This is a genomic window from Achromobacter sp. (genome assembly GCF_050285565.1).
Classification (GTDB): domain Bacteria; phylum Pseudomonadota; class Gammaproteobacteria; order Burkholderiales; family Burkholderiaceae_B; genus Achromobacter.
Genome location: NZ_JBLZXG010000003.1, coordinates 570,137 through 625,519, shown reverse-complemented (window position 1 = coordinate 625,519; position 55,383 = coordinate 570,137). Strand labels below are relative to the sequence as shown.

General features: G+C 69.3%; 53 protein-coding genes and 1 pseudogene (2 of these 54 only partly in view). 32 read left to right on the top strand and 22 right to left on the bottom strand.

Annotated features, from left to right (window positions below; all coding sequences use genetic code 11):
• Positions 1-117, bottom strand: the beginning of a protein-coding gene (gene kdgD / locus ACN6O8_RS08790; protein WP_427990669.1) for a 5-dehydro-4-deoxyglucarate dehydratase. Its footprint begins 798 nt before the window's first position; the window shows 117 of its 915 coding nt (coding positions 1-117); the start codon lies at positions 115-117; its stop codon lies beyond the left edge, outside the window.
• A gap of 255 nt (positions 118-372) precedes the next feature.
• Between kdgD and garD the strand changes: the two genes are divergently transcribed.
• Together garD and ACN6O8_RS08780 are read left to right on the top strand one after the other, a co-directional pair.
• Entirely contained in the window at positions 373-1,947 is a 1,575-nt protein-coding gene (garD, locus tag ACN6O8_RS08785; protein ID WP_427990668.1) for a galactarate dehydratase, read from the top strand.
• Between the two features lie 37 nt (positions 1,948-1,984).
• Positions 1,985-2,962, top strand: coding sequence for a Bug family tripartite tricarboxylate transporter substrate binding protein (locus ACN6O8_RS08780; protein WP_427990667.1), 978 nt, complete (start codon positions 1,985-1,987; stop codon positions 2,960-2,962).
• 81 nt (positions 2,963-3,043) lie between these two features.
• On the opposite strand, the gene ACN6O8_RS08775 is transcribed toward ACN6O8_RS08780, so the two are convergent.
• Positions 3,044-3,706, bottom strand: a complete 663-nt coding sequence (locus tag ACN6O8_RS08775) for a ProQ/FinO family protein (RefSeq protein WP_427990666.1) — start codon at positions 3,704-3,706, stop codon at positions 3,044-3,046.
• A gap of 136 nt (positions 3,707-3,842) precedes the next feature.
• On the opposite strand from ACN6O8_RS08775, the gene ACN6O8_RS08770 reads away from it, so the two are divergent.
• The 3 genes from ACN6O8_RS08770 to copD all read left to right on the top strand — a co-directional run bounded on the left by ACN6O8_RS08770 (position 3,843) and on the right by copD (position 5,694).
• Positions 3,843-4,283 carry a DUF2946 family protein gene (locus ACN6O8_RS08770; protein ID WP_427990665.1) on the top strand — a complete coding sequence of 147 codons (441 nt, stop codon included), beginning with the start codon at positions 3,843-3,845 and terminating at the stop codon, positions 4,281-4,283.
• Positions 4,284-4,448: 165 nt separating this feature from the next.
• A complete protein-coding gene (gene copC, locus ACN6O8_RS08765; protein ID WP_427990664.1) occupies positions 4,449-4,805 on the top strand; it encodes a copper homeostasis periplasmic binding protein CopC in 357 nt (118 codons plus the stop codon).
• Position 4,806: 1 nt separating this feature from the next.
• A complete protein-coding gene (gene copD / locus ACN6O8_RS08760) occupies positions 4,807-5,694 on the top strand; it encodes a copper homeostasis membrane protein CopD (protein WP_427990663.1) in 888 nt (295 codons plus the stop codon).
• A gap of 56 nt (positions 5,695-5,750) precedes the next feature.
• Here the strand turns inward: copD and ACN6O8_RS08755 are convergent, their stop codons facing one another.
• The 7 genes from ACN6O8_RS08755 to ACN6O8_RS08725 all read right to left on the bottom strand — a co-directional run bounded on the left by ACN6O8_RS08755 (position 5,751) and on the right by ACN6O8_RS08725 (position 13,288).
• The gene (locus ACN6O8_RS08755) at positions 5,751-6,464 is read right to left on the bottom strand and encodes a glutamine amidotransferase (RefSeq protein ID WP_427990662.1); all 714 of its coding nucleotides are present in this window, start codon (positions 6,462-6,464) and stop codon (positions 5,751-5,753) included.
• 121 nt (positions 6,465-6,585) lie between these two features.
• Complete coding sequence (locus tag ACN6O8_RS08750) at positions 6,586-7,956, bottom strand: LLM class flavin-dependent oxidoreductase (RefSeq protein WP_427990661.1); 1,371 nt, start codon at positions 7,954-7,956, stop codon at positions 6,586-6,588.
• A 67-nt stretch (positions 7,957-8,023) separates the two neighbouring features.
• Positions 8,024-8,890, bottom strand: coding sequence for an ABC transporter ATP-binding protein (locus tag ACN6O8_RS08745; RefSeq protein ID WP_427990660.1), 867 nt, complete (start codon positions 8,888-8,890; stop codon positions 8,024-8,026).
• A gap of 18 nt (positions 8,891-8,908) precedes the next feature.
• The gene (locus tag ACN6O8_RS08740) at positions 8,909-9,733 is read right to left on the bottom strand and encodes an ABC transporter permease (protein WP_427990659.1); all 825 of its coding nucleotides are present in this window, start codon (positions 9,731-9,733) and stop codon (positions 8,909-8,911) included.
• Complete coding sequence (locus ACN6O8_RS08735) at positions 9,730-10,569, bottom strand: ABC transporter permease (RefSeq protein WP_427990658.1); 840 nt, start codon at positions 10,567-10,569, stop codon at positions 9,730-9,732. Before ACN6O8_RS08735 ends, ACN6O8_RS08740 begins: the two co-directional genes overlap by 4 nt.
• A 13-nt stretch (positions 10,570-10,582) precedes the next feature.
• Entirely contained in the window at positions 10,583-11,677 is a 1,095-nt protein-coding gene (locus ACN6O8_RS08730; protein WP_427990657.1) for an ABC transporter substrate-binding protein, read from the bottom strand.
• Between the two features lie 90 nt (positions 11,678-11,767).
• Entirely contained in the window at positions 11,768-13,288 is a 1,521-nt protein-coding gene (locus tag ACN6O8_RS08725) for an amidohydrolase family protein (RefSeq protein ID WP_427990656.1), read from the bottom strand.
• A 295-nt stretch (positions 13,289-13,583) separates the two neighbouring features.
• On the opposite strand from ACN6O8_RS08725, the gene ACN6O8_RS08720 reads away from it, so the two are divergent.
• The 6 genes from ACN6O8_RS08720 to ACN6O8_RS08695 all read left to right on the top strand — a co-directional run bounded on the left by ACN6O8_RS08720 (position 13,584) and on the right by ACN6O8_RS08695 (position 22,140).
• Complete coding sequence (locus tag ACN6O8_RS08720; protein ID WP_427990655.1) at positions 13,584-13,982, top strand: DUF2946 family protein; 399 nt, start codon at positions 13,584-13,586, stop codon at positions 13,980-13,982.
• A 90-nt stretch (positions 13,983-14,072) separates the two neighbouring features.
• Positions 14,073-16,172, top strand: coding sequence for a TonB-dependent copper receptor (locus ACN6O8_RS08715; RefSeq protein ID WP_427990654.1), 2,100 nt, complete (start codon positions 14,073-14,075; stop codon positions 16,170-16,172).
• Positions 16,173-16,359: 187 nt separating this feature from the next.
• Positions 16,360-16,863: a sigma-70 family RNA polymerase sigma factor gene (locus tag ACN6O8_RS08710; RefSeq protein WP_241052424.1), complete on the top strand. Its 504-nt coding sequence runs from the start codon at positions 16,360-16,362 to the stop codon at positions 16,861-16,863.
• On the top strand, positions 16,850-17,836 hold the full coding sequence (locus ACN6O8_RS08705) for a FecR family protein (RefSeq protein ID WP_427990653.1): 987 nt from the start codon (positions 16,850-16,852) through the stop codon (positions 17,834-17,836). Before ACN6O8_RS08710 ends, ACN6O8_RS08705 begins: the two co-directional genes overlap by 14 nt.
• A 162-nt stretch (positions 17,837-17,998) precedes the next feature.
• On the top strand, positions 17,999-20,380 hold the full coding sequence (locus ACN6O8_RS08700) for a TonB-dependent siderophore receptor (protein ID WP_427990691.1): 2,382 nt from the start codon (positions 17,999-18,001) through the stop codon (positions 20,378-20,380).
• Between the two features lie 86 nt (positions 20,381-20,466).
• The gene (locus ACN6O8_RS08695) at positions 20,467-22,140 is read left to right on the top strand and encodes an NAD(P)/FAD-dependent oxidoreductase (RefSeq protein WP_427990652.1); all 1,674 of its coding nucleotides are present in this window, start codon (positions 20,467-20,469) and stop codon (positions 22,138-22,140) included.
• Between the two features lie 199 nt (positions 22,141-22,339).
• Here the strand turns inward: ACN6O8_RS08695 and chrA are convergent, their stop codons facing one another.
• The 4 genes from chrA to ACN6O8_RS08675 form a co-directional block, all read right to left on the bottom strand.
• Positions 22,340-23,722: a chromate efflux transporter gene (gene chrA, locus ACN6O8_RS08690; protein WP_427990651.1), complete on the bottom strand. Its 1,383-nt coding sequence runs from the start codon at positions 23,720-23,722 to the stop codon at positions 22,340-22,342.
• Positions 23,719-24,663, bottom strand: coding sequence for a chromate resistance protein ChrB domain-containing protein (locus ACN6O8_RS08685; protein WP_427990650.1), 945 nt, complete (start codon positions 24,661-24,663; stop codon positions 23,719-23,721). Before ACN6O8_RS08685 ends, chrA begins: the two co-directional genes overlap by 4 nt.
• 145 nt (positions 24,664-24,808) lie before the next feature.
• Positions 24,809-25,288 carry a universal stress protein gene (locus tag ACN6O8_RS08680; protein ID WP_427990649.1) on the bottom strand — a complete coding sequence of 160 codons (480 nt, stop codon included), beginning with the start codon at positions 25,286-25,288 and terminating at the stop codon, positions 24,809-24,811.
• An 11-nt stretch (positions 25,289-25,299) separates the two neighbouring features.
• A complete protein-coding gene (locus tag ACN6O8_RS08675; protein ID WP_427990648.1) occupies positions 25,300-26,136 on the bottom strand; it encodes a universal stress protein in 837 nt (278 codons plus the stop codon).
• Between the two features lie 280 nt (positions 26,137-26,416).
• Here ACN6O8_RS08675 and ACN6O8_RS08670 point away from each other — a divergent pair, with 280 nt between their 5' ends.
• From ACN6O8_RS08670 to ACN6O8_RS08655, 4 genes are all read left to right on the top strand, one after another.
• Complete coding sequence (locus ACN6O8_RS08670; protein ID WP_427990647.1) at positions 26,417-26,842, top strand: universal stress protein; 426 nt, start codon at positions 26,417-26,419, stop codon at positions 26,840-26,842.
• Positions 26,843-26,894: 52 nt separating this feature from the next.
• Entirely contained in the window at positions 26,895-27,758 is an 864-nt protein-coding gene (locus ACN6O8_RS08665; protein ID WP_427990646.1) for a L,D-transpeptidase, read from the top strand.
• Complete coding sequence (locus ACN6O8_RS08660; protein ID WP_427990645.1) at positions 27,755-30,139, top strand: phosphoketolase family protein; 2,385 nt, start codon at positions 27,755-27,757, stop codon at positions 30,137-30,139. The genes ACN6O8_RS08665 and ACN6O8_RS08660 overlap by 4 nt, the downstream gene beginning before the upstream one ends.
• Positions 30,140-30,208: 69 nt before the next feature.
• Entirely contained in the window at positions 30,209-30,667 is a 459-nt protein-coding gene (locus ACN6O8_RS08655; RefSeq protein ID WP_427990644.1) for a universal stress protein, read from the top strand.
• On the opposite strand, the gene ACN6O8_RS08650 is transcribed toward ACN6O8_RS08655, so the two are convergent.
• Complete coding sequence (locus ACN6O8_RS08650) at positions 30,668-32,041, bottom strand: MBL fold metallo-hydrolase RNA specificity domain-containing protein (protein WP_427990643.1); 1,374 nt, start codon at positions 32,039-32,041, stop codon at positions 30,668-30,670. It abuts the gene before it with no gap.
• Positions 32,042-32,210: 169 nt separating this feature from the next.
• Here ACN6O8_RS08650 and ACN6O8_RS08645 point away from each other — a divergent pair, with 169 nt between their 5' ends.
• From ACN6O8_RS08645 to ACN6O8_RS08620, 6 genes are all read left to right on the top strand, one after another.
• Positions 32,211-32,696, top strand: coding sequence for a CBS domain-containing protein (locus ACN6O8_RS08645; protein ID WP_427990642.1), 486 nt, complete (start codon positions 32,211-32,213; stop codon positions 32,694-32,696).
• Complete coding sequence (locus tag ACN6O8_RS08640) at positions 32,693-33,214, top strand: flavodoxin family protein (RefSeq protein WP_427990641.1); 522 nt, start codon at positions 32,693-32,695, stop codon at positions 33,212-33,214. The genes ACN6O8_RS08645 and ACN6O8_RS08640 overlap by 4 nt, the downstream gene beginning before the upstream one ends.
• Before the next feature lie 155 nt (positions 33,215-33,369).
• Positions 33,370-34,458 carry a PAS domain-containing sensor histidine kinase gene (locus ACN6O8_RS08635; RefSeq protein WP_427990640.1) on the top strand — a complete coding sequence of 363 codons (1,089 nt, stop codon included), beginning with the start codon at positions 33,370-33,372 and terminating at the stop codon, positions 34,456-34,458.
• A complete protein-coding gene (locus ACN6O8_RS08630; RefSeq protein WP_427990639.1) occupies positions 34,455-35,108 on the top strand; it encodes a response regulator transcription factor in 654 nt (217 codons plus the stop codon). Before ACN6O8_RS08635 ends, ACN6O8_RS08630 begins: the two co-directional genes overlap by 4 nt.
• Before the next feature lie 178 nt (positions 35,109-35,286).
• A complete protein-coding gene (locus ACN6O8_RS08625; RefSeq protein ID WP_427990638.1) occupies positions 35,287-35,994 on the top strand; it encodes a helix-turn-helix domain-containing protein in 708 nt (235 codons plus the stop codon).
• A 121-nt stretch (positions 35,995-36,115) separates the two neighbouring features.
• A complete protein-coding gene (locus ACN6O8_RS08620; protein ID WP_427990637.1) occupies positions 36,116-36,535 on the top strand; it encodes a hypothetical protein in 420 nt (139 codons plus the stop codon).
• On the opposite strand, the gene ACN6O8_RS08615 is transcribed toward ACN6O8_RS08620, so the two are convergent.
• Complete coding sequence (locus tag ACN6O8_RS08615; protein WP_427990636.1) at positions 36,520-37,752, bottom strand: MgtC/SapB family protein; 1,233 nt, start codon at positions 37,750-37,752, stop codon at positions 36,520-36,522. The two genes, ACN6O8_RS08620 and ACN6O8_RS08615, sit on opposite strands and share 16 nt — an antisense overlap.
• Before the next feature lie 193 nt (positions 37,753-37,945).
• On the opposite strand from ACN6O8_RS08615, the gene ACN6O8_RS08610 reads away from it, so the two are divergent.
• Entirely contained in the window at positions 37,946-38,404 is a 459-nt protein-coding gene (locus ACN6O8_RS08610; RefSeq protein WP_427990635.1) for a universal stress protein, read from the top strand.
• Positions 38,401-39,669: an NRAMP family divalent metal transporter gene (locus ACN6O8_RS08605; RefSeq protein WP_427990634.1), complete on the top strand. Its 1,269-nt coding sequence runs from the start codon at positions 38,401-38,403 to the stop codon at positions 39,667-39,669. Before ACN6O8_RS08610 ends, ACN6O8_RS08605 begins: the two co-directional genes overlap by 4 nt.
• Here the strand turns inward: ACN6O8_RS08605 and ACN6O8_RS08600 are convergent.
• Positions 39,666-40,295, bottom strand: a complete 630-nt coding sequence (locus ACN6O8_RS08600; RefSeq protein ID WP_427990633.1) for a hypothetical protein — start codon at positions 40,293-40,295, stop codon at positions 39,666-39,668. The two genes, ACN6O8_RS08605 and ACN6O8_RS08600, sit on opposite strands and share 4 nt — an antisense overlap.
• 186 nt (positions 40,296-40,481) lie before the next feature.
• Here ACN6O8_RS08600 and ACN6O8_RS08595 point away from each other — a divergent pair, with 186 nt between their 5' ends.
• A complete protein-coding gene (locus ACN6O8_RS08595; RefSeq protein ID WP_427990632.1) occupies positions 40,482-42,242 on the top strand; it encodes an adenosylcobalamin-dependent ribonucleoside-diphosphate reductase in 1,761 nt (586 codons plus the stop codon).
• A 10-nt stretch (positions 42,243-42,252) separates the two neighbouring features.
• On the opposite strand, the gene ACN6O8_RS08590 is transcribed toward ACN6O8_RS08595, so the two are convergent.
• The gene (locus tag ACN6O8_RS08590) at positions 42,253-43,299 is read right to left on the bottom strand and encodes a CHAD domain-containing protein (protein ID WP_427990631.1); all 1,047 of its coding nucleotides are present in this window, start codon (positions 43,297-43,299) and stop codon (positions 42,253-42,255) included.
• A 240-nt stretch (positions 43,300-43,539) separates the two neighbouring features.
• Between ACN6O8_RS08590 and ACN6O8_RS08585 the strand changes: the two genes are divergently transcribed.
• The gene (locus ACN6O8_RS08585) at positions 43,540-44,187 is read left to right on the top strand and encodes a BON domain-containing protein (protein WP_427990630.1); all 648 of its coding nucleotides are present in this window, start codon (positions 43,540-43,542) and stop codon (positions 44,185-44,187) included.
• A gap of 21 nt (positions 44,188-44,208) precedes the next feature.
• Here the strand turns inward: ACN6O8_RS08585 and ACN6O8_RS08580 are convergent.
• From ACN6O8_RS08580 to ACN6O8_RS08570, 3 genes and pseudogenes are all read right to left on the bottom strand, one after another.
• A pseudogene (locus tag ACN6O8_RS08580) lies at positions 44,209-45,192 on the bottom strand (zinc-binding alcohol dehydrogenase family protein).
• A gap of 24 nt (positions 45,193-45,216) precedes the next feature.
• Positions 45,217-45,864, bottom strand: coding sequence for a BON domain-containing protein (locus tag ACN6O8_RS08575; protein ID WP_427990629.1), 648 nt, complete (start codon positions 45,862-45,864; stop codon positions 45,217-45,219).
• Between the two features lie 86 nt (positions 45,865-45,950).
• Positions 45,951-46,376: an Hsp20/alpha crystallin family protein gene (locus ACN6O8_RS08570; RefSeq protein ID WP_427990628.1), complete on the bottom strand. Its 426-nt coding sequence runs from the start codon at positions 46,374-46,376 to the stop codon at positions 45,951-45,953.
• A gap of 360 nt (positions 46,377-46,736) precedes the next feature.
• Here ACN6O8_RS08570 and ACN6O8_RS08565 point away from each other — a divergent pair, with 360 nt between their 5' ends.
• From ACN6O8_RS08565 to ACN6O8_RS08535, 7 genes are all read left to right on the top strand, one after another.
• Positions 46,737-48,062 carry an MFS transporter gene (locus ACN6O8_RS08565; protein ID WP_427990627.1) on the top strand — a complete coding sequence of 442 codons (1,326 nt, stop codon included), beginning with the start codon at positions 46,737-46,739 and terminating at the stop codon, positions 48,060-48,062.
• Positions 48,059-49,078: a histone deacetylase family protein gene (locus tag ACN6O8_RS08560; protein WP_427990626.1), complete on the top strand. Its 1,020-nt coding sequence runs from the start codon at positions 48,059-48,061 to the stop codon at positions 49,076-49,078. The genes ACN6O8_RS08565 and ACN6O8_RS08560 overlap by 4 nt, the downstream gene beginning before the upstream one ends.
• A 62-nt stretch (positions 49,079-49,140) precedes the next feature.
• Complete coding sequence (locus ACN6O8_RS08555) at positions 49,141-50,112, top strand: LysR family transcriptional regulator (protein WP_427990625.1); 972 nt, start codon at positions 49,141-49,143, stop codon at positions 50,110-50,112.
• 72 nt (positions 50,113-50,184) lie between these two features.
• The gene (locus tag ACN6O8_RS08550; RefSeq protein WP_427990624.1) at positions 50,185-50,811 is read left to right on the top strand and encodes a glutathione S-transferase family protein; all 627 of its coding nucleotides are present in this window, start codon (positions 50,185-50,187) and stop codon (positions 50,809-50,811) included.
• A gap of 304 nt (positions 50,812-51,115) precedes the next feature.
• A complete protein-coding gene (locus tag ACN6O8_RS08545) occupies positions 51,116-51,646 on the top strand; it encodes a GbsR/MarR family transcriptional regulator (protein ID WP_427990623.1) in 531 nt (176 codons plus the stop codon).
• Positions 51,647-51,756: 110 nt separating this feature from the next.
• Positions 51,757-53,013, top strand: coding sequence for an SDR family oxidoreductase (locus ACN6O8_RS08540; protein ID WP_427990622.1), 1,257 nt, complete (start codon positions 51,757-51,759; stop codon positions 53,011-53,013).
• The gene (locus ACN6O8_RS08535) at positions 53,010-53,483 is read left to right on the top strand and encodes a DUF2269 family protein (RefSeq protein WP_427990621.1); all 474 of its coding nucleotides are present in this window, start codon (positions 53,010-53,012) and stop codon (positions 53,481-53,483) included. The genes ACN6O8_RS08540 and ACN6O8_RS08535 overlap by 4 nt, the downstream gene beginning before the upstream one ends.
• A gap of 67 nt (positions 53,484-53,550) precedes the next feature.
• Here the strand turns inward: ACN6O8_RS08535 and ACN6O8_RS08530 are convergent, their stop codons facing one another.
• Positions 53,551-54,531, bottom strand: coding sequence for a Bug family tripartite tricarboxylate transporter substrate binding protein (locus ACN6O8_RS08530; protein WP_427990620.1), 981 nt, complete (start codon positions 54,529-54,531; stop codon positions 53,551-53,553).
• 97 nt (positions 54,532-54,628) lie between these two features.
• Positions 54,629-55,383, bottom strand: the 3' portion of a protein-coding gene (gene hpaH / locus ACN6O8_RS08525; protein WP_427990690.1) for a 2-oxo-hept-4-ene-1,7-dioate hydratase. It continues 46 nt past the right edge of the window; 755 of the gene's 801 nt are visible here — the last part of the coding sequence; its start codon lies off the right edge, out of view — the gene reads right to left on this strand; the stop codon is at positions 54,629-54,631.

Genomic DNA, 55,383 nt, shown 5'->3' with positions numbered 1-55,383 from the left:
TTCGAGGCGCTGGGCGTAGGTCCTGGCGTTGAAGTTGCCTTGCGCGTCGAAGTCGGTCACGGGGAAGGAGAGCAGGCCTTCCGAGACGATGGCCTTGAGTTCCTGCGGCGTGGTCATGGGCGATATCCGTGGGTGGCGGACGCGCGCCCGCGAACGGTCGCGCGATCAGGCGATCAGGTTGAATAGGTATGTCATCGTACAACATGAATTTCGCCGGCTCAAGCGGGCTGCGCACGCGCTTCATCGGTAAGGGCGGTAACCAACCTGGGGAAATCCGCAATGCCGCCAACGGCGCGTCTATGGATAATCGCTGTAGTTGTACGATAACGTATCGGATGCCGCGACCGCGGCGTCGCATTTCGAGGATTGCCCATGTCGTTCGCGCCCGGCCCAGCGCCCGTGCTGATCAAGATTCACCCGCAGGACAATGTTGCCATCGTGGCCAACGACGGCGGGCTGCCGGCGGGCACGGTACTGCCGGACGGCCTGGTGCTGGCCGAAGCCGTGCCGCAAGGCCACAAGGTGGCGCTGTGCGATCTGGCGCGCGGCGAGCCGGTGCGTCGCTACAACGTGGTCGTGGGCTACGCGGCGCGCGACCTGCCGCGCGGCAGCTGGATCAACGAACGCGTTACCACCATGCCCGCGGCCCGCACGCTCGATGACCTGCCGGTGGGCACGCGCACGATCGCGCCGCCGCCCCCGCTGACGGGCTACACCTTCGAGGGCTACCGCAACGCCGACGGCACCGTCGGCACGCGCAATCTTCTGGCAATCAGCACCACCGTGCAATGCGTGCAGGGCGTGGTGGAACACGCGGTCGAGCGCATCCGCCGCGAACTGCTGCCGCGCTATCCCCATGTCGATGGGGTGGTGGCTATCGAGCACACCTACGGCTGCGGCGTCGCCATCGATGCCCCGGGCGCGGCGGTGCCGGTGCGTACGCTGCACAATATCGCACGCAATCCCAATTTCGGCGGCACCGCCATGGTGGTCAGCCTGGGCTGCGAGAAACTGCAACCCGAGCGCCTGCTGGCGCCGGGCGCGATTCCCATCCGCGCCGGGCTGGGCACGGCTGGCGGCGAGGGGGTCGACACCATCGTGCTGCAGGACGACGCGCATGTCGGCTTCGAGTCCATGATCGCCAACATCATGCGCACCGCCGAACGTCATCTGCAAACGCTGAACCGCCGCCGCCGCGAGACCTGTCCCGTGTCCGAGCTGGTGGTGGGCGTGCAGTGCGGCGGCAGCGATGCGTTTTCGGGCGTGACGGCCAACCCGGCGGTGGGCTTCGCGGCGGATCTGGTGGTGCGCGCCGGCGGCACCATCATGTTCTCGGAGAACACCGAGGTGCGCGACGGCATCGATCAGTTGACCGCGCGCGCCGCCACGCCCGCAGTGGCCGAGGCGCTGGTGCGCGAGATGGCCTGGTACGACGCGTACCTGGAGCGCGGCGGCGCCGACCGCAGCGCCAACACCAGCCCCGGCAACAAGAAGGGCGGCCTGTCCAACATCGTGGAAAAGGCGATGGGCTCGATCATCAAATCCGGCTCCAGCAACATCGACGGCGTGCTGGCCCCCGGCGAGCGGCTGACGCGCAAGGGACTGATCTTCGCCGCCACGCCGGCCAGCGACTTCATCTGCGGCACCTTGCAGTTGGCGGCCGGCATGAACCTGCACATCTTCACCACCGGCCGCGGTACGCCCTACGGGCTGGCGCAAGTGCCGGTGATCAAGGTCGCCACCCGCAGCGACCTGGCGCGGCGCTGGCACGACCTGATGGACGTGGACGCCGGTCGCATCGCCACCGGCCAGGCCACCATCGAGGAGGTGGGCTGGGAGCTGTTCCGGCTGATGCTGGACGTGGCCAGCGGCCGGCACCAGACCTGTGCCGAGAAGCTCAAGCTGCACAACGCCCTGGCGCTGTTCAATCCGGGGCCGGTGACCTGATCCGAGCCCCTCTCTACATAACGACAACGGAGACGACATGGATTCCAACAGACGACATCTGCTGGCCGGCGCGGCCGCGCTCGGACTGGCACGGCTGACGCCGGCCTGGGCCCAGGCGGACGCGTGGCCAACGCGGCCCGTGCGCATCGTGGTGCCATACCCGCCCGGCGGTTCGTCGGACATCATCGCGCGTGTGATCGCGCCGCGGCTGGCCGAGGCGCTCAAGCAGACGGTGGTGGTCGAGAACAAGCCGGGCGCCAACGGCAATCTGGGCGCCGGCATCGTGGCGCAGTCGGCGCAGGAAGGCCACACCGTGCTGTTGTGCGACGTCGGCGCGTTGGCGATCAGCCCGTCGGTCTACACCAAGCTGTCGTTCGATCCGTCCAAGGATTTGCGCGCGGTCGGCATGCTGGCGTATTCGCCGCATGTGCTGGCGGTGCATCCCGACGTGCCGGCCCGGACCGTGCCGGAACTGGTGGCGCTATCGCAGAAGCAGCGCCTGAATTTCGCCGTCACCGCCATCGGCAGCGCGCCGCACCTGGCCGCCGTGGCGGTGCAGCAGGCCACCGGCGCGCAATGGGAATACGTGCCCTACAAGGGCGGCTCGCAGGCCGTGACCGACACCATCGGCGGCCAGACCCAGGTCATCATGAACGGGCTGTTGGCGACGCTGCCGCACATCAAGGGCGGCAAGCTGCGCGCGATCGCGATCTCAAAGAAGGAGCGCATGCGGCTGGTGGCCGATATCCCGACGATCTCGGAGCAGGGCGTGGCGGGTTTCGAGTCGGGCACCTGGCAGGGCGTGATGGCGCCGGCCGCCACCACCGACAAGACCGCCAACCTGCTGGCCACGCTGATGGGGCAGATCGTCAACCAGCCCGACGTGAAAGCGCAGTTGAACGAGCAGGGCGCCGAGATCGTGGTGCGTGACCCGCCGCAGCTGGCGCAGTTCTTCAACAGCGAGCGGGCGCGCTGGGCCAAGGTGGTGCAGAGCGCGGATATCCGCTTGGATTGAGGCGGCTGGCGAGGCGGCGCCATGACGACGGCCCGTGGGCGCCAGGCGCCGCACGGGCCGTTTTCGAGGGCCGAGCCGGGTTCAGTCGGAGGTCGGCGTGTCGGCCGGCGCCTGGGCCGGCGCGGGTCTGTCCGCGCGGACGTCGGCGGGCGCGGCGGCCTCGGCCTGCACCGGCGCGGCGTCGGCCTGGGCCGGCTGGCCGGCCGGCTTGTCCTTGCCGGCATTGGGCTTGTTCGCATTGCCCTTGCCGCCACGGCCGCCGCCCGCCTTGGCGTGGCGGCGCGAAGCCATGCGCTTGGCGTGCTGGGCTTCGTTGGCGGTCACGGCGCCGGCGGGTTCGCCATTGAGGTCCACGCGCGCGGCGTTCTCGACCATGCTGTCCCAATAGCGGCGGCCGTCACACCAGGTCTTGACGGCCTGCTTGATTTCGTCGGCGCTCAGTTGCAGGGTCTTGGCGTGTTGCACCAGATCCTCCAGCACCCCCAGCTTGAGCGGCACCTTGGGCGCCGGCTTCTTGGGGAAGGCTTTGGGAAATTGCCGTTGCAGTCGCGAAATGGCGATCAGCACCGGGTCGACCGGCGTCTCGCGCCGCTCGGTGGCGGGCGCGCGCGCGGGCTTGTCGGACTTCTTCTTGGAAGCCGCCTCGCCGGCGTTCGGACGCGCGGGTTTCTTCTTGGAAGCCGCCTCTTCTTGAGCCTGCTTGACAAGCAGTCCTCGGATTGCGGCTAGCTGTTCTAGGCCCATGGTGTGCTGCACGTTCTGATGTTGAAAGCGTGGAGCATAACAGTTGTGGCGTGTCCGATTGAAGTTGCAGGCGCGCGGCGGGCATCGTAAGCTGGCCGGCACCATGGGGATGCATACGCCGGTTACGTTTTCGCGCATGTCCGCCGTCACCCGCCGCGCGCTGGCGTGGCTGGCGGCGGGGCTGCTGGTTTTCCAGTCGCTGGTGGCCGCGACGGCGTTCGGCGCGCCCGCGCCGATGGGGCCCGCGCGCGGGGCATCCGTCATCCTGTGCACGGCCGGCGGGCCGCGCGTGGTGGCGCTGGACGGCGTGCCTGCCGGGACGGCCGCAGCCGCCGCGGCCCCGGCCGGTTCGCCGGGCGCGCACGACGCCGCGGGCGGCACCTTGCCGCATTGCTGCGCCGCCAGTTGCGCCATGCTGGGCGGCGTCGGTCCGCCCGCGTTCGCGGGCCAGGCCTGGCGCTTGCCGCCACCGCCGTCGTCACCGCCGCGCGCGGCGCAGGCCACGCCCTGCCCGCGTGGCCAAGCAGCCTGGCTGCCGCAGCAATCGCGCGCGCCGCCTAATTCCCTCGCCGCCTGATTTCCGCGTCTGCCTGGGCGCGCGCCATCGCGGTGGCGCGCGGCCGCAGCGAGGCCGCTTTCCATCCCTATCCCGTTGGCCGTGGCGCGCCCCCTGTGTCCGCGCACGCGCCTTTGCTTTGTTGAGCGCGCGGCCGCGCGCCGCCGCATCCTTGGAGTCCTGCTCATGTTCAAACCCGTTTTCATCGCCGCCACGCTGCTGCTCGCCCCGCAATGGGCCTGGGCGCATGCCCACTTGCAGCGCGCCACGCCCGCCGACAAGGCCGAGGTGGCCACGCCGTCCGCGGTCACGGCCCGTTTTTCCGAAGGGCTGGAACCGGCGTTTTCGTCGCTGACGGTACTGGACGCCGCCGGCAAGCAGGCCGTCGCGGCCAAGGCGGCGCCCGCGCCCGGCGATGACAAGACGCTGGTGCTGCCCGTTGCCAAGCCGTTGCCGGCCGGCGCCTACACGGTGAAATGGCAGGCTTTGTCCAAGGACGGCCACAAGACCAACGGAGCCTGGACGTTCACGGTCAAGCCCTGAGATGGACACGTTGTGGGTCGTGTTCGCGCTGTGTCGGGCCGTCAGCGCCGGCGCGGCGGCAGTGCTGTTCGGCGCCAGCGCCATGCTGGCGCTGGGCGGTTCGCCACGCCTGGGCCGGGCGGCGGAAACGGCGCTGCGGCCAGCCCTGCTGCGTCTGGGCGCGGTAGGGCTGGTGGCCACGCTATGTCTGCTGCCCTTGCAGGCCGCCAGCATCGCGGGCGACTGGCGCGCGATGCTGGATGGCGACCTGTTGGACACGGTGACCCAGCAAACGCGTTACGGCCAGGCCTGGACGGTGCGCGCGCTGTGCGCGGCGGCCGTGCTGGGCGTGGCGCTGGGATTGCGGCCGGGCCGGCCGTCATGGCTGGCCGCGCCCGCCGCGCTGGCCTTGGCGCCGCTGGCGTTCAGCGGCCACGCGGCCATGCACGAAGGCGGGTGGGGCTTGGCGCATGCGCTCAACGACTATCTGCATGGTTTGGCGGCGGCGTTCTGGCTGGGGTCGCTGCCGGTGTTCCTGCTGTGGCTGGCGGCCTGGCAGCGGCCGCAAGACCGCGCCGAGGCCACGCGGGCGTTGTTGCGGTTTTCCGCCTGGGGCCATGTGGCCGTGGTGGTCTTGCTGTTGAGCGGCGTGGCCAACGCGCTGCTGATCCTGGGGCCGGCGCTGCCGCATCCGGGGGCAGCCTATGTGCGCGTGCTGGTGCTCAAGGTCGCGCTGGCCTTGGCGATGACCGCCTTGGCCCTGGCCAACCGCTACCGCTGGATCCCGCGCATCCGCAATCAGCCGGACCTGGCCCTGCGCGCCATCCGACGCAACACCGCCTGCGAGCTGGCGCTGGGCGCCACGGTGCTGGTCGTGGTCGGGGCGTTGGGGTTGATGCCGCCATCGTAGCCGGCCACCGGCCTGGCCGCGCCGCGCCGTCGGGACGCGGCGGGGAGGGGCACGGCTCAGCAGGCCGCCGCGAAAGCGCGCAGGATGCCCAACGCGTGCGGCGTGGGCGCCAACGCGGCGCGCAGGGCGGCGACGTCGTGGCCTTCGGCCGCCAGGAAGTCCTGACGCCGCGCCAGGCACGCGTCCATCAGGGCGGCGGTGAATTCGGGGTGGAACTGCACCGACAGCGCGCGCGGGCCGTAGCGCAGGATCTGGTGCGGATCGTGGGCGCTGGCGGCCAGCACGGTGGCGCCGGCCGGCGGCCGCAGCACGCTCTGTTCGTGCGTCAGGTGGGCCGCGAAACGCGCGGGCAGATCCGCCAGCAGCGGGTCGGCCGCGGCGGCGGGCAGGCGCGTGACCGCATGGCGCCCGATCTCGCGGCCGCGCGGGTGGTAGTCGACCACGCCGCCGAAGGCATGGGCCATGAGCTGGTGGCCGTAGCAGATGCCGAGCAGCGGCAACTGGGCCTGGCGCGCGAGGCGCAGCCACTGCGCGGTGCGCTCGCTCCAGGGTTCGCGGTCGGTGACCATGGCCCAGGAGCCGGTCAGCACCGCGCCGCGCAGCGCGGCCGGTTCGGGCAGGGGCTGGCCGGCGGCCGGATGGATCACCGTCAGCGGCGCGTCGACGCCCGCCAGGGCCGCCGTGACCCAATCGGCCTGTTCGCCATGGGTGGCGCGCAGGTCTTCGGGCGGTCGGCCCATTTGCAGGATGGCTAGCGGTCGATGAGGCATGGCGGTGGTGGAATCGGCGGCGCCCGGTCGCGCCCCGCGCAATGATGAGGCCGGCGCGGCCATTCATCAATAGCCGGGGACGGCGATCTGCTATGAGCGGGATTGATATCGGGCCGGCGCCTCAGGACACGGCCGCTTCGGCTTGCGGGACGGACGCTGGCGCCACGGCGCGGTGCGCCGGCCGCGCCAGGCCCAGGTGCTGGCGCAGCGTGGCGCCGCTGTATTCCGTGCGGAACAGGCCGCGGCGGCGCAGTTCGGGCAGCGCCAGTTCGATGAAATCGTCCAGCCCGCCGGGCAGCCACGGCGACATGATGTTGAAGCCGTCCGCGCCGCCTTCCTCGAACCATTGCTGCAACTGGTCGGCCACGCTTTGCGGCGTGCCGATGACCTGCTGGTGGCCGCGCGCGCCGGCGATGCGCAGGTAGAGCTGGCGGATGGTCAGGTTGTCGCGCCGCGCCAGGTCGATCAGCAACTGCTGGCGGCTTTTGCCGCCGTTGGTCTCCGGGATGTCGGGCAGGGGCCCGTCGACCGGATACCCCGACAGGTCGAAGCCGCCGATCATGTTGGACAGCAGTTGCACCCCGACCACCGGGTGGATCAGGTCCTGCAGGCGCGCGAACTTGTCTTCAGCCTCGGCCTGGCTGCGGCCGATCACGGGGAAGATGCCCGGCATGATCTTGATGGCGTCGGGATCGCGGCCGTATTCAACCGCGCGGCCCTTGATGTCGCGATAGAAAGCCTGGGCCTCGTCGAAGGTCTGGTGCGCCACGAAGATGACCTCGGCGGTGCGCGCCGCCAGGTCGCGCCCGGCGGGCGAGGCGCCGGCCTGCACCACCACCGGCCGGCCCTGCGGCGATCGCGATACGTTCAGCGGCCCGCGCACCGAGAAATGCTCGCCGCGATGGCGCAAAGGGTGCAGCTTGGCCGGATCGAAGTACTGGCCGCTGGGCTTGTCGCGCAGGAAGGCGTCGTCTTCCCAGCTATCCCACAGTCCCAGCACCACGTCGTGGAACTCGGCGGCGCGGGCGTAGCGGCGGGCGTGTTCGACGTGCTCGTCCAGGTTGAAGTTCTGCGCCTCGCCCTGGCCGCTGGAGGTCACCAGGTTCCAGCCCGAGCGGCCGCCGCTGATGTGGTCCAGCGAGGCGAACTTGCGCGCCACGTGGTAGGGCTCGTTGTAGGTGGTGGAGACGGTGGCGATCAGGCCGATTTTCTCGGTCACGGCGGCCAGCGCCGACAGCAGCGTCAGCGGCTCGAAATGGTCGCTGCGGGCGGTGCGCGACAGCGACGCCAGGTCGGTGTTGCGCACGCCGACCGAGTCGGCCAGGAAAATGGCGTCGAACTTGGCGGCCTCGGCGCGCCGCGCCAGTTCGACGTAGTGGCGGAAGTTGACCGGCGCGTCGGCCTGGGCGTCGGGATGGCGCCAGGCGGCGATGTGGTGGCCGGTCTGCATCAGGAAGGCGCCGAGCTTGATCTGGCGCGGGGAACGGGTCATGGGGCTGACTCCAGCAAGGGGGGAGATGGCAGCGCGGCGCGCGCCGCCGGGAAGCGCAACGCGGGCCTCACCAGGCCATGCGCAGCGAGGCCAGCGACGGCAGCGCGGGCACGCCGCCCTGGGCCTGCGCGCCCAAGGGCGGGCTGTCGTCGGCGGGCGCGCCGTCCGGCTCCAGGAAGTCGGACAGCACATCGTCGCGCAGACGGATGAAGCGCGGATCGCTGCGGTTGCGGGCATGCGGCAGCGGCACATCGACGATGCGGCGGATGCGCCCCGGGCGCGGCTGCATGATCACCACCCGGTCGCCCAGGTAGACCGCCTCCTCGACGTCGTGGGTCACCAGGATCATGGTGATGCGCTCTTTCTGCCAGATGCGTTGCAGCTCGGTCTGCAACCGGGCGCGGGTCAGCGCGTCGAGCGCGCCGAAGGGTTCGTCCAGCAGCAGCACGCGCGGCCGGTTGACCAGGCCGCGCGCGATCGCCACGCGCTGCGCCATGCCGCCCGAGATCTGGTGCGGATACGACTGTTCGAAGCCTTCCAGCCCCACCAGGGCGACGTGCTCGGCCACGCGTTCGCGCTTTTCGGCGCTGGAGATGGCGGCGTTGCGCAGCCCCACGGCGATGTTCTGCGCCACTGTCAGCCACGGGAACAGGCGGTGGTCCTGGAACACGATGCCGCGTTCCGGCCCGGTGCCGCGCACCGGCTCGCCGCCCAGCGTGATGGCGCCCTCGAAGCGGTCGTCCAGCCCCAGGACGAGGCGCAGCAGGGTCGATTTGCCGCAGCCGCTGGCGCCGACGATGGAAACGAACTGGCCGGCGGGGATGTCCAGGTCCACGCCCGTGAGCACTTGCAGCACGCCGCCCTCGGCCTGGGCGCTGGGATAACGCTTGCCGACCGCCTGCAGTGACAGGTCCAGCGAAGTAGGTTGAGTCATGCCTGAGTTTTCCTGCGGTTATTGGTCCTGGCCGCGCAAGCGCGCGAGCCGGCGTTCGGCCACGCGGGCCAGGGCATTCATGAGCCAGCCGATCACCCCGACCACGAACATGCCGAAGATCACCAGATCCATCTGGAAATGCTCGCTGCCCTCGATCAGCAGGTTGCCGATGCCGACGCCCGCCACCAGCAGGTATTCGGCGCCGATGGTGGCCAGCCAGGAATAGATCAGCGCCAGGTAGACGCCGGTGAAGATGGCGGGCGCGGCGGCCGGCAGCACCACTTGGGCGAAGGTTTGCCAGCGCGTGTAGCCATACACCCGCGCCACCTCCAGCAGCTTGGGCGGCGTATTGCGCACGCCGTCGCAGGTGTTGACCACCACCGGCACCAGCGCGGCCAGCGACAGGAACACCACCTTGGCGGTATCACCCAGTCCGAACCACACCGAGATCAGCGGAATCCAGGCGAACAGCGAGATCTGCTTGAAGGTGTTGAAGCTGGGGCCGACCAGGCGGTTGAACAGCGGCGACAGGCCCAGCAGCACTCCCAGCAGCAGCCCGGCGACGGTGCCGATGGCGAACCCGGTGAGTTCGCGCCCCAGGCTGGCGCCGAGCGCGCGCCACAGCTTGCCGCCGGCGATCTGGTCGGCGGCGGTGGCCAGCACCTTGCCAGGCGAGACCAGCAGGGCCGAGTTGACCAGGTCGGCGCGGGCCAGCAGCCACCACAGCGCAATGGCGGCGGCGGGCAGCACCAGGCCGCGCCAGCGGCCGCCGCCGCGCACGGCCAGCGGTTGCGCCAGCGCCAGCTCGGCGGCGTCGCGGGACAACGGCGTGGGCGTGCTCATGGCCGCACCTGCGCGGTGGCGGCGTGGCGGCGGCCGTGGATCAGGCGCGTTTCGGCCCCGTCCAGCAGCCGGTCGATGGCGTAGCCGATGGCGCCCACCACGATCACCGCGGCCATCACCAGGTCCAGTTGGAACAACTGCCGGCCGTAGACGATGAGGTAGCCCAGGCCTTCGCTGGACGCCACCAGTTCCACCACCACCAGCGACAGCCAGGCCTTGGTGAAGCCCAGCCGTAATCCGGTGAACAGCGTCGGCAGGGCCAGCGGCACGACCACTTCCAGCACCTCCTGGCGCCGGCTGTAGCCGTAGACCCGCGCCACTTCGCGCAGCGCCGGGCTGGCCTGGCGAAAGCCCTGCAAGGTGTTGAGCGTGACCGGCACCAGCGCCGCCTTGGCGATCAGGATGTACTTGAGCGGCTCGCCGATGCCGACGATCAGCAGCACGAACGGCAACCACGCCAGCACCGGGATCTGCACCAGCGCGTTGAAGGTCGGCAGCACGTAGGCTTCGAGGCGGCGCGACAGGCCCATGGCCGTGCCCAGCAGCAGGCCCAGCAGGCTGCCCAGCGCGAATCCGACCAGTACCCGTTGCAGGCTGGCGCGCGTGTTCAGCCACAGGTCGCCGCTGGTGGCCAGGTCGCGCAGGGTGTCCCAGACGAAGGCGGGCGGCGGCAGCACCTGGGGCGAGATCCAGCCCTGGCTGGCGCCGCTCTGCCACAGCGTCAGCAGGGCCAGCGGCAGCAGCCAGGGCGCGGCGCTCCAGGCCGCCTGGCGCGCCCAGGCCGGCAGCGGGGCAGGGCGTGGCAAGGCGGAGGAGGAAAGCGATGACAAGGCCATGGCGCCGCTCCCGTCAGCGCGCGGCGGCCTGGGCCGGGCCAGCCACCGGCTTGCCGGCGGCGTCGAACGCGGTCCAGTAGCGCTCCAGCCCCTGGGTCTTGAGCGCGTGTTGCAGATAGCGCGGTTCGAACCAGCCGTCCAGCGAGACTTCGCGGCGGATCAGCTTGAGCTTGGCGGCATCGGCCACCACCGCCTGGTAGCGGGCGATGATGAAGTCGTCGATCAGCGGCGAGTTGCGCGCGGCCAGGTCCTGCTTGTCGAACTCGGCTGCCCAAGAGGCGTAGGGCACGCCGCTCTGTTCCCAGATCTTGAACAGGGCGTCGCGGTTCTTCTCGTCGGACGACCACTGCGCGGCGCGCACGAACACGTCCACCACCTTCTGCACCTGGGCCGGATTCTCGCGCTCGAAGTCCTCGCGCACCAGCAGCGAGGCCTGGCGGGTGTAGGCCGGGTCCTGGCCCTGGGTGCTGTAGATGACCTTGGCCAGGCCCTGGTCGCGCACCTTGAACCACTCGTAGCCGCCGAAGGCCGCGTCCACGCCGTTGGACACCAGCGCCGCCTGGGCGCTGCCGGCGTCCAGGTTGACGCCCTTGATGTCGCGCTCGGCCAGCCCGTGCGCGGCCAGCACGTTGATCGCCACCAGGTGGCCGTTGGTGCCGCGGAAGATCGACACCTTGCGGTCCTTCAGGTCCTCGATGGACTTGAGCGGGGAGTTGGGCGGCGCCACCAGGTACAGGTTGTTGCGCGCGCCGCTGACCAGCAGCAGCTTGGTCTTCAGGCCGTTGGCGCGGCCCACCACCTGCGGCAGGTCGCCCTGGTAGGCGAAGTCGATCTGCTTGTTCGACAGCGCCTCGTTGACGGCCGGGCCGGCGCCCTTGAAGAACAGCCATTCGACCTTGACGCCATCGGCGGCGAAGGCCTGTTCCAGCCACTGGTTGACGCGCACCACGCCGCCCGGCGAGCCGCCCCAGGTGATCGGGTCGCCGCCGCCGGCGGTGGCCACGCCGACGCGGATGACGTCGGCCCCCCGGGCGCTGCCGCCCCACGCCGCCAAGGCCGCCAGGCCCAGCGCGGCAACGCGTTTACTCAGAATCATCAATGACTTCATGCGCATGCTCATTCAGGAAAGGGTCGGGCCCGCCGGCCGCCGCCATGTCGGCGGCCGGCGGATAACAACGGACAGGCAAGCCAGGCAGGATCAGGCCGCCGCGCGCACCGGCGCGGCCAGCTTGCGCTCGATGGCGGTGCCCTGGAAGAAGGCCGGGTTGGCCTCGGTGTAGAAGCGGTAGGGGTTGCCGAACACCAGCGCCTTGAAGTCCTCGGCGCTGATCACGCCTTGCTCGACCAGGTCCCAGCTTTCGGCCAGCGGCGCGGTCAGGTCGGGCACATCCCAGTGACCGATGTCGGAGGACCAGATGGCGTTGATCTTCGCGCCCAGCGGGTTGACCTTGTCGTTGAAGGCCGCCGCCACGGTGCGGTCGTCGGCTTCCGAGCCGAAATAGAAGCTGTCGACCCAGCGCTTGCGGATGTCCTCGGCCGATTCGATGCCGGCGGCGGCGAAGTCGTCCAGCTCGTCCGGATGCGGGTCGCGGCTGTGCGGCAGGGCCGAGATGCCCAGGCTGTCGCGCAGCAACTGCTGCGGATCGATGTCGCGGCCGCGGATGAAATCGGCGCCGTAGCGCTGGAACAGCTCGTGCAGCAGCGCCACGTCGGCGTTGGCCGGGTTGTAGTTCTGCACCGCGACGCGGTTGCGTTTTTCCCAGCGGTCCACCAGGTGGGTGTAGACGTGCGAGCCCCAGTCGGCGCCGCCCTCCAGCAACGCCACGCGCAGATTCGGAAAGCGCCGCGTGACGCCGCCGAAGAACAGCGCCTTGGCGAAGGCCTGCGAGCCATCGGCGAAGTGGCCAATGTGGTTGAACATGTAGTTGCTGATGGACTGGCGGCCGGTCCAGCCCTGGCTGCCGTAATGCGTGGTGACCGGCACGCCCAGCTCGACCACCTTGGCCCAGAACGGGTCGTAGTCGTATTCGCTGTCGATGCCGTAGAAGTCGATGTAGCTGGCGTGCTTGGCGATCTCGGGATGGTCGGCGGCGGGATACTTGCGCGCGATCGCCTTGATCGGCCGTTTGACGCCGCCGGCGATGTTGATGACCTTCAGGCCCAGCGTCTTGACCGCGAACTCCAGTTCCTCGATGCCTTCCTGCGGCGTGTTCAGCGCAATGCCGGCCACCGGCGTCAGGCGGTCGCTGTATTTACGGTACTGGTCGGCGTGGAAATGGTTGATGGCGCGGTGCAGCGGCTGGCGGAATTCATCGCCCGCGGCCAAGGGCGCCAGCACGTCGTTGGGGAACAGCACGGAGTAGTCCGCGCCTTGCTCGGCCAGGCGCTCGTTGAGCAGCTCGGGCAGAGTGTAGGTGGCCAGATCCAGCGTGTTGCGCGTGACCCGCGCCCACCAGGGCGAGCGCAGGGTGCGGTTGTCGTGGCGCTCGGCGGGCGTCTGCTGGTACCAGTCCTTGCCGCCGCTCTTGGTGGCAAAGCGCGAGCCCAGCGCCTTGCGCAAGGCATCCACCAGCTTGCCGCCGCCGTAGTGTTGGACATAGTCCTCCAGGACCGGCGCGTAGTCGTTGACGTGCACGTCGGTGTCGATCACCGGGTAGTCCAGGGTCGCCTTGACGGCGGCGGACCGTGACGCTTGGCTGGGGGGCAAAGGCTGGTTCATGCTGGCGCTCTCCGTAGGTCATGTCGCGAGGCGCAGGGGAAGTCCCTGCTTGCCAGGCAAACATTACGGGAGCGCCGCGCGGCGCCCAACGAAGGATTGGTTGTTTAGTTGTGCGTCATGACCAAATAACCAACCACGGCGCTCAGTGGCTTGGGCGCGCCGTCCCACGAGCAAATGGCGAACGGCAAGGGCGGGGATTGCGGGGCTCGGGCCTTTCCGAGCGTCCTGCAGCGCTTGGCGCGGCCCTTTTCGCGCCGGGGTGCGTGCTACCATCCGCCACTTCAAGAGGATGCGAATGCCTACAGGTGCCCTTGTCCGCAGACGCTGGACCGCGCTGGCCGCGGCGTTCCTGTTCGTCTTTCAGGCGCTGATCGCATCGGCCGCGCTGGCCGGGCCCGGCGGCGCTCCCGGCGCCACCACCATCATCTGCACCGCCAGCGGTCCGCGCGTGGTCACGCTGGACGCCGACGGCGGCGTCGCGCAGGCTGCGCAGCAGCACAGCGGCGCCTTGCCGCATTGCTGCCTGGCCGGCTGCGCCATGCTGGGCGGCGCGCCGTTGCCCGGGCTGGCGGTGCTGGCCTGGCTGTTGCCCGGCACGCCGCAGGTGCTGCCGGCGGCCACCATCGATATCCATTTCTCCAGCGCGCAGGCGCGGTTGCCGCGGCAGCCGCGCGCGCCGCCGCTGTTGGTCTGAACCCTGGTTTTCCCATTTTTTCGCTGGCGCGCCTCGATGCGGCCCGTGCGGTCGCGCGCGCGTCCAGCCTGTTCAGATCCAGAGAATCCCATGCGCAAGAAAAAGGAAATCCTGCGGGTCAGTTGCCTGGCGACAGCCTTGGCCGCGTCGTTCCCCGCCTGGCCCCACAGCGTCGATGCCGACGGCATCACCGTCACCGACCCGGTGGTCATCACCGGCGTGGCGCCAAGCGCGCCGCTGACCTTCACCACCGACCCGAAGCTCCCGCGCCAGCCACTGCCGGCCAGTGACGGCACCGACTACCTCAAGACCATCCCCGGCTTTTCCGCGATCCGCAACGGTGGCACCAATGGCGATCCCGTGCTGCGCGGCATGTTCGGCTCGCGCCTGAACATCCTGACCAACGGCACCTCCATGCCCGGCGCCTGCCCGGCGCGCATGGACGCGCCCAGTTCCTACATCGCGCCCGAGAACTTCGACAAGCTGACCGTGATCAAGGGGCCGCAGACCGTGCTGTGGGGGCCGGGCGCGTCGGCCGGCACCATCCGCTTTGACCGCGACACGCCGCGCTTCGCCGAACCCGGCGTGCGCTTCGATGGCAGCCTCGTGGGCGGATCAAACGGCCGCAACGACCAGGCGGCCGACCTGACGGTCGGCAACGACAAGGTCTACACCCGCATCACCGCCAACCACTCGCATGCCCAGGATTACAAGGACGGCGACGGCAACAAGGTGCCGTCGCGCTGGGACAAGTGGAACGCCGACCTGGCGCTGGGCTTTACGCCCGACGCCGACACGCGCTACGAGCTGACCGCCGGCACCGGCGACGGCAACGCGCGCTACGCCGGACGCGGCATGGACGGCTCACAGTTCAAGCGCGAAAGCTTCGGCCTGCGCTTGGAAAAGCGCAACCTGGGCGGCGTGCTGGACAAGCTGGAGGCCCAGCTCTACTACAACTACGCCGATCACGTGATGGACAACTACACGCTGCGCGCGCCCGACCCGCACGGCATGATGCCGATGGCGATGGCCTCGAACGTGGACCGCGCCACCTGGGGCGGGCGCATCGCCGGCACCTGGAACCTGACGCCGGACCTGAGCCTGGTGACCGGCCTGGATTTCCAGCAGAGCCGCCATCGCGCGCGCAGCGGCACCGACCTGGTTTCATACCGCTCGCAAAGCTGGGTCAAGGACGCCAGCTTCGCCAACACCGGCGTTTTCGGCGAACTGACCTGGCACGCCACCGACGACAGCCGCGTCATCGGCGGCGCGCGGGTGGACTGGGCCTCGGCCAAGGATTTTCGCCGCGACAATGGCGCGATGATGATGGCGATGCCCAACCCGACGGCCGGCCAACGCCGCAACCAGACGCTGCCCAGCGGCTTCCTGCGCTATGAGCGGGATCTGGCCGACCTGCCGGCCACCGTGTACATCGGCCTGGGCCACGCGGAGCGGTTCCCGGACTATTGGGAACTGTTTTCGCCCAAGCAAGGGCCGGCCGGCTCGGTCAACGCGTTTCGCGGCGTCAAGCCGGAGAAGACCACGCAGCTCGATTTCGGCGCGCAGTACAAGACCGAAACCCTGGATGCCTGGCTGTCGGGCTATGCCGGCTACGTCAACGACTTCATCCTGCTCGACTATGCCGCGGGCGGCATGGGCGGTATGGGCGGCATGGGCGGTATGCACGGCGGCCATGGCGGCTCGACGCAGGCCCGCAACATCGACGCCCGCATTGCCGGCGGCGAGCTGGGGCTGTCGTCTCAGGTGGCCCCGCGCTGGAAGCTGGGCGCGACCCTGGCGTATGCCTGGGGCCAGAACCGCAGCGACGGCCGCGCATTGCCGCAGATGCCGCCGCTGGAAGCCCGGCTCAGCGCCGCCTACGATGACGGCACCTGGTCGGCTGGCGCCCTGTGGCGGGTGGTGGCGGCGCAGCGCCGCTACGCCTTGAATCAGGGCAACGTGGTGAGCAAGGACTTCGGCCCCAGCGCCGGGTTCGGGGTGTTCTCGCTCAACGGCGGCTACGCGGTCAGCAAGCGGGTCAAGGTGTCGCTGGGCGTGGACAACCTGTTCAACAAGACCTACGCCGAACACCTGAACCTGGCCGGCGACGCGGGCTTCGGCTTTGCCGCCAACACCGCCTTCAACGAACCCGGACGCACCGTCTGGGCGCGCCTGAGCTTCAAGTACTGAGCGCCGTCCGGACTCGCTTGAGGCGACGGTCCGGCCCGGCGCATCGCTTAGAGCCACGCCCGCGCGTTTTGCGAAAAGCGGTGTGCCGGGCCGCCATGCCGGCCGGCATGGCCGGCGGGGCGGGGCGATGGGGTTTGTTTATGAAAATGGAAACCATTATCATGCATGCCTCCGTCGATTGCGCTTCATGTCATTGCGTCCGTCCCGTCCCTCCGGCTTCCTGGCCTATTACGAAGAGCTGCTCGCGGTCTGGACCCGCAAGCTGGGCTGCCGGGATGCCGCGCGCGACCTGGCCCACGACGCGCTGGTGAAGTGCCTGGAAACAGACCCGGCCCAGGTGGCGCAGCCGCGCGCCTATCTGCACCAGGCCGCGCGCAACGCGGCCGTCGACCAGTTCCGCCGCGACGGCGGGCAGGAATGGGTGCCGCTTGATACCATTGCCGACCACGCCAGCCCCCTGGGCGACCCGATGGCTCAGGCGCGCACCGGCCAGTTGGGCCAGGCGCTGGAAGCGGCGCTGGCGGAACTGCCGCTCAAGTGCCGCCAGGTGTTTGTCTGGCAGCGGCTGGAGGGCCTGACGCAGGCCGAGATCGCCGAGCGCATGGGGTTGAGCAAGAACATGGTCGAGAAATACATGATCCGTACCGCCTTGCATCTGCGGGAGCGGCTGGGGGCGTATGCGCCCAACTGACGCCGCCTCGCCCGTGGGCGCCGGGCTCCAAGCCGGCGCCCACGCCATCCGCGCCGAAGCGGCGCGCTGGTTTGCGCGCGCCCATTGCGGCCAGTGGGATGCCGCGCAGGAACAGGCGCGCGCCGACTGGCTGGCCGCCGATCCACGCCATGCCTATGAGTACCGCCTGCTGGAATCGATCTGGCAGGCGGCCGATGCCGTCGCGCCCGAGCGCCTGCGCGCCCTGGCCGAAGCGCCGCGCCGGACGGCTCATTCCGGGCGCCGCGCCGCGCTGGCCTTGAGCCTGGGCGCCGCGATCATTGCGGCCGGCGGCTGGGCCTGGTGGCCGCGCGGCGCGGGCTGGGTCGAATACCGGACGCAGGTTGGCGAACTGCGCAGCGTGGCGCTGCCCGATGGTTCGCGCGCTGAATTGAACAGCCGTAGCCACCTGCGCGTGCGTTTCGACGACGCCGAGCGGCGCGTGGCGCTGATCGAAGGGGAGGCGCTGTTCTCGGTCGAGAAAAACGCCGGCCGCCCGTTCGTGGTGGACGCTGGCCTGGGCACCGCGACCGTGACCGGCACGCGTTTCGACGTGCGCCGCGACGCCGAGCAGGTGCGGGTGCTGGTGGCGTCCGGTTCGGTCAAGGTGGCGGGCGCGCATGACGCGGCGGCGGTGCCGGTCGCGGCCGGGCAGGGCGTGCGCATCGGCGCGGCCGGGCAGGCCGACCGGGTCGAGCCCGTCGACGTGGCGGCGACGCTGGCCTGGCGCGACGGCCAGATCCGCTTCAGCGATACCGACCTGGCCAGCGCGGCGCGCGAAGTGTCGCGCTACCGGCAGCATCCGGTCGCGCTGGGGCCGGGGGTGGCGCATCTGACGGTGACCAGCGTGTTCCAGACCCGCGACACCGATGCTTTCCTGACCGCCTTGCCGCACATCCTGCCGGTGCGGGTGCGGCAGTTGCCGGACGGCCGCAGTGAAATCTTGGCGCGTTGACGCGGTTACAAAATAGTCCGGCGGCGCATTCAGGTTTTTTCGCCGTATTGCGTCTTCTTCCTGATTCCGTGGGGCATGGGGCCCACCGAGCACGGAGCAGGAGCAGAAGCTGTGGTTCACAAGAAAATGGAACAAGGCGCGCCGCTGGCCGCGCGCCTGACGATGGCCGCGATCGCGGTATTGCTGGCGTTCGGCCCGGGGATGGCCGGCGCGCAGGCGACGGCGCCCGTCGCCATCGATATGCCGGCGCAGTCGCTCGACCAGGCGCTCAAGCGGCTGGCGCAGGCGCATGGCCTGCAGATCTTCTATGCGCCGCAGACCGTGGCGGGCATGCAGGCGCCGGCGTTGTCGGGATCGATGACGCCGCAACAGGCGCTGGCGGCCCTGCTGCGGGGCAAGCCGCTGCGGCTGCGCCAGGAAGGCTCGGCCACCATCATCGAACCCGAGGCGGCCAGCGGCGGCGCCACGGTGCTGGCGCCGATCGAGGTCAGCGGCTCGCGCACCGCCAGCAACCTGGTGAGCCCGGTGCAGCAGACCATCGTGCTGGAGCGCGACGCCTTGCAGGAATTGCGGACCGGCTCGGACAGCCTGGCCACGGTGCTGGCCAAGACCGTGCCGGGCATGGCCGATTCCAGCCGCACCATGACCGACTATGGCCAGACGCTGCGCGGGCGTGGCGTGCTGGTGCTGGTGGACGGCATTCCGCTGAACACCAATCGGGATTCCTCGCGCAATCTGGCCAATATCGATCCGGCCACCATCGAGCGCGTCGAGGTGCTGCGTGGCAGCAGCTCGATCTATGGCGCCGGGGCCACCGGCGGCATTGTCTCGATCACCACCCGGCCGGCCGGCGGCGAGCCGGTGGCCGAGACCACCGTGACCGCCGTCAGCCCCTTGAGCCGGCTGAACTCGGACGGGCTCGGCGGGCAACTGCAGCAGTACTTCGCCGGCAGCCAGGGCATGCTCGATTACGCGCTGGATCTGGGCGCGCGCCACAACGGCGCCTCCTATGACGCGCGCGGCCGCCGCATCGCGCCCGAGCCCAGCCAGGGCGACCTGTTCGACTCCAATATCTACAGCCTGGGCGGCAAGCTGGGCCTGCGGCTGGACGACAAGCAGCGCCTGCAATTGTCGGCCAGCTATTACAACGCCAATCAGAATTCCGACTACACCTCCGATCCCTCGGTCGGCAGGCTGCCGCCCGGCACGGCGCGCGCGCTGCCGATGAGCGGCCTGGACCTGGCCGACCAGAACCAGATCCGCAACACCCTGGTGAACCTGGAGTACCAGCACCTGGATCTGCTGGGCAGCAAGCTCACGGCGCAGATGTACTACCGCGACTACTACACGCGTTTCACGCCGTTCGATGCGCGCGCGGTGGTCACGCGCGGCAGCAATGTGGACCAGGTGATGCAGAACACCAAGGTGTTCGGCAGCCGGCTCACCATCGATACGCCGCTGGGCGAGCAATCGAAGCTGCTGTGGGGCGTGGACTTCAACCAGGAACGCAGCGACATGCCAATCGATGTGTTCGACGCGGCCGCCTACGACACCAGCGGCGGCCGGGTGTTCCGCAAGACCGGGCGGCTGACCTACATGCCTGAACTGACCACGCGCAGCACCGGCCTGTTCGGCCAGTTGGAGCACCGGTTCAATGAGCAATGGTCGGTGCAGGGCGGGGCGCGTTATGAATACGCCACCGCCCGGTTCGGCGATTTCGTGCCCCTGTCGCAGTCGCGGGTGGCGTCGCCGGCCTCGGTGCGGGGCGGCTCGGTCACTTACGACGCCTTCCTGTTCAACGCCGGCCTGGCCTACGCGCCGGTCCGTGGCCAGGAGCTGTACGCCAACTTCAGCCAGGGTTTCCAGTTGCCGGACATCGGCGTGCAGATGCGCAACGCGCGGCCGGGCTTTGACATCGGCTCGTCGGACCTGCAACCGGTCAAGACCAACAACTACGAGCTGGGCTGGCGCGGCGGCGTCGGTAACACGACCGCATCGCTGGCGCTGTTCTACACCACCTCCAAGCTGGGCGACGTGCAGAGCTTCAACAACGGCCTGATCCTGACGCGCACCGAGGAGCGCATCCACGGCATCGAGGCGACGGTGGACTACCTGACCGACGACGAGAAGTGGGGCACGGGCGGCACGCTCACCTGGATGAAGGGGCGCGAGCGTCCGGCCGACGGCGCCTGGCGCGACATGACCGGCTACCGCATCCCGCCGCTCAAGCTCACCGCCTATCTGCAATACCGGCCCAACGAGCGCTGGAGCAACCGCATCCAGGCCAATTACTTCGGCGCCCGCGATTACCGGCTGGACGGGGTGGAGGGCTTCGGCCGGCGCGACGTCAGCAGTTACTTCACGGTGGACCTGATGAGCCGCTACCAGTTCACCCCCAAGGATACGTTGGTGGTGGGCGTCGAAAACCTGTTCAACCGCGACTACTACCCGCTCTACAGCCAGTTGATGCGCACCAGCACCAACACCAGCCGGCTGCCGGCGGCGGGCACGGTGTTGACGCTGACTTACCAGCACCGCTGGTAAGCCGCGGGGCAGGCGGGGAGGGGCCGGCGGCGTGTTTTAATACGCGCTTTACGCGCCCTTGAACCCTGACACGGTTCCGCTGCCTCATGTTGCGCCTGACTGAAATCATTCTGCCCCTGTCGACCTCCCAGGACGACATCGACGCCACCCTGCGCGCCGTGGCCTGTAGCCGCCTGGGGATCGCCCCGGACGCCTTGCGCGCCCTGACCATCTTCCGGCGCAGCTACGACGCGCGCAAGCGCAGCGCGATCACGCTGACCTATTCCGTGGACGTCGAGGTGGCCGACGAGGCCGCCGTGCTCAAGCGCGTCGCCGGCCTGCGCACCGTGATGCCGACGCCACCCATGCAATACCAGTATGTCGGCCACGCGCCGGCCGACCTGCCCGAGTCCAGCCGTCCGGTGGTGATCGGTTTCGGCCCCTGCGGGCTGTTCGCGGCGTTGATCCTGGCCCAGATGGGGTTCCGCCCGATCATCCTGGAACGCGGGCGGGTGGTGCGCGAACGCACCAAGGACACCTGGGGACTGTGGCGCAAGAACACCCTGCGGCCCGAGTCGAACGTGCAGTTCGGCGAGGGGGGCGCGGGCACGTTCTCGGACGGCAAGCTTTCGACCCAGGTCAAGGATCCCAAGCACTATGGCCGCAAGGTGCTGCAGGAGTTCGTCGCCGCCGACGCGCCGCCCGAGATCCTGTACGTGAGCAAGCCGCACATCGGCACCTTCCGCCTGGTCAAGATGATTGAGCAGATGCGCGCGCAGATTGCCTCGCTGGGCGGCGAGTTCCGCTTCGAAAGCCGCGTCGATGACATCGAGATCGAGGCCGGCCGGGTGCGCGGCGTGCGCCTGGCCGGGGGCGAATTCATCGCCGCCAGCCACGTGGTGCTGGCGGTGGGCCACAGCGCCCGCGACACCTTCCGCATGTTGCACGCGCGCGGCGTGTACATGGAAGCCAAGCCGTTCTCGCTGGGTTTTCGCATCGAGCATCCGCAATCGGTGATCGACCGCGCCCGCTTCGGCCCCAGCGCCGGCCACCCCGTGCTGGGCGCGGCCGATTACAAGCTGGTGCACCATGCCGGCAACGGCCGCGCGGTCTACAGCTTCTGCATGTGCCCGGGCGGCACGGTGGTGGCCGCCGCGTCGGAACCGGGCGGGGTGGTCACCAACGGCATGAGCCAGTATTCGCGCAACGAGCGCAACGCCAACGCCGGCATCGTGGTGGGGATCGAGCCCAAGGACTTCCCGGGCATCGAGCAATCGCCGCTGGCGGGCATCGACTTCCAGCGCCACTGGGAAAAGCGCGCCTACGAACTGGGCGGCGGCGACTACAGCGCGCCGGCGCAACTGGTGGGCGACTTCCTGGCCGGCCGGCCCTCGACCGCGCTGGGCAGCGTGACACCGTCGTACAAGCCGGGGGTGCGCTTGACCGACCTGTCCGGCAGCCTGCCGGATTATGTGATCGCCGCCATCCGCGAGGCCTTGCCGGCGTTCGAACGGCAGATCAAGGGCTTTTCCATGCACGACGCCGTGCTTACGGGCGTCGAGACGCGCACTTCGTCGCCGCTGCGCATCACGCGCCGCGACGATTTCCAGAGCATGAACACGCTGGGGCTGTTTCCGGCGGGCGAGGGCGCGGGCTATGCCGGCGGCATCATGTCGGCCGCGATTGACGGCATGAAGGTGGCCGAAGCGGTGGCGCTGCACCTGCTGGGCAGAACCGATATCACCGGCGGCAACCGCCGGGGCGTCACGGACGATTACTAGGGCGCCCGCTGCGCGGCGCGCCCGGGTGCGGCGCTTGGCGCGCCATCGGCACCCGGAGCGGGAGCGCACCCCGCCGCCTGCCTGAAATACGCATAATGTGTATTATGTAAAGTAATGGATGGACGGAACATCGTCCGGCAGCTCGCGTGACCGGCCTGGAAATGGCGCCAGCAGTCCCCCGCTGCCTCATGATGCCGCCTCACAGGGCGAGCTTGAGCAGGAGGCCGACGCCGGCACAGGCCGTGATCACCTCGATCACCCCGCGCTTGAAGCGGAACAGCGCGGCCGCGGCGCCCAACGCAATCAGCGCCGAACCCCAGTCAAAAGGTCCGGCCAGCCCTTTCGGCCATAGAACGTGATAGCCGAAGAACACCGCCAGGTTCAGGATGACGCCCACGACGGCCGCCGTAATGGCGGTCAGTGGCGCGGTGAATTTCAAATCCTCTTTCGTGGCTTCCACCAATGGGCCGCCCGCGAAAATGAACAGGAATGACGGCAAGAACGTGAACCAAGTCACGATGGCGGCCGCGAGGGCGCCAGAGAGGAACATCTGCTCCGGCCCAAGCAGGCTGTGCGCGTATCCGCCGACGAATCCGACGAAGGCCACCACCATGATCAAGGGACCCGGGGTGGTTTCGCCGAGAGCCAGTCCATCGATCATCTGTATGGGCGCCAACCATCCGTAATGATCGACGGCCCCTTGGTAGATATATGGCAGCACGGCATATGCGCCGCCGAATGTCAGGTAGGCGGCCTTGGTGAAGAACCAGCCCATCTGGGTATAGGCGCCCTGCCAGCCGTAAATCGCCGCCAATACCGCCATTGGCGCGGCCCACAGCGCCACGCCAATGGCCACGATTCCGGCCAAGCGGCGCCAACGAAAACGGGCGTGTGCGGGCGAAGGTGTGGCGTCGTCAATCAATGCCGGGCCATAGCCTTGCGAATTCGAGCCATGACCCGCGCCCACATGGAAATACCGCGGCCATCGCTGGCCCCCAGCGAAGCCGACCAATGCCGCGATTGCAACAATCAGCGGGAACGGCCACCCCAGCGCGAAGATCGCAACGAACGCCGCCGCGGCAATGCTCCAGAGAATGGGGTTCTTCAGCGCGCGCGATCCGATGCGATTGGCGGCGTGCAGAACGATGGCGGTCACCGCCGGCTTGATGCCATAGAACAGGCCCGCAATGACGGGCACATCGCCCCAGGCGACGTAGACCCAAGACAGGCCAATCAGGATGAATAGCGACGGGAGGACAAACAGGCCTCCCGCGACGATCCCGCCCCATGTCCGATGCAGCAGCCACCCGATGTAGGTGGCGAGTTGCTGGGCTTCCGGCCCGGGCAGCAACATGCAGTAATTCAGCGCATGCAGGAATCGTCGTTCACTGATCCAGCGCCGGCGTTCCACCAGTTCAGTGTGCATGATCGCAATCTGCCCCGCCGGGCCCCCGAAACTGATGAACCCCAGCTTCAACCAGAACCACAGCGCCTGCCGGAAACTGACCGGCCCAGGGGGGGCGAGCGGCGTATCACGGGGCATGTCGGGAGGGGTGACGGTGTCCTCGATTGGCGTGCTCATGACCCGCCCTCCTTCTCGAAGCTGGCCAGGAGCCCATCGAACACGCCGCTGGCGATCGCCAGGAGCTGGTCGTCGTCCGCGATCGTTGCCCGCAGGCCGGCCAGGACCTGTTCCACCCCAGCGGCTTCCAGGGGCTGGACGCCACCGGCGTCCAGGAAGTGAACGATGGCGCCGAGCCGGTTCATGCCTTTGCTTTGCAAACCGAAGGCGGTGATCAGGTGCTCGAACGTTACCTTGGCCCCCACATGGGAAAACCTGGCGCCATCGAAGTCGAATCCCAGGGCGTGCTTCGGGCATTCGGCAGGTGAAGCGAGCCACAGGATGCGCGCATCCTCATCGATGCGGCGCCGGATCAACCAGGCGCTCGCCAGCCGGTCCACCCAGGGACGTGCGCGTGTCGCCCAGATCCGGCCGCGGAAGTCGTCGATACGCAATCGGGCGATGGTGCCGTCGGCGGCATGCGGTTCGTGCGGAGCGAGCGCGCGATTAGCGCCCTGCTCCAGTTCGAGTAACGCGGCATCGGCCTGGCGCTGCGCCTGCGCCGGGAAGAAGTCGATTTCGACAAGCTGCGCGTAGGTCTTGCGCAGTTTGCGCAATTGCTTCAACGTCGCCATCGCGGTATCGGGGGACAACGCTGCTTGCAGTGGCTCGACGCCCGTCTCGATCAACGCGCCGTAGTCCGCGGTTCGGTCGAAGCGTTCCCGCAGGCGCGCCGACTGGTCGTCCGAGAATTCCGTGTCGGCCAGATAGGCGGTCCCGCCGTTCTCTTGCACGTCATGCGCGATCGCATTCAAGGCTTCCCGGGTGCGGTCCCGCGCTGGCAAGAGATAGACGCCATCGCGTAGCACGGCGGCGCCGCATGACTTCAGTGCGCGCCAGGCACGCATGCGGGCGGTCGCGTTTTCGGTGGGTAGCGAAAGGATCAGGATCAACCAGCTCATCTGCGGGTCTGGCATTGAATATGTAGAGAAAACTACATATTTGTAGCGTACGCTTCATATTAGAAATACGCAACGGATTGCAGAGCGCGTGCGGGGCCGCCGCGCTCGATGAGTGGCGCACCATCGACGAATTCGGCGTTGCGGCTCAGGCGGCCCGCACCAGCAGCACGGGTACGGCGGCTTCGCGCACCACCGCTTCGGCGCAACTGCCCAGCAAGGCGCGCCCGACGCCGCGGCGCCCGTGCGTGCCCATCACGATCAGGTCGGCCGGCCAATTGCGGGCGATCCCCAGGATGCGCGCCTGGACCGGCAGGCCCAGATCGTCGTAAAGCACGGTCTCGACGGCCGCGCCGGCGGCGCTTGCGCGCGCGGCGGCCCGCGCCAGCATCTGCGCGCCGCCCTGGCGTAACTGGGTGATCAATTCGCCGGTGTAATAGCCCGCGTAGGGGTTGAACGCCATCGAAATGGACAGATCATCCAGGACGTGGATGACGCGAAGCGCGGCGTGCGAGAGCTTGGCCAGGGCGACGCCCTCGTCGAGCGCCCGATCCGACGCGTGGCTGCCGTCGATGGCCACCAGGATGCGCCGGGGCCCCGGATCCTGGGGCGGGCTCGCGGCTGTCATCGGTCGCCGCGCTAGTGCGAGAACAGCACCGGCACGGTCATCGCCGTCAGCAATGAGCGCGTGGCGCCGCCCAGGATCCATTGGCGCGCGCGGCTGTGTCCGTAGGCGCCCATAACGATGCAATCGGCGCCGAAATCCGCGGCGGTGTCCAGGATGACGTCGCCGATGTCCCCTGCCCGCGCGTCGCGGGTCTCCGATTCCAGCGGCGCAAAGCCGTGGCTGGCGCAATACGCCGCCAGGTCCTCGTAGGCCGCCTGGCGCGCGGGGTTCCCCGCGTCGGCGTCTTGCAGCGTCAGGGTGCGCAAGGCGACGGCGCTGCGCAGCAGGGGCGCGGCATCGGCCAGCGCGCGGGCCGCCTCGCGGCTGCCGTTCCAGCAATACAGCACGCGGCTGCCGACGGTCTCGAATTTGCCCACCGACGGCACCACGATAACGGGCCGTCCGGCGGCAAGCAGCGTCTGCGCCACGAAATCGTTGCCGGTGGCGGCCTCGATGTCGTAGACATTCTCCTGCCCGACGATTACCACATCCGAGTAGCGCGCATGGCGGGCCACGCAGTCGGCCGGCGTATCGTCGCCCTGCCGCCAGGAGACCGCCACGCCGGCCTGCGCGGCGGCCTGGCTGAACGCCTCCTGCACCGCCGCGCGTCCTTTGGTGTTGATTTCCTTGATGATGTCCATCGAGCGGGCCCAGAGGCCGCCTTCGTCGTAGAAATAGCCGGGCAGCATGTAGCTGGCGAATATGCCGGTGAGATGGGCGTCGTGCGCCTTGGCCATTTGCAGGGCCAGATCGATACGGCGTCTGCAATCGACGCCATTGTCCAGATGAACGGCGATGCGGCGGAACATGGCGGGTTCTCCCAGGAGAAGGCGCGGAGCGCGGAGCGCGGGCGTGGGGCACGCCGCGCGGGTCGATCGATCCTGCCATCTTGCGCCGCCGGCCGGGCCGGACGTTGACCTTTGTCAATTCCGGCACGGGCCGGCCGGCCCGGTGGGCGCGGGTGCGATCCGGCCGTGGCCGGGGCTGGGACAGAAAAAGCGCGCCGGCTTGACCCGCGTCAAGCGCCGCCGCGCCGGCGGCGCGATGATGAAACCCTGCCCTTCCCCCCCTTCCCCGCCAGGAGGCTTCATGAAAAACGTGCTTATTCCGGTCGACGGGTCGGCCAACTCGCTGCGCGCCGTGCGATATATGATCGACCATATCCGTGACCATGGCGTCTGCAACCTGCACCTGCTCAACGTGCAGTTGCCGATCGTTTCCGGCGCGGTGCTGGCGTTCGTGTCGCACGACATGATCCAGCAATACTACGAAGACGAAGCCAGGACGGCGTTGGCCGACGCCAGGGAAACCTTGGACAAGGCGGGCATCATGTATCAGTCGAGCCTGAAGGTGGGCAATATCGCCGAGTCCATCCGGTCGTACGCGGACGAGCACCAGTGCGACCACATCGTGATGGGGTCGCGCGGGCTGGGCGCCGCCGGCAGCCTGATGCTGGGCTCGGTGGCCCTGAAGTTGCTGCACACGGTGCATGTGCCGGTGGTGATGGTGAACTAGCGCCGCCGCCGTCGCGCCCAGACCGACGCCAACGCAGTACCGTGGAGGTTCCATGTTCGCGCTACGCAGTTCCGCAAGGCGGCAGGTCGCGCCGGGTTCCGGCCCGGGCCGGCGCATCGCGCTGGCCGGCCTGCTGTGGTTGCTGGCGGCCGGCGCCACGGCGCAGCCGCAACCGCTGGCGCCACAACCCTCGGTCGCGGACGTGGCGCGCGCGTTCGGCGAACAGGTCAGGCCGGTGCTGGCGCCGCCCATCGATGAGCAGACGCGCTACGGCGAGCTGGCGGCGCAGGCGCTGCGCGCGGCCGGCATCACGCCGCTGGGCCCGCAGTTCGTCATCATGGTGGATCGGAATCCCCAGGTACAGGCGGCGCTGCTGTATTGGATGGCGCAGCCGCCGGTTTTCCTGGGCGCCACGCCGGTGTCCACCGGTCGCGTCGGTCAGTTCGACCATTTCGAGACGCCCACGGGCGTGTTCAGCCACAGCCTGTCCAATCCCGACTTCCGCGCCGAGGGCACCCGCAACGCCAACGGCATCCTCGGCTATGGCGCCAAGGGCATGCGGGTCTACGACTTCGGCTGGCAAACCGCCGACAAGGGCTGGGGCGACCGCGCGCCCGCCACCATGCGCCTGCAGATGCACGCGACCGATCCGTACCTGCTGGAGCCGCGCCTGGGTACGGCGCAATCGAAAGGCTGCATCCGCATCCCCGCGACGTTCAACCGCCTGATCGATCGATTCGGGCTGCTGGATGCCGACTACGAACTGGCCGCCGCCCTGGTGGCGCCACCCTGGGTGCTGCTGCGCGATCGCGCGCCGGCGGCCGGCGCCGGCCGCTACCTGATCATAGTCGACACCGCCCGCGCCGCCCGCCCGGCCTGGGCGACGCCGGCCGGGCCCGAAAAAGGAAAACCATGACCTCCTCCGTGCCCTCCCATGCCGAGGTGGAGCGCCTGCATGCCTACTGGCAGGCCAGCAACTACCTGTGCGCGGGAATGCTGTACCTGCGCGCCAACGCCCTGCTGCGCCAGCCGTTGGCGCCGGCCCACATCAAGCGCCGGATCCTGGGGCATTGGGGCACCTGCCCCGGCCAGACGTTCACGCTGACCCATCTGAATCGCCTGATCCGCGAGCACGACCTGGATCTGATGTACGTGTGCGGGCCCGGTCACGGCGCCGCCGCGGTGCTGGCGCATGCCTATCTGGACGGCCACTATTCGGAACGCTATCCCGAATGCTCGCAGGACGAGGCTGGCATGACGCGCCTGTTCCAGCAGTTCTCGGCGCCGGGCGGCATCGGCTCGCACTGCGCGCCCCATGTACCGGGCTCGATCCACGAGGGCGGCGAACTGGGCTACAGCCTGGCGCACGCTTTTGGCGCCGCGTTCGACAATCCGGGGCTGATCGTGGCGGCCATGGTCGGCGACGGCGAGGCCGAAACCGGCGCGCTGGCCGCTTCCTGGCATGCCGGCCGGTTCCTGAACCCGGCGCGCGACGGGGCGGTGCTGCCCATTCTGCACCTGAACGGCTACAAGATCGCCAACCCGTCGCTGTTGGCGCGCATTCCGCAGGCCGAGCTGCGGGCGCTGTTCGAGGGCTACGGCTACCGCCCCTGCTTCGTCGAAGGCGACGACCCGCCCGCCATGCACCGGAAAATGGCGCGCGCGCTGGACCAATGCCTGGCGGAGATCCGCGCCATCCAGGCGCGCGCGCGTGGCGGCGAACGGCCGCGGATCCGCTGGCCCATGATCGTGCTGCGCACCCCGAAAGGCTGGACCGGGCCGCGCCTGGTCGACGGCCACGCGGTGGAAAACTCCTGGCGTTCGCACCAGCTCCCCCTGCCCGACCCCGCCGGCCGGCCGCAGGATCTGCGGGCGCTGGAGACCTGGATGCGCGGCTACCGGCCCGAGGCCTGGTTCGACGCGCATGGCGCGCTGGTGGCCGACCTGCGCGCGCTGGCGCCCGTTGGCGCGCGGCGCATCAGCGCCAACCCGCACGCCAATGGCGGCTTGCTGCGGCGGGCGCTGGACTTGCCTTGCCCCGAGGCATACAGCGAGCCGGTATTCACGCCCGCCGCCGTCGAGGCCTCGCCCACGCAACGGCTGGGCAACTATCTGCGCGACGTCATGCGCGCCAACCCCGACCGTTTCCGCCTGTTCGGGCCCGACGAGACCGCCAGCAACCGCCTGGCGGCGGTCTACGAGGCCAGCGGCAAGACCTGGATGGCGCGGCTGTTGGACAGCGATGCCGATGGCGGCCACCTGGCCGCCGATGGGCGGGTCATGGAAGTCCTGAGCGAACACCTGTTGCAGGGCTGGCTGGAAGGCTACACCTTGACCGGCCGGCATGGCCTGTTCGCCACCTACGAGGCCTTCGCGCATGTCATCGACTCGATGTTCAATCAGCATGCCAAATGGCTGGACAAGGCGCGCCATCAGGCGCCCTGGCGGGCGCCGGTGCCGGCGCTGAACCTGTTGCTGACGTCGGTGGTCTGGCGCCAGGATCACAATGGCTTCAGTCACCAGGATCCGGGGTTCCTGGACGTGGCGGCCAACAAGCATCCGGACGTGGTGCGCATTTACCTGCCGCCGGACGCCAACTGCCTGCTGAGCGTGACCGACCACTGCCTGCGCTCGGTCGGCTACGTCAACGTCATCGTCGCGGACAAGCAGCCCCACCCTGTCTACCTGGACGCCGCCGCGGCCGCGCGCCATTGCCAGGCCGGGGCCGGCGCCTGGGAGTGGGCCGGCACCCATGTGTCGGACGAGCCGGACGTGGTGCTGGCCTGCGCCGGCGATATTCCGACCCGGGAAGCGCTGGCGGCGGTGGCACTGCTGAGGTCGCGCTTCGGCGGGCTGAAGATGCGCTTGGTCAACGTGGTCGACCTGTTCACCCTGGCGCCGCAGACGGTGCATCCGCACGGCCTGTCCGAAGAGGCGTTCGACCGCCTTTTCACGCGCGACAAGCCGGTGATCTTCAATTTCCATGGCTATCCGGCCCTGATCCACCGCTTGTGCTACCGGCGCCGCAACCATGACAACTTCCACGTGCACGGCTACCGCGAGCAAGGCGACGTCAATACGCCATTCGAACTGGCCGTGCTCAACGGCATCGACCGCTACAGCCTGGCGCTCGACGTGCTGGCCCGCGTGCCGCGCCTGCACGCCTGTGGAGCCGCTGTCGGCGCGCAGTTGCTGGCGCGGCGCGACCAGCACGTGGCCTACGCGCGCGCCGAAGGCATCGATGCCGAGGAAGTGCGCCATGGTGGATGGCCGGCGCCTGATCCGGGGGGCGCTTGACTCCCGTCAAGGGCTACCGGCGGCGCGGGTCGATACTGCCTGTATTTCCCCTTTTGCCGGAGAACCGCCGTGTACCAACGCATTCTCGTGCCCGTCGACGGCAGCCCCACCTCGGCGCTCGGCCTGAGCGAGGCCTGCCAGTTGGCGCGGCTCACCCACGCCAGCCTGCGCCTGATCCACGTCATCGACGAACTTTCGTTCGCGCTGGCCTTGCAACCCTGTGGCTACGACGCCGGCGAACTGCTCGACATGTTGCGCAAGAACGGCACCGAAATCCTGCAGACCGCCCTGGCGAGCGCCCGCGCGCAGGATATCAAGGCCGACAGCGTGCTCTATGAAAGCCTGGACAAGACCGTGGCGCAACGCGTGCTGGACGAGGCGGTGCAATGGCGGGCCGACCTGATCGTCATCGGCACCCATGGCCGCCGCGGCGTGCGGCGCATGATGCTGGGCAGCAGCGCCGAGGAAGTGTTGCGCAGCGCCACGATTCCCGTGCTGCTGGTGCATGCCCCGCAGGACACGTCGTAATCAGCCCAGCGCCACGCTGTCGTTCTGCTCCACCGCGCGGCAGCGCCAGCCCAGTTCGTCCTTGATCCGCAGGCGCAGCGCGTCGGCGGCGTCGGGTTCGCCATGCACGATGAAGGTTTCCCGGGGCGGCCGCGAAAACCCGCCCAGCCAGCGCAGGATTTCGTCGGCATCGGCGTGCGCCGATAGCATCGACAGGTTGTCGATCTCGGCGCGCACGGGGATGTAGGCGCCATGGATCTTGACCGACGGCGCGCCGTCCAGCATGGCCGCGCCGCGGGTGCCCATGGCCTGGAAGCCCGCGAACAGCACTGTGTTGCGCGCGTCGGGCAGGTAGTGCTTCAAATGGTGGATCACGCGGCCGCCGGTGGCCATGCCGCTGGCCGAGACGATGATCTTGGGCATCGGCGAGGTATCGAGCGCCTTGGACTGCTCGACCTCGGTTACGTAGGTTGCCACCCCGAAGGCCGCGCGCGCGTCCGCCCGCGTCAGGCGCTGGTCGGCCAGGTGCCGCAGGTACACGTCCACCGCGCCGCTGGCCATCGGACTGTCCAGGAACACCGGCAGCTCGCGCGGGATGCGGCCGGCCTGCTTGAGCTCCCACAGGTGGAACAGCAGCGATTGCGCCCGCCCCACCGCGAACGACGGAATCACCACTGTGCCGCCGCGCCTGACCGTGCGCATGATGATGGCCTGCAAGGCGTCCAGCGCGCTTTCCTTGCTGTGCACGCGGTTACCGTAGGTGGATTCGATGATCAGATAGTCGGCCTGTCCGACCGGCTGCGGCGCGGGCATGAGCGGATCGCCGTAGCGGCCCAGGTCGCCGCTGAACAGCAGCTTGCCGCCGGGATAGTCGAGTTCGACGGTGGCCGCGCCCAGGATGTGGCCGGCGCGGCGCAGCCGGGCGCGGCAGCCGCCGGGCAGGTCGATTGGGCTGTCGAAATCGACCGGGCGCAAGGCCGCGATCGCGCGCTGCGCGTCCGCCACCGTATAGAGCGGCAACGCCGGCTGGTGGCTGGAAAGGTGGTGCCGGTTCAGGTAATCGGCGTCGGCTTCCTGCAGATGGGCGCTGTCGAGCAGCAGCAGGTGGCACAGGTCGAGGGTGGCGGGCGAGCAATGGATCGGGCCGCGAAAGCCGTCGCGCACCAGCCGTGGCAGGTAGCCGGAGTGGTCGAGGTGCGCATGGGACAGCAGCACCGCGTCGATATCGGCGGGCGGCACCTGGAACGGCGCCCAGTTGCGCAGGCGCAGGGTCTTGACGCCCTGGAACAGGCCGCAATCGAGCAGGATCCGCCGGCCTTCGATCTCCAGTAAATGGCGCGAGCCGGTGACGGTGCCGGCGGCCCCCAGGAAACGCAGCATCGGACGGTTCGACATGGCTCCTCCTTGTGCGGATGCGTGGTCAGCATCGCACGGCATTGCGACGCCGGAAACGGCGGGCCGCGCGCTGCTTGACCTAGATCAAGACCGCGCGCGCCGGCCGGCTCAAGATGAATACAAGGTGCACCGCCAGCAAGGGTACGCCCCTTTTCCCCTGGAGAACAGCATGCTCGCGAGCGAACTCATGACTCCGAATCCGTATTGCGTCAACGCCAGAACGCCCGTCTCCCAGATCATGCGCGCCATGGTGGCCAGGGAAATCAGTGCCGTCATGGTGGTGGGCGACGACGGCACCCTGATCGGCCTGGTCAGCGAGGGCGACCTGGTGCGCCGGCAGGACAGTGCCCACCAGAAGAAGCTCGACCACTGGCTGGCGCAACTGGCCGAGGGCGAGGCGCTGAACCTCGAATTCCTGCACAGCCTGCAACTGGGCGAGCGCTCCGCCGCCAGCGTCATGAGCAGTCCGGTCATCACGGTCGAAGAGTCTGCGCCGCTGTCGCGGATTGCCGATCTGCTGCTCAAGCATGCCATCAAGCGGGTGCCCGTCACCCGCGACGGCAAGCTGGTCGGCGTGGTCAGCCGGCGCGACATCCTGCGCGCCCTGCTGGCGCAGGACGAGCGCGATGGCCAAGCGCCCAAGGAGGCGCCATGATCCGGATCGGCATTGTGTTCTATTCCCGCAGCGGTACCGCCCGCGCGGTGGCCGAGCGCCTGGCCGCGATGACCCACTGGCCGGTTCACGAGATCCGCGACCGGGTTCCCCGGCTGGGCCTGCGCGGCGACCTGCGTTGTATCGCCGACGTGCTCTTCAAGCGCGCCCCGGCGTTCCGCTACGACGGCCCGGCCCTCGATGCCTACGATCACGTGGTGCTGATCGCGCCGGTCTGGCTGCGCGCGCTGGCCGCGCCCATGCACGCCTTCCTGCGCAATGAGCGCCAGTGGCTCAAGGCGTACTCGGTGATCTGCGTGATGTCCGGCTATGGCGGCTTTCGCGCGGTCGACGACATGGCCAGCGTGATCGGCGCCAAGCCGCGTTCCATCCTGCTGCTCAAGCAGTTCGACGTGCTGGCCGGCGAAAGCGACGCCGCGCTGTGCCGCTTCAAGGCGCAGTTGCAGGCGTCCGGCGGGGCCGGCGACTGGGGCGATCCGGTGTTGCCGGCCGTAGACTGAGCGTTGCGCCCGGCGCGGAAAAAAGGGACGGCATCGTGTCTCGCCCAAATGGGCCAGCTGGGCCCGTGCGCCTCGACTATGGCGCGCCCGGGTGAACTGTGCTGCAATGAACTGAAATCTTTCGCGAGTTCGGTACGCGCACATCCCATCCGCCCATGGAGCCACCGGCCAACACGCCTCCGCTTCTCGACATCATCCAGTCCGCCACGGAACCCATCATCACGGTCGACGCGCGCCAGCGCATCGTGATGTTCAACCCGGCGGCAGAGCGCGTGTTCCTGCGCGACGCCGGCCAGACCATCGGCGCCAGCCTGGATATCCTGATCCCGGCGCGCTTTCGCACCGTCCATGCCCGGCACGTGGAGCGCTTCCAGCAAACCGGCATTTCCGAACGAAAAATGGGCCTGGGCGCGCCGCTGTGGGGGCTGCGCGCCAATGGCGAGGAATTTCCCATGGAAGCCTCGATCTCGCAGACGCGGGGGGCGGCGGGCGTGTTCCTGTCGATCTTCCTGCGCGACATTACCGAACGGCAGCGCGTGGAGCAGGCGCTGCTGGCCTCGCGCGATGAGCTGACGCGGCTGTCAAACGCCCTGTTGCACGTGCGCGAGCAGGAAAAGAAGCATATTGCGCGGGAACTGCACGACGATCTAGGCCAGGGCCTGACGGCGCTGACCATGGAACTGTCGCAATTGGCCTCGTGCCTGCCGCCGCACGAGCGCGACGTGGATGAGCGCATCGAGGCCATGCGCCACCTCATCAAGCTCACCTTCACCTCGCTGCGGCGCATCGCCGCCGACCTGCGGCCGGTCATGCTGGACGATCTCGGGCTGGCGGCGGCGATCGAGTGGCTGGTGTCGAATTTCGTGTCGCGCTATGGCATCGAGACCGACGCGCGCATCGACGTCGGCCCCGGCGAACCGTCCAAGCTGGTGGCGACCACCCTGTTCCGCGTGGTGCAGGAGGCGCTGACCAACATCGCCAGGCACGCGCAGGCCAGCCAGGTACAGGTTCAACTGACCTGCAGCGCCACCGAGTGCCGCGTAGTCGTGCAGGACAACGGCATCGGCGCCACGCCGGAGAGCCTGACCCGCAAGGTGCCGTTCTCGCTCGGGTTGCAGGGCATCCGCGAACGCGTGCGCCTGCTCAATGGCGATGTCAGCATCACGACGCGCCGCAAAGGCGGTTTCTGTCTGAAAGCCACCATGCCGGCGCAGCCGGCCCAGCCCCCCTGGGAGGCGCCATGATCTCGGTCATGCTGGCGGATGACCATACGCTGGTGCGCGAAGGCCTGTGCCGCCTGCTGGAGCGGGCCGGCGGCATTGCGGTGCAGGGCGAGGCCGGCAACGGCACCGAAGCGCTGCGCCTGCTGGCGCAGCGGCCCTGGGACCTGCTGGTGCTGGATCTGTCGATGCCCGGCCATGACGGTGTCGATCTGATCCGCCGGATCCGGCGCGACTACCCGGCGGTGCCGATCCTGGTGCTGACCATGCACGGTGAGCCGCAGTATGCGGTCCGGGCAATCAACGCCGGAGCCGCCGGTTACCTGACCAAGGACAGCGCCGCCACCGAACTGGAACAGGCCGTGCGCCGGGTGGCCGGCGGGGGCCGCTATCTGAGCCCGTCGGTGGCCGAAAACATTGCCTTCGAGCGTCATGGCGACGGCGGCGCCCAACCGCATCTATTGCTGTCAGATCGCGAGTCAGCGGTGTTTCACCACCTCGCGCGCGGGCTGAACAACGCGGATATCGCGCGCTTGCTGTTCCTGAGCGTCAAGACGGTCAGTACCTACAAGAGCCGCATCCTGGTGAAGATGCGCCTGCGCAACCAGACCGACCTGGTCCGCTACGCGCTCAAGCACCAGCTGATCGACGACCAGGACAATCCCGGCGGCTGAAACGCGCGCGTGGCGTAAGAATATTCCTACAGCCGTAGGTGACTTCGCATGAAAACCGGCGCGTCGCGCCGATAGCGCGGTCCGGCGCCGCCGCGCATACTGGCTGCACGCGCGTGTGGATGGCGCGCCGGCTCCCGATCCCTGTATGGCTATCTGCCCGACTCCGCGAGGTGCGACCATGGATACGACGACGACCTGCCTGCCTGCCCCCTTCCCGGCCGCTCAGACGCTGCCCCCCGAATGCGCCGACTGCGTGGTGGCGCGGCTGTGCCAGCCGGCCGGCATGCGCGGCCGGCGCGGCGTGCGCCGGGGCGAAGCGATTTTTCGTGCCGGCGACCCGCTGCACAACCTGTACCTGCTGCGCGCCGGCTCCATGAAGATCCGTGTCACCAGCACGTCCGGCCTCGAACAGATCACCGCGTTCCCGGTGGCCGGCGCGCTGCTGGGACTGGACGCCATCGAAACCGGCGTCCATACCTGCGACGCCATCGCCTTGGAAGATTCGGTCACCTGCGCGCTGCCCTACCGCGAACTGGAGGCCCATTGCGAACAGAACGCCGAGGCCGCACGCCAGCTCCATCGCCTGATCGCGCACGACATCAATCAGGGCCAGCGCCTGCTGCTGACCCTGGGCCGCATGACGACCGACGAGCGCATCGCCAGCTTCCTCATCGATACGTCCGAGCAGATGGCCGCGCATGGCTATTCGCCGCGCCATTTCGTCCTGAAGATGACGCGTGAAGACATCGCCAACCATCTTGGCATGAAGATCGAAACCGTGTGCCGCGTCTTTTCGCGCTTGCAGACCGCCGCATTGCTTCATGTGAGCAAGCGCCACCTGGAGATCCTCGATGTCGACGCGTTGCGCCGCCTGAGCTGCGGTTGAAGCCGGTCTGCGGGCGCCGGCCCGCGTGATTGCGTTTGGTCAAGGTCGCGCCGGACGACACGCCTATGCTGGAATTTCCGGCGCGCGCGGGCGCGTACCGTCCCCCATGGAGGAACCCCAGATGCAACTCGACTACGAACCCCAGGCCGCGCTTTACAAGCAGGGCCTCGACAGCTTGCTGACCATGGCCAGCGGCTATTTCGACATGCTGCGGCAGTTGCGCACGCTGCAGCTCAAGACCGACAAGGACATGCTGGCCTTCGTGCAGACGGTGCGCGCCGAGGTCGACAGCGCCGACACGATGGGTGCGCTGTTCGCCGTGCAACAGAAGTGCATGATGGAATTGATGGGACACGAGCTGGCCTATCTGCGCGAGATCGAGAAAATCGGCCGCGAGGCTTCGACCGCCACCGTCACCGCGATCCGCAGCAGCCAGAGTCCCTGGCAGGAGCGCATGGCGCAGATTGCCGAAGGCGCCGCGCAATTCCTCTCCCAGGGCCAGGCGGCCGGCGCCGAGCGCCGCGCTCAGGTCAACGCATAGCCGGCCCAGGCGGCCGCGATCATCAGCACCAGCCCTGGCACCACCTGGGCGGCGAAACGGCGCCCGCCGCTGGCGGCCGCGAACACCGCCTTGCTGACGGCGTTGGCGGAAAACGCGGCCAGCACCGGCACCACGGTCTGCGCCGGCAGGATGCGTTCAGCGGCCGCCAGGGTCGCCACCGACGCCGCCGCCGCGTGGGTATCGACAAACCCGCCCAGCAATGCCGCCAAGGCGATTCCCTGTTGGCCCAGCCACGCGTTCAGCGCCGCCGCGCCAACCAGCACGGCGGCCGCCATCAACGCCAGCGTCAAGGCCGCCTGCAGCTTGAAGGGCCGTCCCGGCTCGACCGGCGCGACGGGCGGCTGGCGCATCGCCCTGAACAGGAATGTCGCGCCATAGGCCAATGCCGCCGCGCCGCTGCACGCCAGCGGCACCAACAGCGCCTGCAGCGTGACCGGGCTGATCGTCAGCAGCACCGTGGCCATCAACAGCAGGGTCGAGATCGACGACAACACCGCGCCCGCCACCGCCGGCCCCATCAGCGACGGTTCGGCGACCACCCGCTGCCCCATGGCCCCGATCGTCACCGTGCTGGAAATGAAGCCCGATGCAAAGCCCGCCAGCGGCAGGCCCAGGCGCGGCCCGAACAGGCGCAAGGCGATGTGGCCGGCCGCGCTGACCGCCATCACCAGCACGGTGAACTTCCAGACGGTGCGCAGGTTCAAGGCCTGGAACGGCCCGATGTAGGTGTCCGGCAGCATGGGCAGAACCACCAGCGCGGCGGCCGCCAGGATCAGCGCGTCGACCATTTCCGCGCGGCTGAGCACCTTGCGCACGAAGCGATGCAAGCGTGTGCGCGCCGCCAGCAGGATGGCGGCCGTCACGGCCAGCCCCGACGCCAGCACCGGATCGCGCAGGCACAGGCCGCCCAGCAGCAGGTTCAACAGCAAGGCGGCCTGGGTGGCCATGCCCTGCCCCGCCCCGGTCAGCCGTGCCTGCGCCAGCAACAGCAGCCCCAGCGCCACCGCCGCCAGGCCCAGCAGCAACGCGTCGCCCAGGTACATGGCGACGGCGCCGAGCAAGGCGGTCAGGGCAAAGGTGCGCACGCCAGCGGCGGGCCGCGGCAGCGCGCCGCGTTTGCGCCGCTCGCGTTCGACGCCGATCAGCAAGCCGATACCGAGCGCGATGGCGAACGGAAGAGGAGTCTGCGTGTCCATGATGTCACGGCGATGAGGCGGAAACGGCGCCGCCCGAAGCGTCATTGTGGCGCCAAAACGGCCGGCGCGGGAATCGGCAATCTGACCGATGCGGGCCCGGCGGGCGATTTTCGCGCCGATTGACTCCGGTCAACATCGACGCCCGCGGCGGCTCCTACCGTAAAGCCGGATCCCCCCTTTTCGGAGAGCGCATATGTATCAACGTATCCTCGTACCTGTCGATGGCAGTCCGACGTCGGAACGTGGCCTGCAGGAGGCCATCCGCCTGGCCCTGCTCACCCATGCCGACCTGCGCCTGATCCACGTGATCGATGAGATGTCCTTCATGCTCGGCATCGATGCCTATGGCTATTCCGCTGGCGAACTGCTGGATCTGCTGCGCAAGGACGGCGCCGAAGTCCTGCAACAGGCCGTCGCCACCGTGCGCGCCCAAGGCGTGCCGGTCGACAGCGTGCTGTACGAGAACCTGGACAAGACCGTACAGCAGCGCATCATCGCCGAAGCCGAAATGTGGAAGGCGGATCTCATCGTGATCGGTACGCACGGCCGCCGCGGGGTGCGCCGCCTGATGCTGGGCAGCAGCGCCGAGAGCGTCCTGCGCACCTCGCCGGTGCCGGTCCTGCTGGTGCGCGCGCCGGAAGACACGGCGTGAGCCGCCCGGCGCGAGGCGGTTCGCCCGCCTCGCCCTATAGTCCGCGCCAGCTCGGCGCCGGCCTGATCACCGGCGCGGCCGACGACGACCCCAGTGGCATCGCCACCTACTCCCAGGCTGGCGCACAGTTCGGCTACGCGATGCTGTGGACGATGCCGCTGACGCTGCCCCTGATGGTGGCGATCCAGCTAGTGAGCGCGCGCATCGGCTACGTCACGCGGCGCGGCCTGGCCGCCAACATCAAGCTCGCCTTCCCGCCGGCGGTGCTGTGGGTGGTGGTCGGCCTGTTGGTGGCGGCCAACACCCTCAACCTGGCGGCCGACATCGCCGCCATGGCGCAGGCCCTGCACCTGGTGGCCGGCGGCCCGCGTGGCGCGTATGCCGTCGGCATCGGCATGCTGTGCCTGGCGTTGCAGGTATTCATGCGGTACCACGCCTATGTGCGCTGGTTGAAATGGCTGACGCTGGCCCTGCTGGCCTACGTCGCCGTGGCCTTTACGGTCGAACTGGACTGGGGCGAGCTGGCCCGGCAGGTTTTCCTGCCAGGGCTGGCGTTCAGCCATGAGGCGCTGCTGATGATCGTGGCGGTGTTCGGCACCACCATCAGCCCTTATCTGTTCTTCTGGCAGGCGGCGCTGGAAATGGAGGCCGGCCACGCCGACCAGCCGCGCTCGCGCAGTGAAGTACGGCGCCAGCTGCGGCGCATCCGCGCCGACACGCTGGTTGGCATGACATTTTCGAACCTGATCGGTTTTTTCATCATCCTGGCCACCGCCGCCACGCTGCACACCGGCGGCGGCGCGCCCATCGAGACCTCGGCGCAGGCGGCCGAGGCGCTGCGGCCCGTGGCGGGCGATTTCTGCTTCCTGCTGTTCTGCCTGGGAATCGTCGGCACCGGGTTGCTGGCGGTGCCGGTGCTGGCCGGCTCGGCCGCTTATGCCGTTGCCGAGGCCGCCGGCCTGCCCGCCAGCCTGGATGCGCGGCTCGACCGCGGCGAAGGACGGGCCTTCTATGCGGTCATCGCCGCCGCCACGGCGGGCGGCGTGGCATTGTGCTTCGCGCCGGTCGACCCGGTCCAGGAATTGTTCTGGGCGGCGGTGCTCAACGGCGTGATCGCCTTGCCGATCATGACCGTGATGATGTTGTTGGCGTCGCGGCGCGGGGTGATGGGCGCGCACGTGATCGGACCGCGCCTGCGGCTGGCGGGCTGGAGTGCCACCGGGGTGATGGCGGTCGTCGTCGCCGCCATGCTGGCCACGCCCTAGCGGCGCGCGGCCGGCGCGCCGGCGCAGGCCGCCGCGGCATCGCCGCACAGGAACAGCGGTACCTTGACGAACAGGCTGCCCGACAATGACAGCCCGCGCACCAGCCGGTCCGCCGACAGGATGAAGCCGGCGATCGGCCCGGTCGCCGGCGGGCGCGGCCCCGCCATGGCGTTTTCGTCCAGGATCTGGATGGCGCCGTTTTCGCCCTCGACCCACCCGGGCGCGGCCAGGAACGCGCGCAGCGGCTCGTGGGCGGCAAAGAACAGCACGACGGCCTTGCCATCCAGGCCGAGAATGGCGCCGGCCGGTCCGGCGATCACGTTGTAATAGGTGCGCTCGCCCGTGGCCTCGATCAGCACACCGCGCCCGTAGGCCACGCCGAGGATGCCGCCATCGGCGCGCAGGCCGGGCACCACCAGCACGCCAAAGGCGCGCGCCACCAGCGCCTGCGCTCGCGGCGAAATGCGATACAGCCGCAGCAGGGTGGCTTCGGCTTCGCGGTCGACCCGGTCCAGCATGGCGGGCGAGACCGTCATCGGGCCCGGCGCCGGCTGGGCCGGCGCGGCGCCGGTCGTCAGCACGGCCGGCAGGACGAACAGCAGCAACAGGATGAGGCGCTTTTTCATAGGAGGCTCCCGGGGCGGTGGCCGGCCGGGGGCGTCGCCGCCCCCCGGCCGGTGGTCAGTTTGATTGACGCATGGACACGGCGGCCGGCTGTTGACAAGCGTCAATCAGGCTGCGGCGCGGGGATGCTACACCGGGCTGTCGGCGCGGCCATCCGGGACGCGATGCCGAGCTTGCAAGGATGCGCCATGCCGCCCGCCGCGGACATCTCCGACCTGGTCTTCGCCGACCGCTACGCGCGGCCGGGGGAAGCGACACGGCTCGACACGTATCGCCGCGTGGCGACGGCCCTGGCCCGGCGCGAGGCCGCGCCCGACCGCGCTCGCCACGCCGCCCGGTTCTTCGACAACTTCCTGGGCGGCGCGATCGGCGCGGGCCGCATCATGGCCAACGCCGGCGCGGGCGATGACAGCACCATGGTCAATTGCTTCGTGCAGCCGGCCATCGACCCGGCCCTGGGGTGGCCGCGCGGGGTCGACGCCGCGCTGGCGCGCGCCGGCCGCACCCTGACCATGGGCGGCGGCGTGGGCTATGACTTCACGCCGGTGCCGCCGGCGGGAACCGGCTCGGGCGGCGTGTGTGCCGCCATCGACCGCTACGACCAGGCCTGCCAGGCACTGGCCGCCACCGGGCGCCGGCGCGGCGCGCAGATGGCCGTGCTGGCGTGCGACCATCCCGACCTGCCCGCATTCCTGCGGGCCAAGGCGGGCCGGCGCCGCTGGCCGACGTTCAACCTGTCGGTGGCGCTGAGCGACCGCTTCCTGCGGGCGGTCGAGCACGACGCGCCCTGGGAGCTGCGCCATGCCTGCCTGCCGGCGCCCGGCGCGGCCTCGCCGCAGGCCGGACGCGCCAGCGACGGGTCGTGGTGCTATGCGCGCCTGCCGGCGCGGCAACTCTGGGATTGGATCATCAACGCGGCCTGGCGCGACGCCGAGCCGGGCGTGCTATTCATCGACACCATCAACGCCCTGAACCCGTTGCGCGATAGCGAGCGGCTGGCCGCCACCAACCCATGCGGCGAGCAACCCCTGCCGGCCTATGGCAGCTGTGTGCTCGGCCCGATCCAGGTTTCGCGCTTCGTGCGCCGGCCATTCGGCGTGGGCGGGCCGCCCGGTTTCGACTTCAAGGCGCTGGCGCGGCGCGTACACATCCAGGTGCGGCTGCTGGACAATGTACTGGACCTGACCCGCTGGCCGCTGCCCGAACAGGCCGCGCAAGCCCGCGCCAAGCGCCGCATCGGCGTGGGCCTGTCGGGCCTGGCGGACACCTTGCTGATGCTGGGGTTGGACTATGGCGAGGCTCGGGCGCGGGCCTGCGCTGTCCGCATCGCGCGCTGCATCCGCGACCACGCCTATCTGGCGTCGGCGCGGCTGGCGGGCGAACGCGGCGCCTTTCCCGCCTTCCGGCCGCACCCCTACCTGGACGCGGGCGCTGGCGCGCGGCCGCCATTGCCGCCCGCCGTCCTGGCGGCCATCGGGCGCAATGGCCTGCGCAACAGCCACCTGGTGTCGTTCGCGCCAACCGGCAGCGTCAGTATCGCGTTCTTCGACAATTGCTCCTCGGGCATCGAGGCGGTTCACGCCTGGCAGTACCAACGGCGGCTGCGCCTGGGGGGCGGCGAGCCGGTCGGCGTGCTGGCGACCAACCCCGCCTGGCGATTGTGGCATCGCCTGCATGGTGACGCCGCCGCCCTGCCCGCCTGCTTTCGCCGCGCCGCCGAGTTGCCCGCGTCGGCCCATCTGGCCATGCAGGCGGCGCTGCAACCCTGGGTCGATGCCGCGATTTCCAAGACCGTGCCTTTGGCGCCGGCCAGCACGCCGGCCGAGGTCGGCGCCTTGTTCCTGCAAGCCTGGCGCCAGGGGGTGAAAGGCCTGACCGTGTTCCGGCCCGATCCCGCCATGGCGGCGGTGCTGGAGCCGGCCCCGGACCTTGCCGGCGCGGCGCGCTGAGAATGCCGCGCTATGCCGCCGCCGGCAGCCTTGCCGGCGCGCCTTCGGCCAGGCGGCGCGTCACCTGCCCCTGCTTCGCCCCGGACCAGAACGCGGGCGACCGCAGGAAACGCCGGGCGGCCTTGCGCGCCGCGGCTTCGGCCGGGCGCCGCAGCCGCCGGCAGGTGTCGTCCAGCCGTTGGCGTGCCAGTTTCCCGCTGGCCAGGCTGACGCAGGTATCCTGCCCCAGCCGCGCCGCGGTACGCAGATCCTGCGTGTTGCCCAATGCCGCCTGCAGGCCCGCCAGGGCCTTGGCATAGCGTTCGAGCCGGCGCGAGGGGCACAACTGCAACAGCGCTTCGCTGGCATAGCGCAGGCGCTTGGCCCGGATGCGTGTCCGATGCTGGCGCCGCGCGCCCTGCCCCGCCGCGTCGAGGTCGTCGCGCAGCGCCGCGTCCCAGCGCCCGAGCCGGCGGCGGATGGCGCGGTACAGGTCCTTGGCGGTGTGTTCGGCCATGGCGCCGTGCAATTCCTCGCTGCGCTCGCGCAACAGGCGCACCACGCCGTCGAAGCGTTCGCTGCGCAGGCTGGCATACATTTCGGCGTGCACCACCGCCGAGCGCGTGCCCGCCCGCTGCATCGAGGTCTGCCGATCGAAATCCGGCTCGGCCTCGCACAGCCGCGGCAGGACTTCCGCCATGAACACGTCCCAGTCGCGCGCGCGCGCCAGCGGCTGCATGGCCCAGGCCACTTCCTGGCGCAACGCGCGCCGCAACGGCCGCGCGCCGGGCGCACGCGGCAGCAGGTCGGACAAGGCGCACAGGCGGCGCACGTAGATCCGCAGATCGTGGATCAGATCCGGCGCGGCCGGCCCCACCGCCGCCTCGCCTTCGCCCAGGCGGCGCACGCGTCCGCGGATTTCGCCGAACCAGGTGGCGGCAACGGCCGCCAACCCGCCGTGCAGTGGGGAGGGTAACGCGCTGCCGCCATTGCTGCTGGCGCTGGCGGGGCGCTTGGCGGCTGACGCTTTCCGCGCGGCGCTGCCGTTCGCCGCTGTCGGCCGTGTCGATCGTGTCATGACCGCGCTCCTCGTGGTGGGGTCTATGCCACGGTACTCGCGGCCGTCCGGGGCTTATTGACGCCGGTCAAGCTTGCGGCGCCCGGGCCGACTGCGCGACCCCAATTTTCCGGTTGACCAGACGCAATATGCGTCAGCCGTGGCGAGCGAGACTGGGTAGACGGAGCGCCCGGCTGCCGCGCGCGCCATGCCCGCGCGCCGGCCGCTCCCTTCATCCTCAGTTGCCTTCGGAGATTCACCATGAAAGACGAAGAACTACGCCGCCACGTCCTGGACGCCCTGGAATTCGACCCGCGCATCGACGCCTCCGGCATCGGCGTGGCCGCGTCCGCGGGCGTGGTCACGCTGACCGGCCACGTCAGCAGCTACAGCGAAAAGTACGATGCCGAGCGGATCGTCTCGCACCTCAAGGGCGTCAAGGGCATCGCCCAGGACCTCGAAGTGCGCACCGCCTTGCAGCAGGAGAATTCGGACGACGAACTGGCCCGGCGCGCGATCAGCAGCATAGGCTGGAATGTCTCGATTCCGGACGACAAGATCCAGGTGAAGGTGCAGCAGGGCTGGGTCACCCTGAGCGGCCACGTCGGCTGGCACTACCAGCGCGCCGCCGCCGAAAGCGCGGTGCGCCGGCTGTCCGGGGTCAAGGGGGTGTCGAACCTGATCTCGCTGGAAGCGGGGGTGCCGGTGGCGGACATCAAGGCGCATATCCAGAACGCGCTCAAGCGCAGCGCGGAGCTGGAAGCCGCTGACATCCAGGTATCGGTGCGCGACCGCAAGGTGACGCTGACCGGCATGGTCAGGAGCTGGGCGGACCGGCATACCGCCGAACTGGCCGCCTGGAGCACGCCCGGCGTGACGGGCGTGGATGACCGCCTGGACATCCGCTGACACCGCCGGGGCGGCTCGGATTCAGGGCATTAGTACGGCGGTGGCTTGCAGCCGCCCCTGGCGCAGGTCTTCCAGGGCCGCGTTGGCATGTTCCAGCGGATAAGCGCGCACGTCGCAGCGCACGCCCGCCGTCGGCGCCAGGGCCAGGAATTCCCGGCCGTCCGCGCGCGTCAGGTTGGCCACCGACACGAGCTTGCGCTCGCCCCACAGCAGACGGTAGGGAAAGGCGGGAATGTCCGTCATGTGAATGCCGCCGCAGACCACGCAGCCGCCTTTGCGCACCGCTTGCAGGGCCAGCGGCACCAGTTCGCCGACCGGCGCGAAGATGATTGCCGCGTCCAGCGCTTCGGGCGGCGCGTCGCCACTGGCGCCGGCCCACACCGCGCCCAGCGCACGCGCATGCCCTTGGGCGGCGGTGTCGCCGGCTCGGGTGAAGGCGTAGACGCTGCGACGCTGCCACGCGCAGACCCGGGCCAGCACCTGGCCCGCCGATCCGAAGCCATACACCCCGAGCCGCGCCGCGTCGCCTGCCGCCCGCAACGCGCGCCAGCCGATCAGGCCCGCGCACAGCCACGGCGCCATCGGCTCGGCCGCGCCGCGCTGCGGCAGCGGATAGAGATAAGCGGCCTCGGCCAGCATGTGCTAGGCAAAGCCGCCGTCCCGCGTATAGCCGGTGAACGCGGCCGCATCACACAGGTTTTCGTGGCCCGACAGGCAGAAGGCGCAGCGGCCGCAGGTCCAGGCCAGCCAGGCCGCGCCCATCCGCCTGCCCAGCAGGCTGGGATCGACGCCCGGCCCCGTTTCCTCGACCAGCCCGACCACCTCGTGGCCGGGCGTGATGGGATAGCGCACCCCTGGCAGGTCGCCGTCCACCACATGCAGATCGGTGCGGCAGACGGCGCACGCCTCGACCTTGAGCCGCACCTGACCCGCCGCCGGCCGTGGCGTGGGCCGCCGTTCCAAGGCCAGCGGCGCGCCCGGCGACCGTTGCGACATGACTCTCATGGCTCGCCGCGCGCCGTGACCGCCTCAGCCCACCATCAGCCGGTCGGCGACCTCGACCACGCCGGGCGCCGACCAGGCGGCGCGTTCGGCCGCGCCGCGCTCGCTCCAACTGTTGACAGTGCCGTTGAGCGTGACCTTGTTGTCCTGCACGCTGACCTGCACCCGGTTGGCCTCCAACTGGGCGCTGCGCAGCAACGCCTCCTCGATGCGGCGCTTGATGTCGCCGGCGCGCACGCTGGGCGCGACTTCGATGGTGTTCGAAATGCCGATTACGCCCGACAGCTTGCGCACCGCGCGTTCGGCGGCGTCGCGCTGATAGAACCAGTCCACCGTGCCGCTCAGCGTCACCCAGCCCTTCTGCACCGTGACCTGCACCTTGCCGTCGGGCACGGTGGCGTCCCAGGCGATGATGCTGAGCGCGCGCGCGGCGATCTGGTCGTCCGCCAGCTGTTTGGCCGCCGCCGCGCGCACTTCGATTTCCTGGGCGATGCCGCGCACGCCCTTGACATGCTGCACGGTGTGTTCGGCGGCCAGTTTCTGCGCGTAGCTTTCGACGTGGCCGCTGAGCGTCACCACGCCATTCTCCACCGCCACGCCGATATGCAGCTCGTCGATGCTGGGCTCGAACGCCAGCGCCTGGCGAACCCGTTCCCGCAGTGCTTCGTCACTCATGATGTGCTCCTGGTGTCGGGGCCGGACGGCCCCCGTCCGCGTGCATGGCGAGGACGCGTGGCGCCCGTGCCGCCGGTCGCGCCGCGTCATTCGATCTGCAGCGTCTTGCCCAGGCTGCCCGCCATCTTCGGCAGGGTCAGCACCAGCACGCCGTTTTCGCAGACGGCCTTGGCGGCGGACGAATCGATCGGGCTCGCCAGGGTGACCGAGCGCTCGATCTGGCCCCAGTAGCGTTCCTTGCGCAGGACCTTGCCTTCTTCCTTGACTTCGCTGCGCTGTTCCTTGTTGGCGGAAATGACGACGGTGGCCCCGTCGATCTGCACCGCGATATCTTTCTTGTCGACGCCCGGCAGTTCGGCCTTCAGAATGTACTGGTCGCCGTTCTCGGTGACGTCGATGTCCATGCGCGGCACTTCGCCGTCGCCGCGTTGGCGCATCGGTCGCAGGAAGGCCTGAAAGACGTCGGCGAACGGATCGGCCGAGAGGGGGCTGTAGGGAGTGAGTCGGGACATGATGGCTCCTTCGATGACGGTGCATGCGCACCCGTTCCGCCATCTTGAGCCGTCATCCCCGGCGCGCGTTGACCTTTGTCAAGCAGCAAGCGTGACCTTATTTTCCAAGCAGCCGCACCGTCTGCGCACCCTACCAACGCCAGCCCCTTTGCGGCAAAGGCGTCAAGCTGGGCGCGTGCCCGGCATGGTGCGCCGGCCGGCGGGGCGTGCGCATCGCGCGCGCATCGTCGGTCAATATCAGGGTTTTCACTCATAAATACGCTGAATCTGGTGGATAAGAATTCAGAATTTTTCTTATGACGGGGGCACGCGTATAACGATCTACGCAACAACCTCAACCTATCAGCCAGAGAGAAAATCATGAGGGGAAACTCCAAGACGGGCCACCAGCCGGTGCGCGCGTCGACCGCCGCATTCATCGGCACGATGATCGAGTGGTACGACTTCTATATCTACGCCACGGCCGCCGCGCTGGTCTTCGGCAAACTGTTCTTTCCATCGGCCACCGGCTTCTACGGCACGCTGGCCGCCTTCGGCACCTTCGCCGTCGGCTTTTTCGCGCGGCCGCTGGGCGGCGCGCTGTTCGGCCATATCGGCGACCGCATCGGCCGCAAGAAATCCCTGGTCATCACGCTGGTAATGATGGGCACCGTGACCGTGCTGATCGGCCTGCTGCCGACCCACGCCGCGATCGGCGTGTGGGCCCCGGTGCTGCTGGTGCTGCTGCGCATCGTGCAAGGCGTGGCGGTCGGTGGCGAATGGGGCGGCGCGGTGCTGATGGCGGGTGAACATTCGCCCGACAAGAACAGGCGCACCTTCTTCGCCTCGTTCGCGCAGCTCGGCAGCCCCGCCGGCCTGATCCTGTCGATGCTGATGTTCAAGCTGGTGACCGGGCTGGACGACGCCGCCTTCCTCAGCTGGGGCTGGCGCGTGCCGTTCCTGTTCTCGGCGGTGCTGCTGGTGGTGGGTTTCGTGATCCGCCTGAGCGTCAATGAGTCACCCGAGTTCCTGCAGGAAAAGCAGGCCCGGGCGCAGCGCGCCCAGCCCGCCCGCGCGCCGCTGGCGCAGGTGCTGACCGGCGCGCCGGGGCTGCTGGCGCTGGCCGTGGGCGCCAATGTGCTGGGCATCGCCGGTTTCTACTTCACCAGCACCTTCATGATCGCCTACACCACCCAGTACGTGGGCCTGAACCGCGCGGTGATCCTGGATTGCCTGCTGGTGGTGTCGATCATGCAGTTCTTCATCACGCCGCTGGCGGCCCATATCGCCAGCCGTGTCGGCAACCTGCGCTTCCTGGCGACGATGGCGCTGGTGTCGGTCTTCACGCCGTATGCCATGTTCAACCTGGTGGATCTGGGCTCGCTGAGCGCGATCACGCTGGGCATCGGCGTGGCGGTGCTGTTCATGGGCGCCTACTATGCGGTGATCGCCGGCTTTGTCAGCGACAGCTTTCCCACGGCTATCCGCTACACCGGCATCTCCATGGCCTACCAACTGTCGGGCGCCATCTTCGGCGGCCTGACGCCGATGCTGGGCACGGTGCTGGCCGAGAACTTCAAGGGCCAATGGTGGCCGCTGGCCGCGCTGTTCTCGGTGATTTCGCTGCTTTCCCTGGTATCGGTGCTGGCGCTGGGCGCCCATGGCCGGCGCCGCGTCTCATTCCAACCCGAGGGTCATCGAGCATGAAAGCGTATTTCCACGACGATCAGAAGCTGCACCATCCGCGCACCTACTTCTCGCGCGGCAAGATGCGCACGCCGCAGGAAGTGCCGTCGCGGCTGGACGCGCTGGCGCAGGCCGCGCGCAACCTGGGCTTTGACGTGCAGGCGCCGCCCGACCACGGCAGCGCCCCGCTCGAAGCGGTGCATTCGCCGGCCTATCTGCGCTTCCTGCAAGAGGCCCACGCCGCATGGAAAAAGCTGCCCGAGGACTGGGGCGACGAAGTCGTCTCCAATGTCTTCGTGCGCGAACCCAACGCCTTGCGCGGCGTGCTGGCGCAGGCCGCGCGCTACCTGGCCGACGGCAGTTGCCCGGTGGGCCCGGACACCTGGCAATCGGCCTACTGGTCGGCGCAATGCGCCATTGCCGGCGCCGACCGCATCGCGGCCGGCGACCGCCACGCCTACGCCCTGTGCCGTCCGCCCGGCCACCATGCGCGCCGCGATGCGGCCGGCGGCTTCTGTTACCTGAACAATGCCGCCATCGCCGCGCAGCGCCTGCGCGATACCTATGGTCGCGTCGCCATCCTGGACACCGACATGCACCACGGCCAGGGTATCCAGGAGATCTTCTACGAACGCAGCGACGTGCTGTACGTGTCGATCCACGGCGATCCCGAGAATTTCTATCCGGTGGTCGCGGGCTTCGCCGACGAGCGCGGCGCGGGCGCAGGCGCAGGCTACAACCTCAACCTGCCGATGCCGCACGGGTCGCCCGAGTCGGTATTTTTCGATCGGTTGCGCCAAGCGCGCGCCGCCATCGAGCAATTCCAGCCGGACGTGCTGGTGCTGTCGCTGGGTTTCGACATCTTCGAAAAAGACCCGCAGGCCATGGTGGCGGTGTCCGAAGACGGTTTCGAGCGGCTCGGGCGCGAAGTCGCCGGCTTGAAACTGCCAACCTTGATCGTGCAGGAAGGCGGCTACTATATCGAGGGCTTGGAATCGAACGCCGCACGCTTCTTCGCGGGGCTGGCCAGCACCTGAACACGGGCGGCGCGGCGGACGGCACCCGGCCCTGTCCTTTTGCCGGAATCCGCCCCACCGCCATGTGCCCTGCCCCCGCCCGCCCCGCCCGCAATCTGTCGCTCGCGCCCGAGCGCATGGACTGGAACCTGCTGCGCACCTTCATGTTCGTGGTGCAGGCGCGCGGCGTGGGCCGGGCGGCGCAGGCGCTGCACCTGAGCCAGCCGGCGGTCAGCCAGGCCTTGAAGCGGCTGGAGGACGCGGTCGGCGGCATGCTGCTGCACCGGCGCAACGGCGAATTCCGCCTGACCGGGCTGGGCGAGGAAATCTACGCCATCGCCCGCGACATGTACGGCACCATGGCGCGCATCGAGACCGCCGCCCTGCAGGACCGGCACGAAGTCGCCGGCACCTTGCGGCTGCTGGTCATGAGCCGCATCCAGAGCACGGCCTACGACGATTTCCTGGCCGATTTCCACCAGCGCCATCCGCGCATCGAATTCCACATCGAGGTGCTGCCCAGCGCCGACATCCTCGATGCCCTGTCCAAGCGCGTGCCGGCGCTGGGCCTGTGCCTGTGCCGCAAGCCGGTCGAGGCGCTGGAACGGCGGCTGTTCCTGCGCCACCACTACGCGGTGGTCTGTGGCCGCCGCCACCCGCTGTTCTCGCGGCCGCGGGTGGGCATCGAGGACCTGATGGATCAGAATTTCGTCTGCTTCGCCAGCGACCAGATTGGCGATACCCTGTCGCCGCTGACCATCTTCCGCGACCAGCAGGGGTTCACCGGCCGCATCGTCGCCACCTCGCCGCACATCGAGGAAGTGCGGCGCATGGTGGTGGCCGGCATCGGCCTGAGCTTCCTGCCCGAACACCTGATCGTGCCGGACGTGGTCAATGGCGAGTTGCGGCGCCTGCCGCCCAACGAGAGCGTGGCCGAGATCGACGTGTTTCTGGCCTGGCACCGGCAACGCAAGCTGAGCGCGGCCGAGACGGCCTACCTGGAAGCGTTCGAGCGCTTCCTGGCGCGCACGCCGCTGGCGGCGCGGGCCCGCTGACCCGGCGCCGGCGGTTGTGGCGATAATGATTGTTTGCCTTCCCGCTTCATCACCTTTCCCCTGGAGCACGCCATGTCTCGTTGGACCTTCTATACCGCGCCGGGCACCTGCGCCCTGGCGACCCACATCGCGCTGCGCGAAGCCGGCGCCGACTTCGAGGTCGTCAACCTGGATTTCAGTGCCGGGCAGCAACAAAGCCCGGAGTACCTGCGGGTCAATCCCAAGGGCCGGGTGCCGGCGCTGGCCACCGAACAGGGCGTGTTGACCGAGACGCCGGCGCTGCTGGCCTTCGTGGCCCAGCGCTTTCCGGCGGCACGGCTGGCACCGCTGGACGATCCGTTCGCCTTCGCGCGCCTGCAGGAGTTGAACAGCTATCTGGCCTCGACCGCCCACGTGGCGCATGCGCACAAGCGGCGCGGCGCGCGCTGGGCCGACGATCCGGCGGCGCATGAAGCCATGCGCGCCAAGGTGCCGGAAACCATGACGGCCGTGGCCGCCTACCTGGAAGCGCAGATCGCCGGGCCGTGGGCGCTGGGCGAGCAATTCAGCGTGACCGACGCCTATCTTTACACCATCGGTAGCTGGTTGGAAGGCGACGGCGTCGACATGGCGCGCTTTCCGGCGCTGAGCGGCTACCTGGCGCGGGTCGGCGCGCGTCCGGCGGTGCGGCGCGCCCTGGCCGAAGCCACCGGCCGGTAAGCCGAAGCGGCCCGGTGGCTCAGCGCCGCGCCGGCGCCGCGGCCGCCCCGCTCCCACACGCCTCGATCCAGTCGGCCGCCGTGTCGGCGATGCCATCCTGTAAGCAGAACCCCGGGGTCGCGCGCCAACATCGGCGCTGGCGTCAGGCCGGCCAGCACGCGCAGCGCGGCCTCGGTGTGGGCGTCGAGTTCACGCCACAAGGCGGATGGGTAATCGTGTTGGTTCAGGCCGCGGCTTAGCGGATCGGTTTTATTTCTGTTATTTCTGTCTTGACAGAAATAACAGAAATACCTACAGTGGCCCCATGAAACTGACTCCGATCGCCGAACGCTTCATCCTCCATTGGGGCGAAATGGGCTCGCGCTGGGGCGTGAACCGCACCGTGGCGCAGATCCACGCCCTGCTCTACCTGCTGGGCCGGCCCGTGCCGGCCGAGGAAATCGCCGAAACGCTGGGCGTGGCGCGCTCGAACGTCAGCAACAGCCTCAAGGAATTGCAGGCGTGGCGGCTGGCCAGGGTGGTGCACGTCATGGACGATCGGCGCGATCATTTCGAAACGTCCACCGATATCTGGGAACTGTTCAAGCTGATCGTCGAAGGCCGGCGCCAGCGCGAAATCGACCCTACGCTGGCGATGCTGCGCGATACGCTCGCCAGCCCCGAGATGGCCGGCGAACCCTCGCTTACGGCGCAGCGCGTGCGCGAGACGCTGGATTTCCTCGAAATCCTCACCACCTGGTCGGACGAAATGCTGCGCATGAAGCCCGAGACCTTGATGAAGACGCTCGGCATGGGCGCCAAGATCAGCAAGACGATGCGGCGCGGCAAGAGTTGACGGCACGGCGGGAGCACGCGTCCCGCCTTTTTTTATCTGGTTATTTCTGTCTATACAGAAATAACAGAAATTAAGGAATCGCCAGGCCGATGCGGCCGGAGGGGAATCATATGAATATCCTGGTATGCGGTGCCAATGGTTTCATCGGCCGCGCCTTGTGCCGGGCGCTGGCGCGCGACGGCCACCGGGTGCTCAAGGGCGTGCGGCAAGCGCGGCACGACGACGAGATCGCCATGGATTACCGTGTCGACACGACGCCTGCCGCCTGGGTCGACCGCCTGCGCGGAATCCACGTCGTGATCAACGCGGTTGGCATCCTGCGCGAGGGCGACGACGGCGATTTCGACCGGATCCATCACCGCGCCCCGGTGGCGCTGTTCGACGCCGCTGCGCAGACCGGCGTGCGGCGGGTGCTGCAGCTATCGGCGCTGGGCGCGCAGACCGGCGCCACCGCCTATTTCCGCAGCAAGCGCGCCGCCGACGAGCACCTGCGCGCGCTGCCGCTCGCGCATCACATCCTGCGGCCGGCGCTGGTATATGGCAGCCAGGGCGCGTCGGCGCGCTTTTTCCGCGCCCTGGCATCGCTGCCACTGCACGCCCTGCCCGCCGGCGGGCGCCAGCCGCTGCGGCCGATCCTGGTGGACGAACTGGCCGAGATCGTGGCGCGGCTGGTCAACGGCACGGCCGAGGCGCCGCCCGTGCTCGATCTGGTGGGCGGCACCGAGGTCTCGTTCCGGCAGATGCTGGCGCTCTACCGCAAGGCCATGGGCTTCGCGCCGGCATGCACGCTGGCCGTGCCCGGCGCGCTGGTGACGGCCGGCGCGGCGCTGTGCGACCGCCTGCCCGGTTCGATCCTGACACGCGACACCTGGCGCATGCTGCGCGCCGGCAACCGCGCCGAGCCGGCGGCCACCGCGCGGGTGCTGGGCCGGGCGCCCGCCGGCATCGACACCTTCATTGCCCCGGCCGAGGCGCCCGCGCTGCGCCAGCAGGCGCTGGCGGCCTGGCGCCCTGCCCTGCTGCGCGGCGCGCTGGCGCTGATCTGGCTCTGGACCGCGCTGTGCAGCGCCTTCATCTACCCGGTGGCCGACAGCCTGGCGCTGCTGGCGCGCGTCGGCCTGCAAGGCCCGGCCGCGCTGGCGGCCCTGTCGCTGGCCGCGCTGCTGGACGCCGGGTTCGGCCTGGCCACGTTGTGGCGGCCCGGCCGGCGGCTGTGGGCGGCGCAGCTCGCCCTGGTGCTGGGCTATTCCCTAGTGATCGCGGTGGCGCTGCCGGAATTCCTCTGGCATCCGTTCGGCCCGTTGCTCAAGAACGCCGCCGTCATCGCGCTCCTATTCATCCTGTTCAGCGAGGAAACCCGGCCATGAATGCCTATCTCACGATCAAGACCCTGCATATCCTGTCGTCGGTGCTGCTGGTGGGCACCGGCTTCGGCACGGCCTTTTACCTGTTCTTCGCCAACCGCACCGGCTCGGTGCCGGCGATCGCGGCGGTCGCGCGCTTGGTGGTGCGGGCCGACCTGTGGTTCACCACGCCGGCCGTGGTGGCGCAGCCGCTGACCGGATTGTGGCTGGCGCACACCGCCGGCTGGGACTGGACCACGCCGTGGATCGCGCTGTCGATCGGGCTGTACCTGCTGGCGGGCGCCTGCTGGCTGCCGGTGGTGTGGTTGCAGTACGAAATGGCGAAGATGGCCGCTGGCGCCCATGCGGCTGGCGCCACGGCGCTGCCGCCGCGTTACTGGCGCTTCGCGCGCCGCTGGGAATGGTTGGGCTACCCGGCGTTCCTGGCCATGGTGGCGGTGTATTTCCTGATGGTGCTCAAGCCGCCGCTGTAGCGGGCGGCAGCGGCCTGCCCGGCGCGGCCCCGGGGGCCGCGCCGGCCAACGCGGACCCCGCTGCGTATCAGTCGATGGCGGCGCCCGCGGTTTTGACCACCTTGCCCAGGCGCGTGTATTCCTCGGCGCCGAACTCGGCCAGCGACTGGCGCGAGGTCGGCGACGGGATCGCGCCGCGCGATTCCAGCGCCTGCTTCACCTCGGGGCGTTGCAGCGCCCGGTTCACGGCGGCGTTGAGCTTGTCGAGGATGGCGGCGGGCGTGCCCTTGGGCGCGTACAGCCCGTCCCAGGCGAAGAACTCGTAGCCCTTGAGGCCGGCCTCGCTCAAGGTCGGGATGTCGGGATTGGACGCCACCCGTTGCGGCGTGGTCACGCCCAGCGCCCGCAGCTTGCCCGCGGCGATCTGGCCCGACACGTTCGGCATCACGTCGATCAGCAGCGAGATGCGCCCGCCCAGCAGGTCGGTCATGGCCGCGCTGCCGCCCTTGTACGGGATGTGCATGATCTTGACGCCGGCCATCTGGTTCAACAGTTCACAGGCCAGGTGCGACGAGGTGCCGTTGCCGGCCGAACCACAGGTCAGTTCGCCCGGGTGCGACTTGGCGTACGTCAGCAGTTGCGCCAGCGACTTGAAGCGCTCGTCGGCGGCATTGACCACCAGCGCGGCGGCGATGACGGTAAAGCGCGAAACCGGCTCGAAGTCGCCCGGCGCGTAGCCCGGCGACTTGTACAGCCAGTGGTTGGTGGCCTGGGTGCCGTTGGTGCCGTACGACAGTGTGTAGCCGTCGGGACTGGCGCGCGCGACGATGGCGGTGCCGATGTTGCCGCCGGCGCCGGGCCGGTTCTCGACGATGATGGACTGGCCGAGTTCGCGCGACAGCGGCTCGGCCACCAAGCGCGCCAGCGTGTCGCCGCCACCGCCGGCCGCGAACGGCACGACCAGCGTGATCGGACGCGTGGGCCAGTCGGGGCCCTGTGCCAGCGCGGCGCCGGACGCCAGCGCCAGGCATGCTGCCGCAATGCGGAGCGGGGTCTTGAAGGGGGTCATGGTTTGTCTCCTTGGGGGGCGGGACGCGTCCGCGGGTTATGGTGTATCGGACGCGCCGGATGGCAAAAGCGTAGCGCCGGGGAAGTCTTGCGGGCGGTCACACGAAACGGCAACTGACCGCGCCAAGCCGGCCATAATCGACGTGGAAGGTGTCGCCGCTTTCGGCGTACACCGGCCGCGTGAACGAACCGCTCAGGATGATCTGGCCGGGCTCCAGCGCAACGTCATAGCCGGCCAGTTTGTTGGCCAGCCACACCACGCCGTTGGCCGGATGGTTCAGCACGCCCGCCGCCAGGCCGGTTTCCTCGATCACGGCGTTGCGCGACATCAGCGCGCCGACCCAGCGCAGGTCGAGCTCGCCGACGCGCACCGGCCGTCCGCCCATCACCACGCCGGCGTTGGCGGCGTTGTCGGCGATGGTGTCGAACACCTTGCGCGGCCGCTTGGTGTCGGGGTCGATCTGGTGCGAGCGCGCGTCGATGATCTCCAGCGCGGGAATGACATAGCGCACCGCGTCCAGCACGTCGAACAACGTCACGCCCGGGCCCTTGAGCCGGCGTTCCAGGATGAAGGCCAGCTCGACCTCGACGCGCGGCACGATGAAACGGTCGCGCGGGATCTCGGCGCCGTCGTCGAACAGCATGTCATCGAGCAGCGCGCCATAGTCGGGCTCGTCGATCTGCGAAGACAACTGCATGGCGCGCGACGTCAGGCCGATCTTGTGGCCGACCAGCCGGCGGCCGCCGGCGATCTTGGCCGCCACCCATTCGCGCTGGATGGCATAGGCGTCGGCGACGGTGATATCGGGGTGCTCCAGCGACAGTTGGCGCACCTGCGTGCGGTTGCGTTCGG

Bases quoted from the DNA above. Each gene is read 5' to 3' on its own strand.
- garD (WP_427990668.1), top strand. From the start codon at position 373: ATGTCGTTCGCGCCCGGCCCAGCGCCCGTGCTGATCAAGATTCACCCG.
- ACN6O8_RS08780 (WP_427990667.1), top strand. From the start codon at position 1,985: ATGGATTCCAACAGACGACATCTGCTGGCCGGCGCGGCCGCGCTCGGA.
- ACN6O8_RS08775 (WP_427990666.1), bottom strand. From the start codon at position 3,706: ATGGGCCTAGAACAGCTAGCCGCAATCCGAGGACTGCTTGTCAAGCAG.
- ACN6O8_RS08770 (WP_427990665.1), top strand. From the start codon at position 3,843: ATGTCCGCCGTCACCCGCCGCGCGCTGGCGTGGCTGGCGGCGGGGCTG.
- copC (WP_427990664.1), top strand. From the start codon at position 4,449: ATGTTCAAACCCGTTTTCATCGCCGCCACGCTGCTGCTCGCCCCGCAA.
- copD (WP_427990663.1), top strand. From the start codon at position 4,807: ATGGACACGTTGTGGGTCGTGTTCGCGCTGTGTCGGGCCGTCAGCGCC.
- ACN6O8_RS08755 (WP_427990662.1), bottom strand. From the start codon at position 6,464: ATGCCTCATCGACCGCTAGCCATCCTGCAAATGGGCCGACCGCCCGAA.
- ACN6O8_RS08750 (WP_427990661.1), bottom strand. From the start codon at position 7,956: ATGACCCGTTCCCCGCGCCAGATCAAGCTCGGCGCCTTCCTGATGCAG.
- ACN6O8_RS08745 (WP_427990660.1), bottom strand. From the start codon at position 8,890: ATGACTCAACCTACTTCGCTGGACCTGTCACTGCAGGCGGTCGGCAAG.
- ACN6O8_RS08740 (WP_427990659.1), bottom strand. From the start codon at position 9,733: ATGAGCACGCCCACGCCGTTGTCCCGCGACGCCGCCGAGCTGGCGCTG.
- ACN6O8_RS08735 (WP_427990658.1), bottom strand. From the start codon at position 10,569: ATGGCCTTGTCATCGCTTTCCTCCTCCGCCTTGCCACGCCCTGCCCCG.
- ACN6O8_RS08730 (WP_427990657.1), bottom strand. From the start codon at position 11,677: ATGAAGTCATTGATGATTCTGAGTAAACGCGTTGCCGCGCTGGGCCTG.
- ACN6O8_RS08725 (WP_427990656.1), bottom strand. From the start codon at position 13,288: ATGAACCAGCCTTTGCCCCCCAGCCAAGCGTCACGGTCCGCCGCCGTC.
- ACN6O8_RS08720 (WP_427990655.1), top strand. From the start codon at position 13,584: ATGCCTACAGGTGCCCTTGTCCGCAGACGCTGGACCGCGCTGGCCGCG.
- ACN6O8_RS08715 (WP_427990654.1), top strand. From the start codon at position 14,073: ATGCGCAAGAAAAAGGAAATCCTGCGGGTCAGTTGCCTGGCGACAGCC.
- ACN6O8_RS08710 (WP_241052424.1), top strand. From the start codon at position 16,360: ATGTCATTGCGTCCGTCCCGTCCCTCCGGCTTCCTGGCCTATTACGAA.
- ACN6O8_RS08705 (WP_427990653.1), top strand. From the start codon at position 16,850: ATGCGCCCAACTGACGCCGCCTCGCCCGTGGGCGCCGGGCTCCAAGCC.
- ACN6O8_RS08700 (WP_427990691.1), top strand. From the start codon at position 17,999: ATGGCCGCGATCGCGGTATTGCTGGCGTTCGGCCCGGGGATGGCCGGC.
- ACN6O8_RS08695 (WP_427990652.1), top strand. From the start codon at position 20,467: ATGTTGCGCCTGACTGAAATCATTCTGCCCCTGTCGACCTCCCAGGAC.
- chrA (WP_427990651.1), bottom strand. From the start codon at position 23,722: ATGAGCACGCCAATCGAGGACACCGTCACCCCTCCCGACATGCCCCGT.
- ACN6O8_RS08685 (WP_427990650.1), bottom strand. From the start codon at position 24,663: ATGAGCTGGTTGATCCTGATCCTTTCGCTACCCACCGAAAACGCGACC.
- ACN6O8_RS08680 (WP_427990649.1), bottom strand. From the start codon at position 25,288: ATGACAGCCGCGAGCCCGCCCCAGGATCCGGGGCCCCGGCGCATCCTG.
- ACN6O8_RS08675 (WP_427990648.1), bottom strand. From the start codon at position 26,136: ATGTTCCGCCGCATCGCCGTTCATCTGGACAATGGCGTCGATTGCAGA.
- ACN6O8_RS08670 (WP_427990647.1), top strand. From the start codon at position 26,417: ATGAAAAACGTGCTTATTCCGGTCGACGGGTCGGCCAACTCGCTGCGC.
- ACN6O8_RS08665 (WP_427990646.1), top strand. From the start codon at position 26,895: ATGTTCGCGCTACGCAGTTCCGCAAGGCGGCAGGTCGCGCCGGGTTCC.
- ACN6O8_RS08660 (WP_427990645.1), top strand. From the start codon at position 27,755: ATGACCTCCTCCGTGCCCTCCCATGCCGAGGTGGAGCGCCTGCATGCC.
- ACN6O8_RS08650 (WP_427990643.1), bottom strand. From the start codon at position 32,041: ATGTCGAACCGTCCGATGCTGCGTTTCCTGGGGGCCGCCGGCACCGTC.
- ACN6O8_RS08645 (WP_427990642.1), top strand. From the start codon at position 32,211: ATGCTCGCGAGCGAACTCATGACTCCGAATCCGTATTGCGTCAACGCC.
- ACN6O8_RS08640 (WP_427990641.1), top strand. From the start codon at position 32,693: ATGATCCGGATCGGCATTGTGTTCTATTCCCGCAGCGGTACCGCCCGC.
- ACN6O8_RS08635 (WP_427990640.1), top strand. From the start codon at position 33,370: ATGGAGCCACCGGCCAACACGCCTCCGCTTCTCGACATCATCCAGTCC.
- ACN6O8_RS08630 (WP_427990639.1), top strand. From the start codon at position 34,455: ATGATCTCGGTCATGCTGGCGGATGACCATACGCTGGTGCGCGAAGGC.
- ACN6O8_RS08625 (WP_427990638.1), top strand. From the start codon at position 35,287: ATGGATACGACGACGACCTGCCTGCCTGCCCCCTTCCCGGCCGCTCAG.
- ACN6O8_RS08620 (WP_427990637.1), top strand. From the start codon at position 36,116: ATGCAACTCGACTACGAACCCCAGGCCGCGCTTTACAAGCAGGGCCTC.
- ACN6O8_RS08615 (WP_427990636.1), bottom strand. From the start codon at position 37,752: ATGGACACGCAGACTCCTCTTCCGTTCGCCATCGCGCTCGGTATCGGC.
- ACN6O8_RS08610 (WP_427990635.1), top strand. From the start codon at position 37,946: ATGTATCAACGTATCCTCGTACCTGTCGATGGCAGTCCGACGTCGGAA.
- ACN6O8_RS08600 (WP_427990633.1), bottom strand. From the start codon at position 40,295: ATGAAAAAGCGCCTCATCCTGTTGCTGCTGTTCGTCCTGCCGGCCGTG.
- ACN6O8_RS08595 (WP_427990632.1), top strand. From the start codon at position 40,482: ATGCCGCCCGCCGCGGACATCTCCGACCTGGTCTTCGCCGACCGCTAC.
- ACN6O8_RS08590 (WP_427990631.1), bottom strand. From the start codon at position 43,299: ATGACACGATCGACACGGCCGACAGCGGCGAACGGCAGCGCCGCGCGG.
- ACN6O8_RS08585 (WP_427990630.1), top strand. From the start codon at position 43,540: ATGAAAGACGAAGAACTACGCCGCCACGTCCTGGACGCCCTGGAATTC.
- ACN6O8_RS08575 (WP_427990629.1), bottom strand. From the start codon at position 45,864: ATGAGTGACGAAGCACTGCGGGAACGGGTTCGCCAGGCGCTGGCGTTC.
- ACN6O8_RS08570 (WP_427990628.1), bottom strand. From the start codon at position 46,376: ATGTCCCGACTCACTCCCTACAGCCCCCTCTCGGCCGATCCGTTCGCC.
- ACN6O8_RS08565 (WP_427990627.1), top strand. From the start codon at position 46,737: ATGAGGGGAAACTCCAAGACGGGCCACCAGCCGGTGCGCGCGTCGACC.
- ACN6O8_RS08560 (WP_427990626.1), top strand. From the start codon at position 48,059: ATGAAAGCGTATTTCCACGACGATCAGAAGCTGCACCATCCGCGCACC.
- ACN6O8_RS08555 (WP_427990625.1), top strand. From the start codon at position 49,141: ATGTGCCCTGCCCCCGCCCGCCCCGCCCGCAATCTGTCGCTCGCGCCC.
- ACN6O8_RS08550 (WP_427990624.1), top strand. From the start codon at position 50,185: ATGTCTCGTTGGACCTTCTATACCGCGCCGGGCACCTGCGCCCTGGCG.
- ACN6O8_RS08545 (WP_427990623.1), top strand. From the start codon at position 51,116: ATGAAACTGACTCCGATCGCCGAACGCTTCATCCTCCATTGGGGCGAA.
- ACN6O8_RS08540 (WP_427990622.1), top strand. From the start codon at position 51,757: ATGAATATCCTGGTATGCGGTGCCAATGGTTTCATCGGCCGCGCCTTG.
- ACN6O8_RS08535 (WP_427990621.1), top strand. From the start codon at position 53,010: ATGAATGCCTATCTCACGATCAAGACCCTGCATATCCTGTCGTCGGTG.
- ACN6O8_RS08530 (WP_427990620.1), bottom strand. From the start codon at position 54,531: ATGACCCCCTTCAAGACCCCGCTCCGCATTGCGGCAGCATGCCTGGCG.